We start from the raw sequence: 57,671 nt of genomic DNA on the forward strand, positions 1-57,671 counted from the left end.
TAATGCACACATCCTGTCTTGTATTCCTTTTGCTATTATACTGCAGGTATGGTTATGAAAAAATAGCACAGGGTAAAAACATAGGACACGAAGCTATAAGCACTCATAAAATACTTAATGGAGAGATTGACTATGAAGGAAATTAAACAGTATGTTCCCCTTCCAAAAAGCTTTTACCAGCAGCCGACGCTTCTGCTGGCTGAAGCACTTCTGGGCTGCTTATTGATCAAAGAAACTGAAGAAGGAATTGCCTCAGGCTATATTGTCGAGACGGAAGCTTATATGGGCCCGGAGGACAGAGCAGCACACAGCTTTGGGAACAGGAGAACAAAAAGGACCGAAATCATGTTCAATGAACCAGGTTTTGTCTACACTTATGTGATGCATACCCATTGCCTGGTTAATGTTGTGAGTGGTCCAAAGGAAAAGCCGGAAGCTGTTTTGATCAGAGGGATTGAACCTGTCGACGGACTTGAGTTAATGAAGAAAAGACGTAAGATGGAAGACCTTAAAAACCTCACTAATGGGCCCGGTAAATTAACTAAAGCTCTCGATATAACAATAGATGATTATGGCCGTCATTTTACCATCCCTCCTCTTATGATTGCTAAAGGAATCCCTCCCGGGGAAATCAAACGCGGAACACGGATCGGCATTGATAATTCAGGTGAAGCCCGGGATTATCCCTGGAGATTCTGGATTGCGGATAGTCCTTATGTTTCACGGAACAGAAAATAACAGCGATATTAAAGGAACGACCGGAAAACCTCTTCAAAAACAGATGAGGGTTTCCGGTTAATTTAATTTGTCTTAATCCATCAGCGCAGGTTACCCTGCTGATAAAAAGTATTACATTAATTTTTTATTTTCTCTTGAATTGGATAGGATAGGAATAACTGCGCGTTCGGGAAGAGGTGAATGGAATGAATGCTCTTTATGCTTTTTTGTGGATCTTCGCTCTATGGAAGTGGGGTGACTGGAGAAATTGGAAAATGTATTATCCCACTATGCTTTTTTACATATTAGGGGACTTTTTATATTTATATCTGCTCTCAGATCTTTATCCGATGTGGTCTTATGACCCGCAGGGAATTGATGAGAAAGTGAATCTTACAAACACACATGTCAGTTTTTCCATTATGGCTGTAAAGTATCCGGCAACCATTTTGATCTATTTATACAGATTCCCTGCAGGCAGGCTTATTAAGAAACTGCTTTATATCTCAGGCTGGGTCCTTCTCTATACTGTTAATGAGGTTGTTGACATCAAATTTAACTTGATAAAGTACGATAATGGCTGGAATTTAAAATGGTCGATTCTTTTCAATGCTGTTATGTTTATCATCCTCTGGGTGCATCATAAGCGTCCAGCTGCCGCATGGGGGCTTTCCATTCTTTTCATCCTCTTCCTATGGAGACAGTTCGATGTACCATCAGCTGTTTTTAGATAAGTGTCTAATTTCATAACAATTTGTCGATAAAAAAACAAGCTATTTTACTGGACTTTTTTTATTAAAGCGTTTATTTTACTATAAAAAGGCAATATTCTATGTATAAGTTTCAATAAAATGGAATGGGATGGTGTTACGATGGCAAACAAGAAAAATGTTAAATCTCCCGGCAAAGATCTAAATATTGGTGCGAATGTTTCATTAAACGGCCTGGTAACAGCTGTTTTTGATAATATGGTCCATGTCCAGATTGGCGCTAAGATAGTAACAGTTCATGTTAAAGACCTGTATTCCGGATTAAATAATCCTTTATTTAATAAACAGCAGGCTTAGTATACACCATCTCTAAACATACTTTAGAAGGGGCAGCTCAAAAGCTTGCCCCTTCTGTTTTTTAGACCGGCTGTACCTGCTTATACTTCCCTGCCGTATGTGCATAATCTCCAAGCACTTGATAAGCCTTCCAATCGGATCTGTCTAATAATGACACAGCTTCTGCAGATGCCTTAACGATCAGGGCCTTTTCTGACACTTCGCTGACGATTTCAACTCCCCCAGGCAGCTCTGTTTGCTCTGCATCACCCAATATAACCCAGAGCGGCTGGTCAGGTATAGTTTCTTCCGATGCAGCTTCCTCAAATGCTGAAGGAAAATCGGCTTTTCCCACATGAATTAAATCTTCAATAATCGCACTCGCTGTCGGGAACATACCTGCTCCAGGACCCTGCAGGCTGATATTCCCGACAATATCCGCATCAATTGAAACGGCATTCTGCACGCCTTCTACTCTGTATAGAGGATGAGATTCACCTGTCAGAACCGGCTTTACTGTACAGCGGACAGAATCTTTTTCCTTCTGAATCGATGCTGCATGTTTGAATTTCAGGCCCAGCGATTCAGCCAAACGGATTTGCTCAATCGTAATATCAGTAATGCCTTCTCTAACAGAGTATTCCTGTGCCGGCGCTTTCCCGAATACAAGCTCGCTCAAAACAACCGCTTTGTAAAAGGCGTCATATCCTTCGATATCATTTTTAGGATCGGCTTCTGCATAGCCTTTTTCCTGAGCGATTCTCAATGCTTCTTCAAATGATAAGTTCTCCTCGCGCATACTTGTCAAAATGAAATTGGATGTGCCATTTAAAATTCCTTCAATCCGTTCAATTCTGTTGGCATTCAGCAGCTGCCTGATGGTCTGAATGATGGGGATTCCGCCGCCGACTGTTGCTTCAAATCCCAGTGATACATTCTTTTCTTTTGCAAGCCTCCCAAGCTCACTTCCATGGAATGCAAACATCTCTTTATTTGCTGTAATGACATGGCATCCTCTCGATATTGCCTGGCGCAAATACGTATAGCCCGGTTCCCTGCCAACAATGGCATCAATTACGACATCAAGCTTTGGAAGCTCAATAATCTCCTGAAAGTCATCTGTTAATAGCACCTCATCATCAGGCAAAGAATGTTTATTCACATTTTTGACCAGGATGGCGGAAACCTTTACTTCTTTCCCGAGTATCGCCTGAAGCCTTCCCTGATGCTTTCTGATTGTTTCATACACTCCTTTTCCAACAGTTCCAAACCCCAATAGCCCGATCGTGATCACTGACATTACTCATTCCCCCTGGATAAAATTTTTAGTGCCTGCCGTAAAAACAAAAAACCCCTACCGTCCATTACAGACAAGAAGGGGTTTGAATTTATATTCCGTTCATTCCGCCTTCTTATCTTCGGAAAATGTATTCCTCTGAATTTGGCACCGTGCATAAATGCTGGTTGCCGAGGCTTCTTAGGGTCAGTCCCTCCGCCTCTCTTGATAAGAAGTTTCTAAGTATTCAATTTATATGAATCATAAACATTTATAAGGACTGCGTCAACCTTTTTTGAAAAATTATTTTCTTCAAACGCTTTCACTTTCATTAAAATCTTCCGTTATGATCTCAAGAAAATGCTTAAGAATTCTGGCAGTCAGCCCCCAGATAACCTTATCCTGGAAATAGTAAAATACTTCTTCCGCTCTTCTAGTCTGCCAATTGTAATTTTCACCTCCGGCAATCAAGTCAAAAGGAAAATTTTCTTCTGGCTCTACCTTAAAATTCACGTGATACGTTTCCGGTTTTACTTTTTTAAGGAATGAAAGGGGAACGGTAAAAACCTCTTCTACTTCAGCAGGGTTCGGCACAATCTTGTCCGGATTTTGGATAATGCCTGCATAAGGGTAAATTATTTGACCGAAGGAAATCATGTAATCCAACGGGGAAACATCGGTGATGCTGTCTTCGCCCACACCGAGTTCCTCAGAGGTTTCACGGATGGCCGTATGCTCTTCATCCCTATCTTCCGGATCTATCCTTCCGCCGGGGAAACATACCTCCCCAGGCTGCCTTCTCATTTTTAATGAACGCACTTCAAAAAGGACATGTACCTCATTATTGATTTCAACAAGCGGAAGCAAAATAGCGAACTTCGAAAATCGCTCACTCCCCAAAATGATGGGGGTTCTGTTCCTTAGCCTTTTAGCCAGTTTCTCAATTTCCATATCTGCCCACCTCCAGCAGCAATCCAATTCAGCAATTATATCTTTATCATACTGTATTCTTTGCATTTTATTAATATATACGGCTTATGCCATATAAAGATTCAGGACTATATGCTATTGCTTCCTGTCCTTCAAAAGTAAAAGAAAGTTTCCCCGCCTGCAATTCAGGGAAAATAAAAAAATATCATAATACACTGGGAGTGAAAAATATGAAGAAGAATATATTAATAGGCGGATACGATACACAGCAAGAGCTTAAAGACGCCATTGAAGGTGCAGGGTCAAATGGGTATCAGAAGAAAAATCTGGTGATCGTCTCAAAGGATGGAGCAAATCTTGAAAGCTTTGCAGACAATTACGGAGTGAACTTGCGAATAGTCGGATCCCAGGAGCTGGGGAATCAGCGTTTTCTTGATTCAGTTAAAGCTCTTTTCATGGGGGAAGATCCGGCCACAAGTTCAGGAATTGATCCCGATAAAAAAGATGGTACACGGTTCGATGAACATGACCTGGATCATTACGCAAGCATGGTTTTTGACGGAAAATATGTTTTAATCGCTGACTATTATGGGAAGTATCCTGACTCCTCGCATGACAATCAGAGGGTCACTGCCGAAAACTCTGAAGGATATTTAGAGAGCGCTTCAGCCCGGGAGGTTGTCCATGAATCGGATATCAAAACACTGGCAGATAAATCTGCTGATACATGCTGTGTCAAAGAGAATCATAGTCGTGTACCGGATTCACCCAAGTCAGCAGAGATGAAAACCAGCGCTGAACTAAATTGGGATGAACAGCTTACTAAGGACAGGCTTAAATAGCATCGGCCCCCCGGAAAAGGGGGCTTTTTACTGAAACGAAAAAGAGAGGTTTCCCTCTCTTAGGCATATTTCTTCTTATCCTCTTCCTGTTTGAAGAAGCTCTTCATCGCATGGAATACATCTGCTTTTTGCTTAAGAATATAATATCGGAAATCATCATTTTTAATATTTTTATAGGCGGACATCAGTGTCGAGTGGCGGTTATACTGGTTGACCTCACCGTATCCAAACATATTGGACACCTTCATCAGGTCTTCCACCAGCTTCACACAGCGGGCATTATCAGAGGTCAGGTTATCACCGTCTGAGAAGTGGAATGGGTAAATATTAAATTTACGCGGATCGTACTTGGCATCTATCAGCTCAAGCGCTTTTCGGTAGGCAGATGAACAAATCGTTCCACCACTTTCCCCTTTTGAGAAAAAATCCTCTTCTGAGACCACCTTTGCTTCTGTATGGTGGGCAATAAATTCAATTTCAACTGTTTCATATTTGGTTCTCAGGAATCGGGTCATCCAGAAGAAAAAGCTTCTGGCCATATACTTTTCCCATATCCCCATCGACCCGCTCGTATCCATCATCGCAAGCACGACAGCCTTTGAATCAGGCTTTACAATTTCATTCCAGGTCTTAAACTTCAAATCTTCCTTATAAATTGGGTGGAACGCTGCCTTTCCCTTCATTGCGTTACGCTTGAATGCTGACATCATGGTCCGTTTCTTATCAATATTACCCATTAATCCAGTCTTTCTGATATCATTAAATTCAATGTCCTCTACCAGATTTTCATCCTGCTCTTTTCTCTTTAAATTAGGCAATTCCAATTGTTTAAATAAAGCTTCTTCAATTTCCATCAGTGATACTTCTGCTTCAAAATAATCCTCGCCTGCCTGGTCGCCTGCCCCTTGCCCTTTTCCGGGTCCTTTCTGGCTGCCGGATCCGTCACGTGCCACTACATCTCCAATCTGGCTATCTCCATCGCCTTGGCCGACATGTTTGTTTTTATCATAGTTATAACGGATTTTGTATTCATCCAATGAGCGAATTGGAATCTTTACTACTTCCCGCCCATTCGACATTACAATATTTTCTTCCGTTATTAAATCAGGCAAATTGTTGCGGATTGCTTCCTGGACTTTATCCTGATGACGCTGCTGGTCATCATAGCCTTTGCGATGGAGGGACCAATCTTCTTGGGAAATCACAAACTGATGGTTATTGACATTCGTCATGTTAACCCCTCCTTTTAAATTAATTTCACACATTACAGCTTTCCAACATACAATATCGCGAGTGTCAAAAAAAGATGAAACATCCCCATTTCAGCAGTCTGCCTTCATTTCATAGACTCATTTCCCGGCAGTGATTTTGATATTAATGCACCAATACAAAGAAATGTTTATTACTCTATCATATGCGGGAAGACAAAATAATTTACAAATAATTTTGACAATAAGACATTCAAAGCACCTTTTGGACAAGCCCATTTTTTTAAAACAAAAATAAACCTCCGCGTTTAGCGAAGGTCCTTGTCTTTGTTTTTATTCTGAATGGGATCCGGATATTTATCATAATCCTCTTTTAATTCTTTATTGGTCCGCAAATTTTCCATCTGCTTGCCCAGGTTTTCCATTTCTTCAATATTTTCTGCCATTGAGCTGTTTCTCGGTGTATAATTCTTATCTAATTCTTTCTTTTTCATGAATATCACCTCTGCTGTATTTATACCCCTAATTGGGCTCATCTAAACTTTTATACTGATTCTGAAGCATAAATATGGCCAAGCATAAATAGGATTATACTAAAGGGGGGATTTTATGAGCGAATTCCTTTGCTGTAGCTGGTGTGGTGAATTATCATTGTATGAGCGGACCGTTTATCTTGATAACAAGCCAATCTGTCCGGAATGCCAGAATAAAAAGAAAGAGCTTGCATTAAAAATAGAGAAAAATTGATGAAGAGGCTTTTCGGAGCCTCTTTTTAATATGGGTTATTTTTCATTAAATCTATCGATTACACCGCAAAAATAAGCCTGGCAGTAACTCTGCCAGGCCCTTCTTTTATCGATTCAGCAAGCTTCCCACATAGCGGAGCAGTTCGTTTGCAGATGTGGAGTTATAGCCATGTTCGTCGATCAGACGTGCTACTACCTCGTTGACCTTCTTCAGCTGCTGCTCATCCGGCGTTTTTGAAGATGTTGTGATTTTCACGACATCCTTCAGGTCAGCGAAAAGCTTCTTCTGGATGGCTTCGCGCAGGCGGTCATGCGAATTATAGTCAAAGCGCTTGCCTTTTCTTGCGTAAGCTGAGATGCGGATGAGGATTTCCTCCCTGAATGCTTTCTTCGCATTCTCGGAGATGCCGATCTGCTCTTCAATTGAGCGCATCAGCTTTTCATCCGGACTGATTTCCTCACCGGTTAATGGGTCGCGCAGCTTCGCTTTATTGCAGTATGCTTCAACATTATCAAGATAGTTTTCCATAAGTGTTTTCGCAGATTCTTCATAAGAGTAAACAAAGGCCTTTTGGACTTCTTTCTTGGCGATATCATCATACTCTTTGCGGGCCAGAGAAATAAAGTTCAGGTATCTTTCTTTCAGTTCTGGAGTGATGGATGGATGCTGATCCAATCCTTCTTTAAGCGATCGCAATACATCCAGCGCATTGATGCTTGTGATATTTTTGCGGATGATTGTCGAAGAGATTCTGTTAATGACATAGCGCGGGTCAATCCCGCTCATGCCCTCATCTGCATGTTCTTTTTTCAATTCTTCCACATCTGCTCTGTTATAGCCTTCAACGCTCTCTCCATCATACAAACGCATTTTCTTAACTAAATCTATATCGCCTTTTTTCGGATCTTTCATCCGGGTTAAAATCGTAAACATCGCTGCAACCCTCAAGGTATGCGGTGCAATGTGCACGTTGGAAACATCGCTCTCACGGATCATTTTATCGTAAATCTTCTCTTCCTCTGAAACCTTTAAATTATATGGGATTGGCATAACGATTATCCTGGAATGCAGTGCTTCATTCTTTTTATTGGAAATGAATGAACGATACTCTGTTTCATTCGTGTGAGCGACAATTAGCTCATCTGCCGAAATCAGGGCGAAGCGTCCGGCTTTAAAGTTGCCTTCCTGAGTCAGGGACAATAAATGCCATAAAAACTTCTCGTCACACTTCAGCATTTCCTGGAATTCCATCATACCTCGGTTTGCTTTATTCAGCTCCCCATCGAAACGATAGGCTCGAGGATCGGATTCAGAACCATATTCAGCAATTGTTGAAAAGTCAATGCTTCCAGTCAGATCAGCAATATCCTGGGATTTTGGATCGGAAGGGCTGAAAGTTCCAATCCCCACCCTGCGGTCTTCTGAGAAAATGATTCGTTCAATTAAAACATCTTCTATGCGGCCGCCATACTCCTGTTCGAGACGCATACTATTCAATGGCGACAGGTTTCCTTCAATTCTTATTCCATACTCATCATAAAAGTCCTTGCGGAGATGATGCGGAATTAAATGAAGCGGATCTTCATGCATTGGGCAGCCCTTAATAGCATAGACCGCGCCCCTTTCAGCGTGGGAATATTGCTCCAAACCTCTCTTTAGCATTGTCACTAATGTTGATTTACCGCCGCTGACCGGCCCCATTAATAAAAGAATCCTTTTACGGACATCAAGGCGTTTGGCAGCAGGATGAAAATACTCTTCTACCAGCCTTTCCAATGCTTCTTCTAAACCAAAGAGCTGATTGCTGAAAAATTGATATCGTTTTTGCCCCTTCACTTCTTCGACACCAGCATCCTTAATCATATTATATACCCGCGAATGTGCTGACTGGGCAACCCATGGCTTCTCTTTAACAATTTCTAAATACTCTCCAAAAGTCCCTTCCCATTTAAGCTTTTCTTCCTCGTGTCTGTACATCTCAATTTTTTTTAGAATATCCATAAGGACCTCCCCCTGTCGCATTATCAGAGACGATTAATATACTCTATGCGCACCGGTAATCGAACATGCGTAAACTATTAAGAGTTTGGTTTGTACTTTTTACGGGGAATAATTATTAGGAATACTTTGCTGCAGGATTCTAACTGTAAAAAAAACTCCATACTTTTCATTCACAGTTATTCATTTTTGGGCTATAATAAGCTTATATTTACATGCTTGCCTATTGAGATACCGCTAAAGGAGGATTACATATACATGGGTACAATTATTATTATCGGTGTAATGGTTGCTTTCCTTGCTGCTATTTTCACTGCCGGCTATGATGACAAGCCAGGCGTAAGCAAAAAATAAGCTGCTGATCTATTCAGCAGCTTTTTTCTTATTTCAATATACTCCTACCTTAAATCCATCTTGTTTTTCTGAACAAAATCCTTCATATACATGCGTGTCTGCTTTTCGAGCATGCCGGCAATTTGACTGGTCCAAGTGTCCTTCCGCTTGCCGCCTGTACGCTCATCATAATACTCGGAAATGATTTTATTATACACTTCCAGCTCTTGGCGGTATGCTGTTTCATCCTGATTATACTCATTTTCATGATAAATGTGCTGAAGAGGGAGCCTCGGTTTTTTGTCGTTCTTTTTGGAAGGGTAGCCCACAGCCAGTCCAAACAAAGGAATCACACGATCTGGTGTTTTTAATAGCTCAGCCACTCCCTCCAGATTATTTCTTATTCCGCCAATATAGCAGAGTCCAAGTCCCAGCGATTCTGCAGCAATGGCAGCATTCTGCGCAGCCAATGCAGCATCAATGACAGCCACAATAAACTTTTCTGTGCTTTCGATTGATGGAATTACATTTTTATTTTCCATTTGGCCCAAGACTTCATGGCGATGCAGATCAGCACAAAACACGAAAAAATGGCCATTTTCAGCTACATAATTCTGATTGCCTGCCATTTCAGCAAGTTTCGCTTTCTTTTCCTTATCTGTCACTCCGATTATTGAATAGGCCTGGACAAAACTTGAAGTGGAAGCAGCTTGAGCAGATAGTACAATTGTTTCAATCTGCTCTTTTGACAGAGGCCTGTCTTCAAAATTCCGGACGGAACGATGGTCCATCAGCAAATTGGTAACTTCATTCATCACATCTCATCCTTTCCATATGTACTTTTTCATTTTACCCAGAGAAGAAAGCTTTCTCCAAAGAAAAAGGCCTGATAATCTCTCAGGCCCTGTGTTTTCCTATGTTAAATGTAAATATTCCTGCTGGCGCAGTGCTTCATAGACAAGAATGGCAGCTGTGTTGGATAAGTTAAGCGAACGGATATTATTGTTGATTGGTACCTTTAACAAGCGCTCTTTGTTTCTTTCAATAACATCATTGGGAAGACCGATCGTTTCCTTGCCGAAAATAAAATAATAATCCTTCTCGACTTTGCTATAGTCAAAAGTGGAATATGGCTTGGTGCCATCCTTCGTTAAGTAGAAGTATTCACCATGTTCAGTGCTTTTAAAGAAATCATCCAATGAATCATGATAAACAATTTTTACAAATTGCCAGTAATCCAAGCCTGCCCGCTTCATCATTCTATCATCTGTTGAAAAGCCGAGCGGCCGGATCAGATGCAATGTCGTATCAGTAGCCGCGCAGGTACGGGCTATATTGCCTGTGTTGGCCGGAATTTCCGGCTGATATAATACTACATGCAATCCCACTTTTTTCACCTCTAAATTAAATCTGCATGTGTTATTATATCACGTTGAAATCACCATACAAATTACTGGTCATCGGTTATAGTCAAAAATTTATATTTAATATTGGGTGTATAGGCTGTTGAATCTTCATAAGCCCAATAGCGCATTCGGCTGTTATAGGTATGGGCATTGACGAGGGGCATTCCTGATGCATCTTTACCCGTCACGATCGTTGTATGATCAAAGCGCCCGTCTCCCTGGAAATCATAGCAAATGACATCTCCTATTAAAAGCTGATCCGGACTGGAGACTTCCTCGGCTCTTAACCCTGAATTTGAACTGGGCAGATACCACCGCATTGAATTCGCTACTGTCCAGCTGTAGCTCCAATTCCCGCTTCTCATCCACCATCCTTTTCCGCGGTTGGGGTATCCCCTCATTGGGCCGCCGCCTGTATGAAGACACTGGGAAATATAATTGGTGCAATCCACATCAAATTTCTTATAAGCCGGATTATAGCTGTTCCACCATTTTTCTGCATACTGCACTGCCTTCATGCGGTCATATTCATACTCATATCTTTCTTCCTCTTCAAGTTCCCGGGCTGGAAACGCCTCTTCCTTTATAATATCTTTAAAAGGATTTTTCTCCCGGTCTTCAACAAATACTCCTTTATAAAAGTCGGCTGTCCGCTCTTCAATCTCTTCTTCCATATAAAATACACCTTTTTGTTTAATTAAATATTTGAAGTGAACTCTATATTCAACTGGAGTCACATCTTCCTTCTCCATGCCGACACTGATCACTTTTCCGGCTGCCTGAGCCTTCACAATCTCACCGGAGCGGCCGGAAAGAGATTCCTTCTTTTTTTCAATCTTAGGGCATGTATGAATTGAACTTCTTGAATGGGAAACGCACTGCTGCACTCTTTTCTTTAACAGCTCATGAAGCTGGTCCCTCACGCATCTCACTCCTCTCCTATTCAATACATATGAGAGGAAGCAAAGGACTTTGCTTAATTTTTCGTGCCATATTACAGTAAAATTACCTGGCTGGCCAGTTTCTCTGCGTATGAGTCGCATGTTTTTACGGTCACAAGGTAAACAAAGCCATAAAAAAAGGAGGGAGTTTCCTCCCCCATCATTGTTCAAAAAAACTTAAACCCTTTTCAATTTCAGCGATGACTTCTCCGTCTTTCTCCAGCTGCAATGCCTGCTTTAGTGCAGGCAGTGATTTTTCTCCGCCTATTTTCCCGAGTGCCCATGCTGCCGTTCCCCGGATCACCGGCCTCGGATCTTCTGTCATTACTTTAACCAGGTCTTCTGCCGCTGTCTCATCTTTGTAGTGAGCCAGGGCGATGATGGCATTTCGCTGGATCGGCTTTTTCCCTCTCCAGGAACCTGAAACAGGGCCATATTTTTCTTTGAATTCACGGTTGCTGATAAAAAGAAGCGGCCTTAAAAGCGGCTTTGCCACTTCCGGATCCGGCTCCATCTCATCATGCAGATGAAAATCCTTGCCTTTATTTTCAGGACAAACGGTTTGACAGGTGTCGCACCCATAAAGCCTGTTCCCCAGTTTTTCTCTATATGGCTCTGCTAGAAAGCCCTTTGTCTGTGTCAAGAATGCAATGCATTTCTGTGCATCAAGCTGACCTCCCTGAATTAAAGCTCCGGTCGGGCAGACATCAACACATTTATTGCAGCTTCCGCATCTGTCTTCCATTGGCTTATCAGGCTCAAAAGGCAGATTTGTTATCATTTCTCCAAGATAAACATACGATCCGAATTCCGGTGTGATGATGGAACAGTTTTTTCCGCTCCAGCCAATTCCGGCACGCTGTGCAACGGCCCGATCCACCAGCTCACCTGTATCCACCATGGATTTGCATATCGCCTCAGGAATTCTTGACTGAATGAATTCCTCAAGCTTTTGAAGACGTTCCCTCAGGATATGATGATAGTCCTTCCCCCATGAAGCCCGGCAGAAAATTCCCCTTCTTTCACCTCTTTTGCTGACAACCCTTACCTTCATTTTGGAAGGGTAAGCAACTGCTATGGAAATAATAGACCGGGGTTTGTCCATTAGCAGGGCGGGATTCACCCTCTTCTCAATATCAGGTTCTTCAAATCCTGAATGATATTGAAGCTCCTGCTGGCGAATCAGCCTATTTTTCATTTCATCAAAAGTGTCCGCTGTCGTAAAACCGATTTTATCAATGCCAATTGTGTTACTGTATTCAATCACTTCCTGCTTGAATTGTGCAAAGTCCATTGTATGACCTCCTTTCATGAGAAATTAAATTTATATGAAAGTCTTTAATTTATTGATCACCGCTTATTATGATAAACTATTTTAAAGTAATTTTGGAGGTGGAAAGCTTGGAAATTATGATAGCTCCAGAGTTGTGCAAATTATTGCCCAATTTTAAAATTGGATTCATTACATATAAGAATATCGAAGTCGGACAATCTCCTCAAATGGTAAAGGGCAGACTCCAATTATTTCAGGAATCTATTTATTTTGACTTAGAGGACAAGAGTGTTACAGAATTTGAAGGGATCAAAGAATGGCGACAGATTTTCAAAACAGCAGGCAAGGATCCGAACCGCTACCGCCATTCTGCAGAAGCACTGTACAGAAGAATTAAAAAACAAAATTATCTGCAGCCGGTCAACAGCTCAATAGATATTAACAATTTCTTTTCCCTGGAATACCAAATACCCATCGGTATATATGATGCTGATAAGCTTTCAGGCCATCTGACTATCAGGTTAGGCAAAGAAGGCGAAGAATATAATGGCTTAAACGGAAGACCCAATTCGCTTGCCAATTTAATAATCAGTGAAGATGCAGCAGGGCCATTTGGCAGTCCTTTTGTGGACTCTGAAAGGACAGCTGTCACGGAACAGACTAAAAATGCCATTCAAATTGTTTATTTGCGACCTTCTCTGGAAACCGATAAGGCTGAAAAAATGACAGAGTCATTAATGAACATGTACACTCAAGTGCATGGTGGAGAAGCGGCTTTTAAGGTAATTGGATGTTAATCTAGTTTATTAAAAATCGAGTGGAATCTGCGGATGCCGCCCGATTTTTTTCTTAATAGCCAAAAAATATGAAAAAACGCAATACCTCGTTCTTTTTGAACGAAACACTGCGTTGGCTATGTATGGAGCGGGTGAAGGGAATCGAACCCTCATCATCAGCTTGGAAGGCTGAGGTTTTACCACTAAACTACACCCGCATTTGTATATAATTGTTAGCTACTACTTCTTTCCCGTTCTTGCATGCCTCTTCCTCTAAAAGCTTATTCATGGAAGCCTATGCGCCGAGGCAACTCGAAGCTGATTCATGGATGTGCTGCTCGTGGCTGAGGTTTTACCACTAAACTACACCAGCATTTGTGAAAATATATTCAAATATTAATGCAAATATGATTAAACATTATGTCGAATCAACTATTTAATAGTACTAAATCCAGCGTAAATGGTCAACCCTTTATTGAAAAAATTGTCGAAAAAACAGAGAGAGGGTTTTTCCCCTCCCTGTTTATACCCACCACATTTCCGAAGGCTGCTCTTCGATTAAGATGGATTTAAGGTTCCTTACTGCTCTTGTAAATCCTTCTTCAATCGACATAAGCGGATCTTCGTGCTCAATGCTGACAACATAGTCATACCCAAACGTGCGCAAAGCGCTCATCATATCAGACCATTCCTGCAGGCTGTGTCCGCACCCGACTGATCTGAACGTCCACGCCCTGGTCTGTACATTGCCATACGGCTGCATATCCATTAACCCGTACATATTCACATTTTCCTGGTCAATATAGGTATCTTTTGCATGAAAATGATGAATAGCATTTTCTTTTCCCAGTATTTTGATTGCTGCCACAGGGTCAATGCCCTGCCACCATAAATGGCTTGGATCCAGATTGGCTCCAATGGCGTCACACGTTTCTTCCCTTAATTTTAAAAGTGTATACGGGGTGTGTACAAGGAATCCGCCATGCAGTTCGAGACCGATTTTCACATTATGGTCTTTGGCAAATTGTCCCGCTTTCTTCCAGTAAGGAATGAGCTTCTCCTCCCATTGCCATTTCAGCACTTCTCCATACTCATTCGGCCACGGTGCGACCGGCCAATTCGGGTGCTTTGCCCCTTCCCCGTCACCGGCAGTGCCGGAAAAACAGTTAACAACCGGAACATTCATTAAGCTTGCTAACTTAATCGTGTCGTATAATACACGGTCTGATTCCTCTGCAAATGCATTATCAGGTGAGATCGGATTGCCATGACAGCTGAATGCACTGATTTCAAGCCCCCTCGACAAAACCTTGTTCAGGTAATCATCCCGGAGTTCATTGCTTTCCAAAAGCTCCTGCAGGCTGCAGTGAGCGTTACCGGGATAGGCTCCCGTTCCGATTTCAACAGCCTTAAGTCCTGCAGCTTTCACATAATCGAGCATATCTTCAAAATTTTTCTCAGCAAATAATACGGTAAATACCCCGAGCTTCACAAAATCCCCTCCTGGCTTTAATATATTTCTCGCTTGCTGCTACTGTAAATCGCATCAATAATCCTGGTTGTCTGGAGTGCTTCTTCTGCTTTAACCATAAATTCTTCGCTGCCCAAACAGCTGTTAATAAAGTTCCGTGCCTGCGTTAAAGCATAGTCATCTTCTCCCGGGAGCCATTCTGAACGTGTATTCAGGAGCATTCCATGTTTGGATTGATTCAAACTGAATGGGAATAAATCAATCCCTCCCTGCTGCCCTGAAAGACTGAGGCTTTCATCATCCTTTTCAATATTGGCAGACCAGGAAGTCTCAAAAAGAAGGGAAGCGCCATTCGCAAATTTTATGTAAGCTGTCACATGATCATCTACATCAAAGGATTGATGGTCAAAGCTGCCCCATAGATTCACCTGATCAGGCATTTTGCTTAATTTATTGTAAGCTGTACCGGATACCTCCGTTTCCGCCGGGTTTCCCAGAAGCCAAAGCGAGAGGTCAAGCAAATGGCAGCCGTAATCAATCAAGCTTCCGCCGCCTTGGAGTTCCTTATTGGTAAAAACACCCCAGCCCGGCACTTTTCTTCTTCTCATCGCTCTTGCCCTGGCTGCAAACGGAGTGCCAATTTCATTTTCTGAAATCAGTTTTTTTGCAGCTTGTGCCTCTTTCATGAACCGGTAGTGATAAGCAATGGCCAATACCTTCCCTGACCGGTCTCTTGCCTCGATCATTTTCCTGCATTCTTCTGCTGTCATGGCCATCGGCTTCTCACACAAAACATGCAGCCCGGCCTCCAGCGCAGCAGCGGTAATTTCAGCATGAAACTTATTCGGTGTACAAATAACCACTGCATCTGTTTCAGTGAATACTTCTTTATAATCTGTAAAAACGCTGCTAATTCCAAACTTCTTTGCAGCCAGCTGTGCAGTTTCTTCATTCACATCGCAGATAGCTGTTATGGAAGCACTATCCGATAATTTTAATAAAACGGGAATATGCCGGGATTGGGCAATTCCGCCAGCACCGATAATTCCGATCCGAAGCTTCTTCATGGATGCACCTCAATTAATTCTGACAATCTGCTTTGTTTCGCTTGACTCCAGGGCAGCAAGAATCACTTGGAGCGACTTCATCCCCTCGGAACCGGAGATCACAGGCTCCTGTTCATTTAGAATACTTTCAATGAAGTGGTCAATGACACCTGAACTCTTTTGCCCGCCTTCTTCATTTGTCTGGATTCCGCCGAGCTCATACTTCACTGTTTCACCGTCTGCATACTGAACAATAAGAGAGTTCACCGGATCATCCTCCAGCCTCAAAATAGCTTTCTCTCCATAAATAATAGTTGAATTGTCTTCTTTAGATACGTAAGACCAGCTTGCAGCCAATGTACCGATCACACCGCTTTCCGTTTTCAAAACACATACTGCTGTATCATCGACATCAGCACCGGCTTTGGCACTCGTTTCGACAAATGCCCCAACCTCAGCAAACTCTTCTCCCAGCAGGTAACGCAGCAGGTCGGTCTTATGGACACCAAGGTCACCCATCGCGCCAATAAAAGCCTGATTCTTTTTGAAGAACCAGCTTTCTTTGCCATCTGCACTCCACCCCTCTGGCCCGCCGTGGCCAAAAGCAGTTCGGAAACTGTAGATTTTTCCCGCATCACCCCTTGCAATCAAATCCTTTGCTTTTTTATGGGACGGAACAAAGCGCTGATTGTGAGCAATCATTAATTTCTTTCCATTTTTACGGGCTGCCTCTATCATGTCCTGCGCCTCTTCCTTAGATGTGGCCATTGGCTTTTCACATAAAACATGCTTGCCCGCGTTCAATGCTGCAACTGAAATAGGGGCATGCAGGTAATTCGGTGTGCAGACACTCACTGCATCTATATCCTTGTCAGCTAGCAATTCCCTATAATCGGTGTACGCCTTCGACTCGTAAAGATCAGCAAACACATTTGCACGATCTTTATTAATATCACATACCGCTGCAATGACAGCTCCTCTGCTTGCATGATATTCAGGCATATGCCGATGCTTGGCAATACTTCCGCATCCAATGATTCCGATTTTGAGTTTTTTCATCCTAATTCTCCACTCCTTCATGTTTCACACTGATTCTCTCCAGCGGCTTCGCATTTCCATAGACCGGTACGGGAAGATCAGCCGGCTTAGCCCACTTAACAGCATTTTTAATAACCTGCTGGACGTCCTTATGATAATAGGTTGGATACGTTTCATGTCCCGGGCGGAAATAAAAGATTTTTCCTTTTCCCCGCCTGTATGTACAGCCGCTCCGGAAAATTTCCCCGCCTTCAAACCAGCTAACCATTACAAGCTCATCCGGTGCAGGGATATCAAAATGTTCTCCATACATCTCTTCTTTTTCAAGTTCAATATATTCTCCAAGTCCTTCTGCAATCGGGTGGCTCGGGTCTACAATCCAAATTCGTTCCTTTTCATCAGCTTCTCTCCACTTTAAATCACAGGAAGTTCCCATCAGCACTTTAAAAATTTTAGAAAAATGGCCTGAATGAAGGACAATCAGCCCCATTCCATCGAGAACTCTTTGTTTTACTTTTTCGACGATTGCATCCTCAACTTCTCCATGCGCCAGATGCCCCCACCAGACTAAAACGTCTGTTTCCTGCAAAACAGCATCACTGAGTCCATGTTCGGATTCATCCAATGTTGCTGTCTTCACTTTAAAATCTTCTCCATTTAAAAAATCTGCAATGGCACCGTGAATACCATCGGGATAAACAGTCCTTACCTTTTCATCCTTTTGTTCATGGCGATTTTCATTCCAGACAAGCACGTTAATCATGAATCTTCCTCCTTCTTAATTCAAACTTCTATATTCATTTGGAGAAATTCCCTCTGTCTTTTTAAAGACTTTGCTAAAATACTTTTCATCCTGATAGCCAACCTGGAAAGCAATTTCATAGATTTTCAGTTTATGGTTCTGCAAAAGCTCCTTGGCCTTAGTCATTCGGACATTCGTTATAAAATCTGTAATAGTAGCCTGATATTCCTGTTTAAACTTCCTGGAGATGTACTCCCTGCTTAAATAAAATCTGTCTGCAATTTCCTGCAGGTTAATATCTTTGTTATAGCTTTCCAGCAGAAACTGTTCTATTTGCTGGATCACATTCATCTCCCTGTTTTGCTCCTGCTGGCATTCTACTGGAGAATTTTGCTGCTTCCATTCAGTAATGGCTTTCTCCAGGGTTTCATTCAATATGTCCGGATCGATAGGCTTCAAGATATAATCAAAGCTTTTGTAACAGATGGCATTTCTCATATAGTCGAAATCATCATATCCGCTGACAACAATCGTCTTACTGGATAGATCTGAAGAATGTATCCATTTTAAAAGGCTTATGCCATCTCTCTTTGGCATGCTCATATCTGTGAATATGATTTCAGGGCGATGCTCTTTAATCAGCTTTATGGCCTCATTACCATCTGCCGCCTCCATGATCGTGTCAATCCCAAAGCGGCTCCAATCTCCCAGAAGCATTAAGCCTTCCCGCACATGCTGTTCATCATCCACAATAATTGCTTTCATCTTTTCCACCTTCCATCTTTTTTGGAAGTTTAATAGAAACCAGCAGTCCGCCCTGCTCAAGGTTCTTAATCTGCAGATAAGCCCGGCTGCCATAATAAAGTCTTAACCGGACATAAACATTCTTCAGTCCGATATTCATTAACTCTCCCTTTTGCCCTATCCTGTCATTCATCAAATGCATTCGAATTTCCTCCAGCCTGCTCTCCGAAACACCAGTGCCATTATCCTCAATAAGGATATCCAGATAAAATTCATCCTGTCTGCAGGTTATTTTAACCTCTCCAGTTTTTTCGCGTGCATCAAAGCCGTGTTTAAAGTAATTCTCCACTAAAGGCTGCAAAATCATTTTTGGTACAGGAAACCCCATGGCTTCTTCATCAAGCTGAAAATTGAACTGAAGCTGATCACCGAACCGTTCCTTTTGCAGCAGGAGATAGGCCTTGGTATGTTCAATTTCTTTTTGAAGAGGAACCATACCCTCCTCCATATTCATGCTGTACCTCATGATTTTTGAAAGACGGGTAACAGATGAATAAATTTGCGGACCCTGATTTTTCAAGGCCGCTGTTCCTATTGACTGCAATGCATTGTATAAAAAATGAGGATTAACCTGGGACTGCAGAACCTTAAGCTGATTGGTCCTGTTTTCAAGCTGAAGCTTATACTCCCTATTAATCAGATCATTAATTTTATCGATCATTTGCCTGAATCGATCACCTAGATAACCAATCTCATCATTGCCGAAAGATTTAAAACGGACATCAAGATTCCCCTTTTCAACTTGATCGATATTTTTCAGGAGAATTCTGATGGGAGAGGTAATTCTGACAGAAATAAATAGTGTGGCGAGAATAACCAGGCACAGCCCCATTACGCCAAACATGATATTGATCTTCGCCACACTGAATGCACTTTCATATAAAGTGGTATATGGGACTCGCTTAACAAGATACCAGCCGCCTGAATTTTGCGATAATTGATCATATATCATTACACCGCTGAATGCATCTTCCTCCCATTCAACCGTGCCATTTTCTTTATTTGTCCCTATCACCCAATCAATCCAATCAGACGTTTTATCTCCGTTACCAGCTTCATCCGTTGAACGATAGATCATGTCACCTTCAGGAGATATAATATAGAATTCTTCATTATCCCCTGAATAAAGATTACGGCTGATATTGGTTATTTGATCCGGGGAAAACTCCAATGAGATATAGGCCAATAGATCATCTGATGGAATATTGATTAAAGACCTGTGCAGCGTAATGACATTTTTAGGCTTTTTGTCATCAGGATCCTTTATCTTATGAATGGGCTCAAGAAACATATTGTTTGGACTTTCTTTCGCTTTTTCGTAATATTCCTGATTGGCATTTGTCAGCCTCTTTGAAAAAACAACAGCAGAGCGGCGGGAGGCTGTTATGAGCCGATCTTCCTTGGCAACAGCAATATTAACTCGTTTGATATTTTCCTCAGCATACAGGATGGTAGAAATTACATTTCTTACAGCTTCAACAGCCTGATAATTATTTTCCTTCCTGGGATCTTTTAGAAAGTTTATTAAACCTGGATTATTGTAGAGAGATAGTGTCAACCCGTCCAGTTCATTTATGTATCCCTCCAGGTTCACTTTTCCTTGATATAAAAGGTTGCTATTTTCTTTAATGGCCTGGTCTTTCAATGATTCCGCTGTATGGTAGTAAGTGATGATAATGGACGCCCCAAATGGAACAATCGTGGCTACCATTAATAGAACGATCAGTTTATTCCTAATGCTTTTTTTGAACATCTGCTTCCCCCGCTGCTATCTCTTTTACAATAGTATAAAGCAACTTCCCTTTTTGGGGATGCTTTTTTTCTATGGGATCTCACAGGGAAAACAGAAAGCATATCTTCCGCAGACATGCTTCCCGTTTTACCAAATTTATTTCAAATTATCCCAGGATGCCTGGAAGCGTTCAACAACCGTATCATAGTCAATCTTTCCTGCAGCATATTCCTGGATTGTTGCAGCAAACTCTTTGTTTGCACCATCCGGCCATCTGAACCACGTCCAAGGAATCGTTTTCTCTGCCTTAGAATACTCAAGAATATGCTTTCCAAGTGGCCCTAAACCGGTTGGCTCAATATTGTCAAAGGCTGGAATGAAAGCAAACTCTTCTGTGATATAACGCTTGCCTGTTTCGGATGAAACCATCCAGTCAAGGAATAACTTGGCTTCTTCAAGATGCTCAGAGTTTTTGTTAAGAACCCAGTTGTTTGGCACGCCTACCGGTAATCGGTCTGCATCAGCTTCTTCATCAGTCAGCGGAATTGGAAGGAATCCCATATTAATGTCAGGGTCAATTTCAAGAATCATGTTCTCCGTCCAGTTGCCCTGCTGAAGCATAGCTGTTTTGCCGGAAGCAAATAGTGTAACTTGCGTATTGTAATCAGTTGTTAACGGATTGTCATTTCCAAAGTTAATTTCAGTATCAAGAACTTCTTTAAACTCTTTAAATTTATCATTGCCGGTTAACTTTTCAGATCCGCTATATAAGCCTTCAATAAATGCAACAGGATCCTCCTGCTGTGCAAATGGAATGTTTAATAAATGCTGCCCAATGACCCACCACTCACCGTAACCGGCAGAGAAAGGGGTAATTCCTTTATCTTTAAGCTTTTTAGCAGCATCCTTCAATTCTGAAATCGTATTAGGCGGTTCAGTAATTCCCGCTTCTTCAAATAAATCCTTGTTATAAATAAAACCGTATCCTTCCAGATTTACCGGCATTCCATAAAGCTTGCCATCTGTATCGGTCGTTGGAACCTTACCAATTGGAAGCACATGCTCTGCCCACGGCTCATTTGAAAGGTCAGCAAGATGCTCTTTCCAAAGCTCCAATTCCTTAAATCCGCCATTGTTAAAAATGTCAGGCTGTTCGCCGGATGCAAACTTCGCTTTTAATGCGGCACCATAATCAGCTCCGCCTCCAACAGACTCAAGCTTTATTTTAATATTTGGATGCTCTTTTTCAAATTCGCCAATCATTTCCTGAAGCTGATCGGCAATCTCCACTTTAAATTGGAACATGTTCAGTGTTACCACTTCATCACCATTCTTTGAATCATCCTTAGGCTTTTCATCCCCTGAAGAGCTGGAAGAAGAACAGCCCGCCATAATGCCTGCCATCAGAACCAATGAAAGCAGTAATAGAGCAAAGCGTTTCATTTTGTTTCCCCCCTGAATAATTTTATATAAACTTTCACAGCCTCTTTGGATGCAAAAGTCTCTACCACTACTTAATGGAGCCTTGTGCAATGCCTTTTATAATATGTCTCTGCAGGAAAAGGAAGAAAATTACGACCGGAGTAATGCCCATCACAAGGGCAGCCAGTCCCATATCCCACTGCTTAGTATATTGTGCAAAGAATGAGCTTGTGGCCAAAGGAATCGTCCTAAGCTCTGCATCCTGAAGCACCAGAAGCGGAAGCAGATAGTCATTCCAGATCCATAATGTATTTAAAATAACAACTGTTACAGTAATTGGCTTCAGAAGCGGAAAAACAATCCTCCAAAAGACGCCAAACTGGCTGCACCCATCAATTCTCGCTGATTCTTCGATCTCGATTGGAACTGTTTTAATAAAGCCGTGATAAAGGAAAAGCGATAATGGTACTCCAAAGCCAAAGTACATAATGATGAGACCCGGTATGCTGTTTGTCAGATTCAGCGTGCCTCCAAGTTTCATCAGAGGGATCATGACTGTCTGAAATGGAATAACCATTGCAGATACAAATAATACAAACAGGATTTTGCTGAATTTCCCCGGAGTCCTGACCATCTTCCAGGCAGCCATAGAACTGATGACAACCAGTCCAATATTGCTGATTACCGTTATTATAAGCGAATTCCAGAAGGCCCGCGGGAAATTAATGATATCCCATACCTTCAGATAATTGGAGAATAAAAATTCCTGCGGCCAGGCTGCAGCATCAATCAGAATATCCGCAAAGCCTTTTACAGAATTAATAAGCACGAAGTAAAAAGGAATGAGGAATATGATTCCTAATACGATTCCGATGATCTCCAGCAGAAACGTAACCTTTGTATATCTGGGATTCATTATGCCTCAACCTCCCTTTTCTTCGTCATCATCACCTGAACCGTTGTAAAAATAGCTACCACAAGAAAGAATAAAATGGATTTCGCTGTACCAAGACCATACCGGTTATTCTGGAATGCTTCTTGATAAATATTAATCGCAACAGATTGTGTCGAATTAAATGGCCCTCCGCCTGTGAGTGAAATATTCAGGTCAAAAATCTTAAACGCCATGGATATCGTTAAAAAGAAACAAATCGTGAATGCCGGTAAAATAAGCGGAATGATTATTTTTGTCAGCAGTGTCCAGCTTGAAGCTCCATCGATTCTTGCCGCCTCCAGCAGTGTCTGATCAACACCCTGCAGTGCTGCAATATAAATCACCATCATATATCCGCTGATCTGCCAGGCAAACACAATCACAATGCCCCAGAATGCTGTTGTCTCATCTCCAAGCCATGGAAGCTTAAAAACCGAAAGATCCGTTAGATTTCCAATTGCAGCAAACCCTTTTACAAAAATAAACTGCCAGATGAATCCAAGCAATAATCCCCCGATAACATTCGGAATGAAAAACACAGTCCTCAATAAATTCCTGGACTTCAAGGCTGCGTTCAATAATAAAGCAAGCCCAAACCCTAGTAAATTACTAATAATAACCGAAGCTAACATAAATTTAGTAGTAAACATAAAGGAATCAAAAAACTTAGGATCATTCTTGAAAATCTTTATATAATTTTCCAGCCCAACCCACTCAACCATAGAACTGACGCCATTCCAGGAAGTAAACGAATAATATATCCCCATCAGGAAAGGAATGATCTGTATCACCAGGAAAAAAATTAATGCTGGCCCTACAAAAGCAAGGTATGTTAAGATCTTTTTCAAATTTGCTTTTTTCCTGGAAACTGTTTTAACCTCTGACTTCATTGCCGGTTCCCCGATCTCAATCTTTGTCTCCAACTCTCTTCACCGCCCCCCTCATTTCCTGCAAACGCTTTCCTACATTATATTTGAAACCGCTTGCATAAATAGGTGACTGGATTGACTAAATGGTGCAATATTTTGACTTTTTGAAAGGGTCAATCGTCTTATCCTTGTTTCATAGCAGCCTTCCGAACAGTTCAGAACCCTTTTTCGAAACCACCTTCTGAACCGTCCGGAACCCTGTTGGGATGATAAATGTCCGTCAAATTTCCCAGGGATATAATTTTTAGACACAAAAAAAGGTTTCCCAAATGGGAAACCCTTTTCTTCAGATACCGGTGGTCGGGGTCGAACCGACACTCCAGAAGGAACACGATTTTGAGTCCCACTACGAATCATTTAGCTTATAGAATCAATAACCCCAACGTTTGTTGGAATTTCTTTAATTCTTGGGTAACACGACTACTTCAAATTATGCCTTTACACTTCAATTTGGTCAAGCTTTTCCATTTTTTTATTGAATCTAGCCTGCCCAATTTTCTTATACTTTTGGATTAAGATAGCTTCATGTATTCGTGCATCTTCCAATAGATCATATTCTCCAACAAACCGATATTCAATTTTTTCTTCTGTCATAAGTTGAACGTGTACCTTGTTTCTTCTATTAGTATATCTTCGACACCTGTACCAGACTCCACTTCCAACATAAATAACTTCTCCGTTGTACCAATGCTCATATACTACATACTTCTTTACCTTCCTTAGTTCACTTGGAATCAATTTATTTTTCTTAATTAGTTGAATTACTTTTTGAAAAGAAATGCCGTATAACCGAGCTATATCTTGATTGGTCATTTTATAAGACAAATGCTTAACTAATTCTTCTTTAGTTGGATACAAGAAAATCACCTCAAAAACCTTATATCAACGAAATGATAAATGTAAAATGGAATTATTAAATTGTTATTAGGGGGAATTTGAATGAGATATTTCACAGAAAAGGATATAGATAAACAAAGAAGAGCATTTTATAACTTCTTTAAAGATAATGAATCTGGTGGCATCCAAGTATTTAATGGCCTGCATGAAGAATTAACTTTAGAAGAGGTTCAAGAACTAATTGATGGGCTTACAATTGCCTATAAGAAGATCAGTGAAGAGGAATACAAAGAACGAACGTTAGACCAAGTTATTTATGATGTTAATCATGATTTTGAAATTTTTGAGGAAGGACCTCACATTAACAGGCCATTTAGAAAAGATTTAAAAAGGAATTATACAATTAAATGTGCTAATTGTTTAAGTGAAATTTCAACCAAAGAGCATGAAGGATATTGGGTAGCTCAAAATCATCATGTAAAGATACATGGAGAAAAGTTTTGTTCTGAATGGTGCGTTAACAAGTTTATAGATGAGCAAAAACAAATTGCAATTAAGAAAAAACGAACAAGATATTGTGTATAAAATACTTTAAAACAGTACTCATTTTAGGCACCTTATTTTAAACCCTATCCTTTCGTATATGTAGCATACTGAATTTACTAACAAATAGAAATATTCTTTACATAATCCCTTCCTTCCTATATGATATATTCAGTGCATATTAATTTATATTCAGCCATTGAATATAAAAAGATGCATAGGTATTAAATAAGCGGGTATAAGTGTAAATAGTTAAAAGATGAATAGTTAAAAGACGAATAGTTAAAAGACGAATAGTTAAAAGACGAATAGTTAAATGATGAATAGTTAAATGATGAATAGTTAAATGATGAATAGTTAAATGATGAATAGTTAAATGATGAATAGTTAAATGATGAATAGTTAAATGATGAATAGTTAAATGATGAATAGTTAAAAGACGAATAGTTAAATGATGAATAGTTAAATGATGAATAGTTAAATGATGAATAGTTAAATGATGAATAGTTAAAAGACGAATAGTTAAATGATGAATAGTTAAAAATGAATATAATTTGAAGCTAACATAAAATAGTATAAGCGCTTATACTCCCTATTAATTTTTAAAAGGGGGTTTAGTAAATGAAAAACGAAGTTCTTTCTCTAGTTCTTCAAGGCATGACTTTCGTGGTAATTCTATTTACTGCGATCATCGCATTAGTTAAATAAATAAATAAACAAAGACAAAGGGATTCCGGAAACCCTTTGTCTTTTTATTTATCATATATTTGTTATATATAAAATCAATATTTTATTAAACAATAAAAGGAGCGTTTAGGTCCTTTTAGCTTACCTTGTTCTATTTTTTTGACGAGCTTTTTTCGATATTTTCTTTATAGTTTTCTTTTTATTCGGTTGTTTTTTGTTCTTAGGTCGGTTAGATGATGGATAGTAATCTTGTAAAGTTCTAGGTATAATACCTTGATTGACACACATATGCTTACGGGTTTGATAAACTATCTCTGCAAGTCCAATACACGATCTCATTAACTGAAAACATTCAAGTACAAACTCTGTTAAATATAAACTTTCGGAGGTACCCTTTTTCAGTTCGCCAGAAGGATAGTAAATTATCTCTTGTGTAATAACATCATAAGTATAACTTCTATGACCTATTGCATTTCGTAATCTATTATCAACTTTGGAAACAAATATTTTGTCAAAGCTTTCTTCACCATTAATAAATTCTAATTTTCTTCCTTTTTTATGCATTTTCATATAATCTTCAATGCTTTGAATTTCTTTGATTACATTTTCCTTCATCTTTTTAAAATCTGCTCGATGTTTCAAATTATTATATGCAACGACTAAATTTAAAATATCTCCTATATCCTCAAAAGTATCTATATAAAAATCCTTAATGTCTTCAAAATCAACAGTTGTTAATCCTAATTTCTTAATCACATCTTCTTTGTGATTTTTTTCTGAATAAAAGTCTAATCCGTAAATTGGTATAAACATGTGGAATTTCTCAACAAACTTATTGATAATTCCGAAAATCTTTTTTTCATAATCATTCAAATGGCTTTCGAAATGTTTTGCCAATAAGATTAATTGGCTACTATGATTAATATTTCGAAACTCATTAAATATATGGGTAGTAATTTCTTTAAAATAATTACGAGCAAAATTATTAGTAAACAAGAAATTCAAGACATGAATTGCTCTTAATAATTCATACTCGTTATCTGCTGGGAATTTTGCTTTATCTAATAATTTATGAATTTCTTTAGGTAAATATGTATGATTTCCATTTAACCATAGCTCATTAATTCGTTTTACAGTAGGCCAGTCATTTTCAATTTTATGTAGAAAATGCATTGTACTTTTTTTAAATTCTCCAATATTTTCTCCCATAGAAAATAAACCATTTTTAAAAAAAGGAGTGAGAAATGTATCTTCATCTTCAGAATATGGGCGCATTTTTTCAGTTAGTAGTTCTCCAGAAACTTCAATTAAATATGCCGGATTTCCAATATCCTCTAAAGGAGTTGCATTTTTTAATTTAATAGAATATCCTGCGTTTTGTTGGTCTAAATAGACATTGCCGAATAATGAAATATTACAACTGCCACATTTAATTCTTACTGGATAATTTTCTAACCAACCTAGCTGCACTCTTATACGAGTAACGCTATTACAAACATTACATTTATAATCATTTGTAATTACCATTATATTCATCCTTTGATATACTCTCTATTTTACGTTCTATTTTAATAATACACTAACGAGGTCCTTTAAGGTTTTAAAATAAAATTCTCATTTTATATAAAAAACTACACCTAATTGATAGATGCAGTTGGATAAAATTAATATTTTATTTTCTATATCTTAAATAAATTCTTGCACATATTTAATGTCCCAATATTGGTCTATGAACTTAGTTTTGATTTCATCTGTTAATTCTTCTTCATTGATAGCATATATAAATAGATGGGTAGGTCTACTCATAGCAACATAAAGTAAATTTCTATTTATAAAGTCAATATCTTCTTCTATATCGGGACTTAAATATCTATTCATAAGAATTTTTGTAAGTGGTTTCTTTTCAAAATCGAGTAATAAAACAGATCGATGAGTTTCACCCTTTACTGAGTGAATAGTAGATATTTGGTTTTCTATATAATTTTGATCCTCAGTATTAAGGGTTTTATTAACAATCTCTTCAATATCTTTGAAAAGCTTATTATTTCTTTTAATTTCTGTAATTGCCCTCTCTTTTAACAAACAGTTTATTTCATCTCTAATTTTTATAGTTAATGTATCATTTAAACCGTTTTTTAATACATCTACCAATAATGAGTTTATCTCAGGGATATTTCTGTGGCTTAATATCCATTTCCTAACCTCAATAGTCTGATCAATTTCAACTTCCATTATTTTTTTATGTATAAATTTAACAATTAGCTTTTTTAATTCTGAAACAATGGAATCTTTCTTCTTCTTCTTATCTTCTTTATACTCGATATTAAAGTACTTCTTCGTAGTGTCTTTTCTTAATACAAGTATGCTATCTCTTTTCTTATTGCTATTAAAGGTAAGTGACTCTTTTGATAGTTTTTCAATAATTCTATTATATGCTAAACCTACACTTTCGGGATTATTGTAAGCTAACAATATCGGATTGAAAGAAGAAATTTCTTCTTTTGTCTCTATTTGTGCTTCAGGAATAATGATGTTTAATTGGTTACCAAGTGCACTTCCAAACCTGTTAGAAATATTTAGTCTAAATATGTCGTCCTTTTTTATCTCGGGCATGACTTCCCCAAACCCTATGGTTTGAAAAGGATCACCTATTTTTTGAATTATATTTTTATCTGTTTTGAAAAGGTTGTCGAGTAATCTTTCCCCATGTTTATTAGTGTCCTGGAACTCATCAATAAAAACATATTTAAATCTATTTCTAAGTATTTCAACCATTCGTTTATTAAACAAAAAGTACTCTGAAAATAAAAAGGTATCACTATGAGTAATATAGCCTTGGGATTTTCTCTTAATCTTAAAACGTAACATATCATCTTTGTATTTATCGAACTTATCCCAGTTATTTGTATTTTCTATATCAATTCTTCTTTCTTCTGTATTTATTATGAGATTACTGCTATCTATCCTCCTTGCAATTGATTTTTTGACTCCTTCATCCATCCACCTGTATTTCCTTGAAAGTAGTGAGATGTATGTATCAATATTATTATGATCAGGTTGATTTTTATCTGGAAAATGTAAATTGTTATTTTTAAACGCTATCTTAAATAAAGGTAAAACACAGAATTTATTGAAAAACTCATGGATTGTTCCAATAAAGTGTGGATGTTTTATTTTTCCCACTCCGGCCTTTTGTAATGCGTTATTTATTTCATTAACAGCTACATTAGTGTGCGTAATGATGCAAATACCTTCATTTTTATTGTTTCTATTTAAATCTATTAACATAAGGGCAATTTTAGCTGCTAGAGAAGTTGTCTTTCCTGTTCCTGGTCCTGCTATTATTGTTTTAGTTTCAAAAAGCTCTATAAATTCTTTTTGTAATTTATTTAGTTTTAACCCATTAAGCAGTGCATCTTCTATTCTTTTATAATCTAAATTGGTAAATTCCATCCGCGTACACCACCTGTTACATGAAGAATAGCACTGACTAAATAACTTAATTGATTGTCCTGACTCACTTTTTTAATAGCATCTTCCCTGTTGCGGGAAAGATATTCTGCGAAGTTTTGGGCAATTATTGATTTTGATACCTTCTTTTCCAAGATAAATTTATAAATATTTACTGCTAATTCTTCTTCATCCATGATATTTTCCCATAGTTTTAATTGCTTGGTTTTAAAGCTTTTTTCAGTGTAATGTGAATCAACTACAATTTTTTGAAATTCTTTAGAAAAACAACTTTTTGCAATTGCATATTCTAGTGTCCATGGATTTGATACAAAGAGACGGGTCTGCTCTCTATGGTCGAAAAATTTCTCTTTCAAAGATTCTTCTCTTGCTTCTAACACTTTATAATATTGTGCCCCTGATAGCGGTTCAATTATTTCTACTAATTCTTTATTAATTTGATTAACCTCATAAACCTTTTTTAGTTTTTCTTGAAAATCAGTAAAATTTATATAGCATCCATTTAAATCTTTATTACATTCTTCGATTCCATAAAGCTCAATGATTGCATTATTGGTAGTATCATCTACTAAAAAGTAGCATGGCAACTGATAAAAGGCTTGAGGCTTCAAGTCTAAATCTGTAATGATAGAAACAGGGAAATTAAGCGGATGATGTTCATCCCTTCTTAGAAAGATAGATGAGTAACGTTTGAATGCCAAAGACCCTACATTGATAATTGACACTCCGTATCTGTGTAACGGTCTTCCTATTAATTCTGCAATTGAAGGTAACAAAAGATTTTCTGCATCACCTTCAACAAAAATTATTCCCTGAGCGAAAAACATGTTTGCTTTAGTAGCATCTAGAAATCTTTCTAAAAAACTATAATCATCAGCTTCCAATAAGGTAAGACCTTTTCTCATAGGATATGCATTCGAATTGTAAATGAAAATAATATTTTCTAATAAGATAGAAGAAGCTAAAGTGGTACTATGAGATGAAAAAATATATTGCATCTCTTTTTCATCACTTCTTTTCTCAAAATATTTAATTAACCTCAATTGTGCTTGAGGATGAATATGTGCTTCTACCTCCTCAACCAAAGCTAATTTCGGTCCTATTTCACCTTCACTTAATAAAAGTAATTCTGCAGCCATGAACAGTAAATTAGAACTTCCTAGACCTGTTCCAACTTCACCAATAGACAATTCTAATTTCCTTAATATTTCAATGAATGACATGCTTTTATTTCTAATTTCAGGGTTTTTATTACTATTTTTCACAAAAAACTCTTCGAGTGTAGTACCGATTTTCTCTAATACTGGGGTTTTTAAAACTGTTTTTAGAGTATCAAATGCATTTTCAAAATCCCCTATAATTGCCTTTTGCTCGTCATTATCTTCTGATGAAAACTCTTTTAAACTTCTAATTATTTGTGCTATTCGTGACTTTTTGCCAGAATTAAGCTCTACCTCAGCATCTCGAAGAGGTTTTAAATAAGTTACTGAAAGTAACTGTCTTATTTCATCGTCAATTGAACTTTCCACGTTTAAATCCCCGGCTTTTGTGCTCTTCTTTAACTTTTTATGCCCATTTAAATCAATGAAATATTCAACTTCCATCACTATCCTTAAATGTGATTCATCCTTAGTAAATGAAAGCCATTCAAAAAAGTAGGACTCTTCGTCTTTTGATAATTCCCTAAAAATGCATTCTATTTTTAAGGTATTTGCTCCATTAAAGAAATCTTCTTCTGTTATCCAGTTTAAATCATTACTATTTGTACCTAAAATCAATTTTATAGCATCAATTATTGCTGTTTTCCCGGAATCATTTTCACCAACTAATACATTTAATCCTTTATTAAACTCAACTTCAAGGCCGGGTTGACTGTTTTCTTTTTCTCCATACTTTCGCCAATTCCATAATTTCAAACTATGTAAATACATAAATATCTCCCTTAGATCAAATCTTTATTTATATTTATTTTACTACAATGTTCACTCAATTTATGAAAATTTTTACATTTTATGATATTATTTGGCGAAATATTGTATCTATTAATTAATAATCTATTAAGTGCAGGTAATTACATTCAACTCCATTTGGGCCAATTGGGACGAACACCAAAAACAAACCTCCCCTCGTTATTATGGTTGTTTTGACGTTTTTTGTTTGGAAGGTAGGCGGTACTGTGGCTGAGCTAGGCGCTATGTCTGGAGGAATAGATTCATTAAGATGAATCACTTAGTAGTAACTTCTAACAAATCCATAACTTACTTCAGAGCAACTCAAGTTACAGAGAGTTAGATTCACACGATCTAACAACTTCATTCTATCGAGCTTCTTCCCTTTGTTCTTCATTAGTTCAGTAAAGTGTTTAGCAACAATAGAAGCTGCAGCGAATCTAAATTGCTCTTCTCCTATATCTTCACGAACCTGTTTTAAGTAGAACAACTTCTCACTCATTTAACTATCTCCTTTCTATTTAATAATGAAAATAAAAAGAACTAAGAGCCTTCACTACTCTTAGTCCTCCTAAACTTAATTAAAACGGTGCTACTTCTTCGACAATCAATGCTCCACTACCTTGAAGAGAAATGCTGTATGTTACTAAATCGTCATAAGGCATCTCTAATGAAAAATCAGTAATAGTTGTATTGCCCTTATATTTCGTACCAGAAAGTAACTCAATATATACATTAACATTCTCACTATTAATGAATTTAGTTTCTAATATACTGTAAGCAGCATCATCTTGAACAAATGCTCCATCACAATCAATACTCCATTCTTTAAAACCAGCTAATGATTCTTTCCAAAAACCTTCTGTATCTTTTGAAGTTGCATCAATAGATTCAGCTGAGCGAGAAAGGGTTGCATTACGCTGTCCAGCTAAAATCTTTCCTGTTGAAGCATCTTCAATATATACCTTACATTTCATCCCGGTTATCTTCGACATCTAAACTACCTCTTTCACTTAAAAATGTAAAAAAAGAGAGCAAAATAATCTACTCTCCGAACATGTGAATGTTTTCACATAAATAGTTTTAGTTAAGCAATTACTGTTAACTTAGTTAAGGCATCTGGATTGTAGACTGCGCCATCAAGATATACATCAAATAAGAAGCCAACTGAACCACGTAGTGCATGGTCCGTATCTTGAACCATCCTCATTTTTGGACCTTGTTTAACCATTACTGCGTAACCATCTTCTAAACTTCCAAGCAAAACAGGTGTTTGACCAATTGTATCACCAGCAGCCAAAGAATCAGTAATGACTACTTCTAATCCAAATAAAGTATAATGTGGTTTGCCATTAACAAATCCGTTCTGCACATAAAAATGACCTGAAGCATCACGTAGCTTTGCTACTCGGTTGTAGAATGGTCTTGACATAATGAATTGAAACTTTTGAAGATACTCAGGATGGATATTAAGCGTCATGTCTAATAACACATCTAATAGCTGATCATTTGTAGCAGCCAGTGATAAATCAAATTTACCAATAGTAGCATCTGGAACAATTCCTCGGAATTCTTCCGCAGAAGTACCACGAAGGATTGATTTTTCGATTGCTTTAAATGTCCGTTTTGCAAGTAAGTTTGGAACATATTCAGCCATATTAGTTGCAGCGTCATTAATTAGCTGATTTGTAAGGGCCATATAAGCACCGGCTCGTTTTTGATTTAAAGCCACCTCGCCTAAAGACATTGCCTCTTCAGATAAGTTCTGCGATTCTCCAACGAACATACCAACTCCAACAGCAGTTTCTCTTGGAATCTTTACTGAACCACTTGCAGATGGAATCTTACGGGCACGAGCGAAAACAGGTGATGTTTCTTCTAACTTTTCAACGATCAAGTCAGCTACTGCTTGAGGAATAACCGCTTCATTACCAGATGTAAGCTGTAAGTTCCGAAAGCTCTCGTTGAACTCTCGAATTTCTGTTACTTTTTGAAACTCTACTTCATTCTTATAACTTCCGTATCTAAATTCTGTTTTTTCCATTGTGTGTTTCTCCTCTTCAATTTTGTATTCTGCTAAACTCGGAATCTCAACTTTTTCGATCAAGTTGATACCACGAGCTGCAATAGTTGATTGGCTGTATGCTGGATTTTTCACAACGGAAACTTCAAGTAATTCCATTTCCTCAATAGTTTTCTCATGAAGACCATTTCCAAGAGCTTTCCATGAATCACGAATTGTACGAAATCCGAAACTCATGTTTTGAAAGATTCCAGATTTGATAAGTTCATACGCATCTGTTCCATAACTTGTAGGAACGATTGTTGCTTCCATGTACAGACCTTGACTGTCTTCTCGAAGTTTTAAACTTCTATTTCGAGTAGAAGATAAGATTTTTTTTGAATCATGCTCTGCAAGAAAGTCGATTTCTTTTGCATTCTTAATAGCCTGGGTAAAAGCACCTTTAGCAATTTTTTCAACGAATTTTTTTGTTGATCCAAGAACTTCACTTAGTTGTCCTGTTTTGTTCACATAACCAGAGACTGTTAATGAATCATCTTTATTAGCACTTAATTTAGTGCCTTGAAATCGCAACTCCATTTTCATAATCTCGTGCACCTCCGTATAAAATGAGTTTGCTTACCAAAGCAAACCTGAAAAATGGCAAAAAGAAAGAGACGTACCCCGAAGGATACGCCTCTCCAAAAAGAAAAAATCGATTGGAAAATAGAACTCATTCTGCAAGTTCCATAATATTAGTAGCTACCATAAAGGTAGCTCCGAATGACAAATTTTATAAAGAAGAGAAGCCAAGCAAATGGAAATAAACTTGGCCATGTTCAAAGTTCGACGAAGTACGTGGAGGTTCTTTATCCGAACAATGAATTAAAAGCTTAGCTAAACCTTTAATAACCCAACTACAGAAAGGGGGTGAAAGAGCTACTTAGTAATCGGAGTAACTAAATAACCCTCTCATATATAATATATACAACTTGTATTTTTGTAACAAAATATTGCTTAAATAAACAACTTTTTTACCTCTCATATATAATATATACAAGTAGTGCTTCCTAGACACTTTTTACAGTTAAATTAAATTAAAAACCTTCGCAATAAAACAACGTTTTGTTGCGAAATAAATAAATTTTTATAATTAAATATTATTAATTAAGTATTAATAGAGTTTACTTTTTACACTATCGAAGTGTATTTTTTACACTATCAAAGTGTATTTTTTACACTTGGAATGTGCAAAAAAGAAGACCGCTATAAAGCGATCACTTCAATGAACTCATCAGGTGCAAGTTGTTCTTCTTCTTTTGTAAGAGCATTAATAGCAACCGGAAAATAAACAATATATTTATTTACTGCATTTTTATTTGAGCTAGTTTTTTGACGAATAACTTTAATTAATTTTTTTTGCTCCAGTAGTTCTATCGCTGTTACAACGGTTTTATTACTTCCTATGCCCAAATCTTGTTGTATTGTTGATATAGATGGAAAAGCAAAATTCATGTTTGTGTTATATCTATGGTTTAAGTAACAATAAACCATATATACTGTTGCTTTACCTTTTAAGAGATAAAAAACATTATTCGAAATTTGAGTAAAATCTTTTTTCAGCCTATCAATTCTTTCAAATTTTATTACGATTTTTCCGTTCATAATCAACCTCCGAGTACTTTATTTCTCTCTCACACTCTTTATATCAAGAGAAACAAATACGTAAATCAAATGGAGAAAAAATAATGATTTCATTTTGAGAGATACAATGTTTGTAGCAAGATGGAAAATTTAGTATATTCATTACAGTAAGTAAATATTGGCTCACAAACAATATTTATTGCTTTACTGTCTTGCATGAAGCAGCGGCTTTCCAATAGCAAAGTAATCGCCAGCTACAGGAAAAAAGTAACCAACTACCTTACATTATCTGGTCGGGTGCGGTAAGGGGTGGTTACTTTTTTCGTTAAAAATTATATAAATAAAATAATGATTTTATATAAAAAAAGACCGAGCATTATGCTCGATCATCACTCCAGTATTCATCAAACTCAGTTCCGCCTAAAGATTTAATTTTCCTTAGAACATCTAAGTAAATATAAATTGGTTGACCGCCAATAATAATGGGTTCCTTATCTTCCGGTCTTTTAAATACTCTTCTATCATGTCTTAGCATTGCTTTATAAAATGCTTCCTTTTTATCTTCAGCCGTACGAACTTCATCATTAATTAATGACCGCAATTGGTACAATGTATTTAGATTCACCTCGTAATTATAGTTTCGTTCTACTATATTTTTGTGTGCCCTTCTCATGTCGGATAATGTAATCCCTCTCGCATTAAATCTTTCTTTTTTTACATCCATCATGTTAATTTACCTCCAAAAGTGTTTTTTATCTCTCGGAGTAACTTATATCGAGGAAAAAGAAAGTGTAAAGCATGATAGAAAATAATTAAAAAAAATCGAGCATTAAGCTCGATCATCCCATCCATTCTAGGAAGGCTTCTGTTATTGTAGTAAAGGTAAAACAATTCGTTAAGTAACTTAATTCGTTCGCCGCTATCCATTTCTTCAATTGCTTGTAAAACCTGTTCTGCTGTAAGCTTCATTCCCATACCACCTCTCCCATATTATAAAATAGAAATTTTAATATATCATTTATTCAAGTGAAAAATTTCCATTTATTTTGGAGCCCTAGCTCTTTATTTAAAGACCTAAAAAGAGGAGATAATAATTTATATTATCTCCCTTTCTCCGTTCCATCTGGGTCAATTCTGGGCCTCTGGGATATATCCTGATTAATGACTAATAGGGTAACTCGTCATAGTCATCGTTTTCTCTTCTTCGAACAAACTCCATCATTAATTCTTGATACTCAGCAAATTCCTCTGAACGTTTGTAATCCGAATGGTCACACATTCTTTGAAGTGACTTATAAGCATATCCCTTAATCTTATCTTCCAGAATATTAGCGTATCGTCCACTCTCAATTGTTTCAGTTACAAATTGATCTACAAGTGTTCCCCACTGTTTTTTGCTCCATCTTCCTAAAGCAAATTTCGTATAAAATTCATTAACAGCATCGGTCATTAAAGACTTAAATTGGTTAGGTTCTAATGACTTGGTAATTTTTCCTTGATAATTATCAATATTATTTTTGTTATCTTTATATTGTTCTTTTTTATTTTTATTTTTAATAGCGGAACCCTTTTGTACATGCTTGCCTGTATCTTTGGTCAAGGGTAGGATTGACCTTTTGTCATTCCTAGAGGATGTCTCAGAAGGCTTTCCGACAGTCCCTTGCTTGTCTTTCAGGTCTTCCCTTTTGTAAGAGCTGGGCTTTACAAGCTCCTGAGCAATTTTATCTGTAATGTGGAAGTACTTTTTTGATGGTACTCCCATTATCTTCGTTTCAATAAAGCCAGCATCCTCCAGTTCTTTTACTGCTTTCATTTGCTGCTTATAAGTAAGTGCAGTTTCTTCCTTCAGTGTTTCACTTGTCAGAAAGAAGTATTCTTTATCATTCCTGGCTGTTAACATACCCTTACTTCCAAAACTCTCATAACTAGAACAAAGCTGTCCAAAAATTATTGCTCCGTTAACCGATACTGTGTGTGCCAACTGTTTGTTGTACATTACAAAGCCTTTACCGCTCAATAATGGCATGAGCTTCATTTTACTCTCTCCTTTTGCACTAGGAAAGAAAACATGCTAAAATTTTAGTTAGCAGAGGTTTATCTTCTGTGCAGTGTATTGAGGGGTATTGGACCGCGAATCCACCCCTCTTTTATTTATTATATATAGCGAACACACGTTCGTAAAATTATAGTTTTAAACCTTTGAGAGCTCCATATGCCTTATGCTTTTTTTCTAAATCTGTTCCCCAAAGGTTTACATACCTCTTTGTAACTGTGATATCTGTATGTCCTAGAAGATACATGAGGGAGAATGCATCTATACCTGACATAATCATTCGTTTGGCCATTGTATGCCTAAAAGTATGTGGGCTTACTCTTTTGCTTATTTGAGCCTGGCTACCATACTTTGTGAATCTTGTTTGGATGCTATGAGGATTTAGTTCGCCTTCATCTCGATTTATGAATAAACTTTCTGTTTCAACTTGACCTCTGATTTTAATGTATCTCTTAACCTGTTCCTGTGTAATTTCTGATAAATAGACAGTTCTTTCAAATGAGTTTTTTGTCTTACGTATAATAACCGTGTTACCCCTTATATCTTCCACTTCAATTCCTACAAGCTCAGATAGTCTTATACCAGTATCTAAAAACACCAGTAAGATTACTTCGTCTCTAAACGAAACAAAGGACTTCTGCTTCCTCATTACCGCAATTAACTTTTCAATTTCACGATCATCCAAAGTTTCAATTGTCTTTTGTCTGTCTCTAAGTAATTTGATGTTCTTCATTGGATTTACTTCAATAACCTTGTTCTTAAAAAGGAAGTTATAAAAAGCTCTTAATGCTCGTAAACGAATATTGATTGTTGTTACTTTCATTAACTCTTTACTTTTAATGAAAGAATCTCTATATCCTTCTGATGACATTCAACGAGCTGCTTACCAATAATCTTAATTGCAGCATGAAATTCATTTTTGTAGTAAGTCACTGTTGCAGGTCTAAGGTTCCTTAAATAACAGTCATTAAAGAACCTTTCAAATGCTTCTTCATCGTTAATCTTCTTTTTTATTATCCGAAGTTCTTCTGCTGATAATTCCTGTCTTCTAGCCATTACTACCTCCTACGCACACGATTCGACGCACACGATTATTGATTATATTTGTCGTGTTAGAAGGCAAAGAAAAAAGACCCTGACATAACGTCAGAGTCTTGATTCATAAAGCTTTTTGATACCGGTGGCCGGGGTCGAACCGGCACTCCTTGCGGAACACGATTTTGAGTCGTGCGCGTCTGCCAATTCCGCCACACCGGCATATTAAAATGGAGTAAATCTTGTGGTGCCGAGGACCGGAATCGAACCGGTACGGTAGTCACCTACCGCAGGATTTTAAGTCCTGTGCGTCTGCCAGTTCCGCCACCCCGGCGTGTATCAGCGAATCAAGATTTAAATTATGGAGGCGGCAACCGGATTCGAACCGGTGGTAAAGGTTTTGCAGACCTCTGCCTTACCACTTGGCTATGCCGCCATAAAAACAATGAAATTCTGGAGCGGAAGACGGGATTCGAACCCGCGACCCCCACCTTGGCAAGGTGATGTTCTACCACTGAACTACTTCCGCAAAATGGCTGGGCTAGCAGGATTCGAACCTGCGAGTGACGGAGTCAAAGTCCGGTGCCTTACCGCTTGGCTATAGCCCAATGAACGTTTCATAATACATTTATATGAGAGTTACACTTGTACTGTTACATTAAAATATGGGGCGACTGATGGGAATCGAACCCACGAGTGTCGGAGCCACAATCCGATGCGTTAACCACTTCGCCACAGCCGCCATAATAATATTGGCAGGGGTAGTAGGAATCGAACCCACATCAAAGGTTTTGGAGACCTTCGTTTTACCATTAAACTATACCCCTATATAAATGGTGGAGGGGGGCAGATTCGAACTGCCGAACCCGAAGGAGCGGATTTACAGTCCGCCGCGTTTAGCCACTTCGCTACCCCTCCATATTAACATAAAAAAATGGTGCCGGCGAGAGGACTTGAACCCCCAACCTACTGATTACAAGTCAGTTGCTCTACCAATTGAGCTACACCGGCTAATCACATAACAAGGTGGCTCAGGACGGAATCGAACCGCCGACACAAGGATTTTCAGTCCTTTGCTCTACCGACTGAGCTACTGAGCCATATTAAGATATTTTGCCTAAATAAAATTTGGCTTCGTCCTTCGTCCCGATTTATCAATCGGTACGCTGAAGTCTTTCAAGGCAGCTTATTCGGTCGTGCTCTACCGACTGAGCTACTGAGCCATATATAAAAAATGGCGGTCCGGACGGGACTCGAACCCGCGACCTCCTGCGTGACAGGCAGGCATTCTAACCAACTGAACTACCGGACCGGATTGCGGGGGCAGGATTTGAACCTGCGACCTTCGGGTTATGAGCCCGACGAGCTACCGGACTGCTCCACCCCGCGATAATAGTATTAATGTGATTTTTCTATGCTCACATTTTGTATTTCATCTCGCAGCTTATTCAATGATGTACCGCCCCCGATTTCAGAAAGATTATTCAAGCAGCAGCTCAATCGGTGCGCTGAAGTAATTCCTTCGAAGGTTATTCGGGCGTGCTCCACCCCGCGATAATAAAATAATATGGTGGAGGATGACGGGATCGAACCGCCGACCCTCTGCTTGTAAGGCAGATGCTCTCCCAGCTGAGCTAATCCTCCAAAATGGTGACCCCTACGGGATTCGAACCCGTGTTACCGCCGTGAAAGGGCGGTGTCTTAACCGCTTGACCAAGGGGCCAATATGAAATTAAAATGGCGGAGAGCAAGGGATTTGAACCCTTGATACGCGGTTAGCGTATACACGATTTCCAATCGTGCTCCTTCGGCCACTCGGACAGCTCTCCATTTGGCTCCGCAGGTAGGATTCGAACCTACGACCGTTCGGTTAACAGCCGAATGCTCTACCACTGAGCTACTGCGGAATAATGATATTTGTAAAACAGCCCGGCAGCGTCCTACTCTCACAAGGGGACAGCCCCTAACTACCATCGGCGCTGAGAAGCTTAACTTCCGTGTTCGGTATGGGAACGGGTGTGACCTTCACGCTATCGCCACCAGACTATTTTTTCAGAGACAAGTATTATTATACCGTCTTTCTATCATTTTTCAAGAGGAAATTTACTTTTTTTCGTTCCCTCAAAACTAGATAATGCATGAAGAAGTATTTGCCGAGTATTCACCAATGACTTGTCTAGCTTCGGCTCCTAACTTCTCGGCCGTTTCGATCCGTCCCTCCAAATCCCAAAACCAGGATTTGAATGGCCGGCTCTCCAACGTCTCTCGAAGTTGAACAGTCGCCTCCGCTTTTCGTTTTGGTTAAGTCCTCGATCGATTAGTATCAGTCAGCTCCACATGTCGCCACGCTTCCACCTCTGACCTATCAACCTGATCATCTTTCAGGGATCTTACTAGCTTGACGCTATGGGAAATCTCATCTCGAGGGGGGCTTCATGCTTAGATGCTTTCAGCACTTATCCCTTCCGCACATAGCTACCCAGCGATGCCTTTGGCAAGACAACTGGTACACCAGCGGTGCGTCCATCCCGGTCCTCTCGTACTAAGGACAGCTCCTCTCAAATTTCCTGCGCCCACGACGGATAGGGACCGAACTGTCTCACGACGTTCTGAACCCAGCTCGCGTACCGCTTTAATGGGCGAACAGCCCAACCCTTGGGACCGACTACAGCCCCAGGATGCGATGAGCCGACATCGAGGTGCCAAACCTCCCCGTCGATGTGGACTCTTGGGGGAGATAAGCCTGTTATCCCCGGGGTAGCTTTTATCCGTTGAGCGATGGCCCTTCCATGCGGAACCACCGGATCACTAAGCCCGACTTTCGTCCCTGCTCGACTTGTAGGTCTCGCAGTCAAGCTCCCTTGTGCCTTTACACTCTGCGAATGATTTCCAACCATTCTGAGGGAACCTTTGGGCGCCTCCGTTACTTTTTAGGAGGCGACCGCCCCAGTCAAACTGCCCACCTGACACTGTCTCCCGCCCCGATCAGGGGCGCGGGTTAGAATTTCAATACAGCCAGGGTAGTATCCCACCGACGCCTCCACCGAAGCTGGCGCTCCGGCTTCTCAGGCTCCTACCTATCCTGTACAAGCTGTACCAAAATTCAATATCAGGCTACAGTAAAGCTCCACGGGGTCTTTCCGTCCTGTCGCGGGTAACCTGCATCTTCACAGGTACTATAATTTCACCGAGTCTCTCGTTGAGACAGTGCCCAGATCGTTACGCCTTTCGTGCGGGTCGGAACTTACCCGACAAGGAATTTCGCTACCTTAGGACCGTTATAGTTACGGCCGCCGTTTACTGGGGCTTCGATTCAAAGCTTCGCTTGCGCTAACCTCTCCTCTTAACCTTCCAGCACCGGGCAGGCGTCAGCCCCTATACTTCGCCTTGCGGCTTCGCAGAGACCTGTGTTTTTGCTAAACAGTCGCCTGGGCCTATTCACTGCGGCTCATCAGGGCTATTCACCCTAATGAGCACCCCTTCTCCCGAAGTTACGGGGTCATTTTGCCGAGTTCCTTAACGAGAGTTCTCTCGCTCACCTTAGGATTCTCTCCTCGCCTACCTGTGTCGGTTTGCGGTACGGGCACCTTTTCCCTCGCTAGAGGCTTTTCTTGGCAGTGTGGAATCAGGAACTTCGGTACTAAATTTCCCTCGCCGTCACAGCTCAGCCTGTGTGGTAACGGGATTTGCCTCGTTACCGGCCTAACTGCTTGGACGCGCTAATCCAGCAGCGCGCTTACCCTATCCTCCTGCGTCCCCCCATTGCTCAAACGGTAAAGAGGTGGTACAGGAATATCAACCTGTTGTCCATCGCCTACGCTTTTCAGCCTCGGCTTAGGTCCCGACTAACCCTGAGCGGACGAGCCTTCCTCAGGAAACCTTAGGCATTCGGTGGATGGGATTCTCACCCATCTTTCGCTACTCATACCGGCATTCTCACTTCTAAGCGCTCCACCAGTCCTTGCGGTCTGGCTTCAACGCCCTTAGAACGCTCTCCTACCACTGACATCGGAAGATGTCAATCCACAGCTTCGGTGATACGTTTAGCCCCGGTACATTTTCGGCGCGGAGTCACTCGACCAGTGAGCTATTACGCACTCTTTAAATGGTGGCTGCTTCTAAGCCAACATCCTGGTTGTCTAAGCAACTCCACATCCTTTTCCACTTAACGTATACTTTGGGACCTTAGCTGGTGGTCTGGGCTGTTTCCCTCTTGACTACGGATCTTATCACTCGCAGTCTGACTCCCATGGATAAGTCTTTGGCATTCGGAGTTTGTCTGAATTCGGTAACCCGATGGGGGCCCCTAGTCCAAACAGTGCTCTACCTCCAAGACTCTTACTACATGAGGCTAGCCCTAAAGCTATTTCGGAGAGAACCAGCTATCTCCAGGTTCGATTGGAATTTCTCCGCTACCCACACCTCATCCCCGCACTTTTCAACGTGCGTGGGTTCGGGCCTCCATCCAGTGTTACCTGGACTTCACCCTGGACATGGGTAGATCACCTGGTTTCGGGTCTACGACCACATACTCATTCGCCCTATTCAGACTCGCTTTCGCTGCGGCTCCGTCTTATCAACTTAACCTCGCATGTAATCGTAACTCGCCGGTTCATTCTACAAAAGGCACGCTATCACCCATTAACGGGCTCTAACTACTTGTAGGCACACGGTTTCAGGATCTCTTTCACTCCCCTTCCGGGGTGCTTTTCACCTTTCCCTCACGGTACTGGTTCACTATCGGTCACTAGGGAGTATTTAGCCTTGGGAGATGGTCCTCCCTGCTTCCGACGGGATTTCTCGTGTCCCGCCGTACTCAGGATCCACTCTGGAGGGAACGAAGTTTCAACTACAGGGCTTTTACCTTCTCTGGCCGGCCTTTCCAGACCTGTTCATTTACCTCGTTCCTTTGTAACTCCGTGTAGAGTGTCCTACAACCCCAGGAGGCAAGCCTCCTGGTTTGGGCTAATCCCGTTTCGCTCGCCGCTACTCAGGGAATCGCGTTTGCTTTCTCTTCCTCCGGGTACTTAGATGTTTCAGTTCCCCGGGTCTGCCTTCCATATCCTATGTATTCAGATAAGGATCCCATCCCATTACGGATAGGGGGTTTCCCCATTCGGAAATCTCCGGATCAAAGCTTACTTACAGCTCCCCGAAGCATATCGGTGTTAGTACCGTCCTTCATCGGCTCCTAGTGCCAAGGCATTCACCGTGCGCCCTTTCTAACTTAACCTACTTCGGCCGCTGATCGACTGCAGATCTCTGCGTCAGCTCTCTCGCTCCGCTCCTCACGTACTAAAGTACGCTCCGGTGCTCACTCAGTCGCTTCCTTGATCTCCTTGCCGCTCATCGTCCTCATGGTTTGTGCTCTTACTTATTTTTAAATAAGAGAAAAAAACTAAGATGGCGATTACTCGGTTATTGCTTCTTCATTAACATTATCTAGTTTTCAAAGAACGAATCTTTCATTGAGAGATTGAACTCTCAAAACTGAACGAACAAAGAACGTCACGTTTCTTGTAAATATTCCTTAGAAAGGAGGTGATCCAGCCGCACCTTCCGATACGGCTACCTTGTTACGACTTCACCCCAATCATCTGTCCCACCTTAGGCGGCTGGCTCCAAAAGGTTACCCCACCGACTTCGGGTGTTACAAACTCTCGTGGTGTGACGGGCGGTGTGTACAAGGCCCGGGAACGTATTCACCGCGGCATGCTGATCCGCGATTACTAGCGATTCCGGCTTCATGCAGGCGAGTTGCAGCCTGCAATCCGAACTGAGAATGGTTTTATGGGATTCGCTTAACCTCGCGGTTTCGCAGCCCTTTGTACCATCCATTGTAGCACGTGTGTAGCCCAGGTCATAAGGGGCATGATGATTTGACGTCATCCCCACCTTCCTCCGGTTTGTCACCGGCAGTCACCTTAGAGTGCCCAACTGAATGCTGGCAACTAAGATCAAGGGTTGCGCTCGTTGCGGGACTTAACCCAACATCTCACGACACGAGCTGACGACAACCATGCACCACCTGTCATCCTGTCCCCCGAAGGGGAACGCCCTATCTCTAGGGTTGTCAGGAGATGTCAAGACCTGGTAAGGTTCTTCGCGTTGCTTCGAATTAAACCACATGCTCCACCGCTTGTGCGGGCCCCCGTCAATTCCTTTGAGTTTCAGCCTTGCGGCCGTACTCCCCAGGCGGAGTGCTTAATGCGTTTGCTGCAGCACTAAAGGGCGGAAACCCTCTAACACTTAGCACTCATCGTTTACGGCGTGGACTACCAGGGTATCTAATCCTGTTTGCTCCCCACGCTTTCGCGCCTCAGCGTCAGTTACAGACCAAAGAGTCGCCTTCGCCACTGGTGTTCCTCCACATCTCTACGCATTTCACCGCTACACGTGGAATTCCACTCTTCTCTTCTGCACTCAAGTTCCCCAGTTTCCAATGACCCTCCCCGGTTGAGCCGGGGGCTTTCACATCAGACTTAAGGAACCGCCTGCGCGCGCTTTACGCCCAATAATTCCGGACAACGCTTGCCACCTACGTATTACCGCGGCTGCTGGCACGTAGTTAGCCGTGGCTTTCTGGTCAGGTACCGTCAAGGTACCGGCAGTTACTCCGGTACTTGTTCTTCCCTGACAACAGAGTTTTACGATCCGAAAACCTTCATCACTCACGCGGCGTTGCTCCGTCAGACTTTCGTCCATTGCGGAAGATTCCCTACTGCTGCCTCCCGTAGGAGTCTGGGCCGTGTCTCAGTCCCAGTGTGGCCGATCACCCTCTCAGGTCGGCTACGCATCGTGGCCTTGGTGAGCCGTTACCTCACCAACTAGCTAATGCGCCGCGGGCCCATCTGTAAGTGATAGCGAGATGCCATCTTTCAGCTTTTCCTCATGTGAGGAAAAGAGTTATCCGGTATTAGCCCCGGTTTCCCGGAGTTATCCCAGTCTTACAGGCAGGTTGCCCACGTGTTACTCACCCGTCCGCCGCTGACTTCAGGGAGCAAGCTCCCATCTGTCCGCTCGACTTGCATGTATTAGGCACGCCGCCAGCGTTCGTCCTGAGCCAGGATCAAACTCTCCATATAAGAGTTGATTAAGCTCGAGTTGTCTTTTCATAAAAGACTAATGATTTAAACGTTGACGTTTTTGTTCGTTCAGTTTTCAAAGATCAATTTCTCTTGTTATATTTTACCTAATCGCTTAGAAGCGACTTTATCAATATAACATGTGTTGATTTTATCTGTCAACACTTTTTTTAAAGTTATCCGTCGTCTGTGAAAATGTTTTTCGTTCATATCGCAGCGACGGATATAAATATAACAAGGATTTAAATAAAGGTCAATAGATTTTAAAGTTTTTTTACGATAATTTTTTTTTGAGTTTGTAATACCTGTGATAAATTCCTTGACCTTTTGTTTCTATGTTTACTACTTCTATGAAATGCTTATCAATCAAATACTCAAGAAGCATGCTTAAGTCAACCGCATAAAGATGAAGTTCATCATGGTTCATAATATCGTGGATGGACCATTCTTCTTTCTCAGCAAGCACATCAGCAAGATGACTGATTCCTTGTTTCGTTCTCGAATGGATTAAAAATTCACTTGCAAGGAACAGCAGCTCCAGCCTTTTTTCAAGCGGCTCCTGGCTATTCACCAATTCTTCATACAGTTTCATTATTTCAGGCTCAATTTGCTTTACCTGATTCCAGACAGTTACTTCCGGATGGAATCCATTTTCGATAACAGCAAGCCTGGCCAGATGATGAAGGGAATGAACAATATGGTTATAGGCATCAAAATAATGGCGGTTCTCAAAGAAGGCTTTGCCATCCATATATCGTCTGATCAGCTTGGCAAACTCAAGCCCCATTTTTAATTTTCGCCCATAGAATGGAAACTCTCTTAATTCCACCTTCAGGTTATGAATATATTCATTTCGGTCAAATAGAACTTTTCCATTATAGAGCCAGTCAAAGATTTTCCGGTTCGACCCCAGCAGGATCCATTCGCGAAGCTGCTTATCTGTCACGATATGAAGGGCCGCTTTTTTATCTTTATATGTGTAATGTTTAACAAATACAGGTTCATCTGCTTCCTCAACAAGGATCAGCAGTACAGCATCAAATGTATCAGTAGCAGGAATAGCCTTTTGCATTTTTTCGGTCATAATCACGCCTAGAGTGTTTGTCTGGCTTGCCCGTTCCTGGTATATAGGACGGAGAATATCTTCCATCATAATTCCTCCATTTTATTGATAGCGTATATCTTCGACAATTATAAATGAAATCCTTCCTAAAGGTGAGACATTTTTCGACACCATTCTATATTAATATTTATTTCAGCAAAAGGAGTGTGGTATAGTTAGTTTTTAGGAGGGAGCAGTATGGCTAAGTACTCAAATAAAATCAATAAGATTCGTACATTTGCCCTTAGTTTAATTTTTATCGGATTTATCGTTATGTATCTCGGAATATTCTTTAGGAATTCCGCTCTGCTCATGACAATATTTATGCTTCTTGGAATGCTCTGCATTCTTGCCAGCACCGGTGTTTATTTTTGGATCGGCATGCTTTCAACAAAAACCGTGCAGGTGGTTTGCCCGAATTGCGGAAAACACACAAAGATGCTTGGCCGCGTTGATATGTGCATGTACTGCAATGAACCTTTGACGCTTGATCCAAATCTTGAGGGCGCTGAATTTGATGAAAAATACAACAAAAAAAATACGAAGCAGAGCTGATTTTTCTCTAGCTTCCATATTCAAGTTCAAAATGACCGGCTCCAGACAGCCGGTTTTTTATTGGATTAAAAATAAAAAGCTGACAGCAAAGCGCCGGCAGCTTTAAAATTATTAGTGAGCTTCTTTACTTGCACAATCCGGACATGTTCCGTAAATCTCCATTCGATGATGGCTGATTTTAAAACCTGTAACATGCGAAGCAAGGTGCTCTACTTCATCCAGGCCAGGATAGTGAAAGTCTACAATCTTGCCGCAACTTTCACAAATGACATGATAATGATGAGTGGTTACAAAATCGAAGCGGCTAGATGCGTCACCATATGTCAGTTCCTTTACCAGGCCAACCTCACGGAATACTCGTAAATTATTGTAAACTGTTGCCACACTCATATTTGGGAATTTCCCCTCTAATGCTTTGTAAATATCGTCAGCAGTCGGGTGTGACATGGAGTTTATTAAATATTCAAGTATCGCATGACGCTGCGGAGTGATACGAACTCCAGTGTCTTTTAAAGTATCCAGCGCCTCTTTTAATTCCATATGCGCCACCGCCATGCACCTCTTTTCCAACAAATATTCTTACTTTATAATCTTTATAAATAGTGTACTAATTTTTTACCACATTTGTCAATATTACAAACACCTTAATAGAGGGAATCAGCTCTTTTCATCGTGCAGTGATTGCTCTCCAGTGCCCAAATGATGATTCACAAATCGCGCAGCAACGAACAGCAGATCAGACAGCCGGTTCAGATAGATTAATACGAGCGGATTTACTTCACCACCTAGCGACACCGCACATCGTTCCGCTCTTCTCACAACGGTTCTCGCTACATGGAATGCCGCTCCTGCAGGATGACCGCCGGGCAAAATAAAGTTATTCAGTACAGTAAGATCAGCTTCCCACTCATCAATTCGCTTTTCCATGAAGGTGATATCTTCTTCCTTTATCGTCCATTTAACTTCTTTTCCTGCGGGGGTTGCCAGCTCTGCTCCTGCATGGAACAAGTCAGTCTGTACTTTATGAAATACCTGTTCCGCTTTTTCTTTACCGCTGAAATACTCGCTTCTTAAATGGCTTAAGGCCAATCCAATCATGGAATTCGCTTCATCACATGAACCGTAGGCCTCTACGCGAATGTCATTCTTACTGACTCTCTGCCCATATATTAGTGACGTTGTCCCCTCATCTCCCGTTTTGGTATAAATTCTCATTTCAATACCCTCTTTCAAGATCGATCGCATTCATATAATCTTTGTTATTTTTTATATATGTATGAAGGTTATGCTTAAAAATTTCAAAAGATCTCGGTAAATAGTTTTTTGTTCGGCTTGACAGGTGAGGTGTGACCGTTACATTATCCATTCTCCAGAAAGGATGCCCTTCAGGCAGAGGCTCTTTTTCAAAAACGTCTAGATACGCATGTGAAAGCTGGTTTTTTTCAAGTGCAGATAGAAGCACTTTCTCCTCAACAAGATCTCCTCTTCCTATATTCATAAAAACAGCAGAATTCTTCATAGCAGAGAAATGCTTATCTTTTAACAGATGTTTAGTTTCAGGCGTGCTCGGAAGGACAGAAACGATAAAATCAGCTTCAGGAAGGACATGGGTAAGCCTGCTGACTGGAAAAACACGATCCGTCCATGCGTTTTCCCGGCCGCTCCTATTCACTCCAGCCACTTTCATTCCAAAGCATTTGGCGAGTCTTGCAATCTCTCCCCCTATTGCACCTACACCGATAATTAATAAAGTTTTTCCATGCAGCTCATCCATTGGCAGATTACGATTCCAAACTTCTGCCTTTTCATTTTCAGCCAGCAATGCTCTTTGTTTAACATGCCCTAACATAGTTCCAAGCGCAAATTCAGCCATGGGGATTTTATGGATTCCTCTTGCATTTGTAATTAAGATGCCTTTCTCCCTGCAGGTTTCCAAAGGCATTTCATCCATTCCCGCTGACATCACCATAATCCACCTTAGGTTTGTGGTTTGATTAATATGTTCTTCTGTCAGATCTTCTCCATAGGTAATAAATACTTCAGCATTATAAAAGGATTCCCCTGCAGCTTCTATTCCGTCAAAAAACAGGAAATCTCCCTCAGGAAAATCCCGAATTACTTCCTGGCGCAGCTCTTCGGGCGGCAAAATGGAAGACACAATTTTCATAAACTCCACTCCAACATAGTTTTTATTCATCATACCACCCATCGATGAATGGTAAAAACAATAAAAAAAACGAACCCGTTCAGGTCCGTTTCGAAAAAGTATCTGAGGAGGTATGCCCTAATAAAATGATATGCAAAACTTGTTCTTCGGAATGGACAAAAGCCTTGTTCCGATAAAAAATAGGCAACCCATTTAGCGCTGGGTCAAATTCTCCTTAATATACTCCAGCGCCTGCTCGACATGACCCTTGACCTTTACCTTGCGCCATTCTTTCACGAGCTTGCCTTCCTGGTCAATTATAAAGGTTGAACGCTCAATTCCCATATATTCTTTCCCGAAGTTCTTTTTCAATTTCCACACACCGTACGCCTCTGCCGCTTTATGGTCTTCATCTGCAAGCAGCAGGAAAGGCAGTCCATGCTTTTCAATAAACTTCTCATGTCTGCTGAGCGGATCAGGGCTTACTCCTAAAACGACTGCGTTCACATCTGCAAAATTCTGATGCTGGTCCCTGAAATCGCAAGCCTGAGTCGTGCAGCCAGGTGTCATGTCTTTCGGGTAGAAATACAGAACAATATTCTTCCCGCGGTAATCTGATAATTTTACCTTTTCACCATTGCTTGCCTCAAGCTCAAAATCCGGAGCCGGTTTACCGATCTCAATTGCCATCGTCATTCCTCCTGTTGAATAGGTTTCTTACTCTAAGCCTATCCAACTTTGCTGCCAAAAACAACTGATATCATTATAAAGCACGGTCACCTGCATCAAATACTACCCTGGCTACAAACGCTGCCGGGATCACATAGCCGATTAACGCTTCCAGCACGGCAATAAGCCTGCCTATTCCAACAGGACTGATATCTCCATACCCAACAGAAAAAAGGGTTACCGCACTAAAATAAAAACCCGTCTCCAGCCTCTCGAGGAAACCGGTCTCCATATATTCTGTGCCGTCCATCAAAACCACCAGCCCATGTAAATCAAGCCAAATATATATCATCCCAAACCCAATCAGAATCGTTGCATATAAACTTATGAGATAAAGGAAATTCTCCACAGAAACCCATCTTCCCTTTATCTTGGCGGAGGAAAAAAGAGTCTGCAGACTCATGATCATGCACAGCACAATTAAAATCAGCGATAAATAAAATGCCATACTGCACCTCATTTCGAAATGCTTTCAATTCATTTATACGCTTATGGCCAGAACTGTATGACAGCCTGTCTCTAAAACATCTTGCTGCATCGGGAAGGTCCGTCCAATAAAAAAAAGCCAGGATTTATCCCGGCTCTAATTGCCCGCACCCCGATAATGCTTAACGCCTGAATTCCAGGTCAGGATCGAGATACCGAAAAAAACGATTCCAATTAAAGGTGTTAAAAAGGAATACAAAAACCATTCTTCTTTCCCCAGAAAGTAGGAAGCCGGATATACACCGACAAAGGCAAACGGAAGAACCCAGGTGAGGACAAAGCGTATAACACTGTTGTAAATATCAACCGGATACCTTCCATAATTACCGATGTTATACATCATCGGCATGATTGATGTTCTGGCATCTGCCCAAAAGCTGATGCAGGCAATCAGTACAAAGATGCCTCCATACACAAGCATTCCGCCTATCACAAATAAGAAAAACAAGAACGGGTCAGTCCAGGAAATCCCTAAACCAAGGCTGTTTCCGGCGTAGATCATAACAGCAATTCCTGTTACAGCCCCAAACAAGGATTCAAGCTCCATCCGTTCCAATACGATTTGAAACAAACTATGGATCGGCCTGGTTAATATCCTGTCGAGTTCACCTTTTACTATATATCTCTCATTAAAATCCCAAATATTAAAGAACGATGAAAACAGCGCATATGGCACAAGGAAAAACCCGTAAATAAAGATGATTTCATCCCTTGTCCAGCCGCCAAGCAGATTGGTATGCCCAAAGACGACTAAGATAAAAATTAAATTAACTGCCTGAAAAAGAAGATCTGAAAAGATCTCTACAAATAAATCTGCACGGTACTGCATTCTTGTTTTCATATATTGGGCGACATATTGAAAGAAAATGGCTATATAAAACATGCGTCACCCTCCTTGAATAATGAGCTGTTTTTTCGCAATGATCCACAGGACCTGAATGGGTATGATCAGAATTAGAACCCAGATTCCCTGCATTAGAATCGCCTGGATGGCTTCATTGTCTGAAAAGCTATTAGTAAAAATCATGCTGGGCACATAGCTGATACCCTGAAAGGGCAGAAATTTTAGTACATCCTGTGCCCATACCGGAAAAAAGCTGATAGGAATCAGGAGGCCGGAAAAGAGATCAATCACCACTCTTTTTGCCCGGATAAGCCCGGTGTTATTAAATAAGAAGAAAGTGGTAATACCTGTCAGCAAATTAATTTGCGTATTAATAAAAAAACTTAATACAATCGATACCGCAAAGAAAATCCAGGTCGTCCAATCCGCAGAAAATTGGAGGGGGAAAATGAACGAGACGATGACCATACCCGGAACCGAGAAAAAGAAGAGACGGAATATCCCTTCCCCCAGTCCCTGCATGGTTTTCATACCCAAATAATTATATGGGCGGATCAGCTCCACCGCTACTTTTCCTTCTTTAATTTCAGCAGCCATTTCCCGGTCTATATTATTAAAGTAAAATGCTCTGGCCATCCAGGCTACAGCTACATATGTCGACATCTGAATCACCGACATACCCTCAATCGCATCTTTTTCACCATAAATGGCACTCCACAAAAAATAGTAAGCACCAATATTAATGCTGTAAATCAGAATGCCTGTATAATAATTTGTTCTGTAGGCAAGCATCATCAAAAAACGGATCCGAATCATTTCGATATACTTATCCACAGGAACACCCCCGGGTAAAAGTAAATTCTTTCATTAAGATATCCCCCGGTCATAAATATTTCTTATGATTTCCTCTGTTGAAGTTTCTTTAATATTGATGTCTTTCACTTTCAAATCCGCAACCACCTTGGCAATCAGCAGGGAAATCAGTTCATCATTATCCTCGGCAAAGGCTGTAAAAATCGCTTCTTTCTCATCCTTTTCCCATTTCACTTCCGATGAAGCCGTAATTCGGTTTAAGTCGTTCAGGGTCACATCTTCAAGGAACTGGAATTCTATTTCCTTTCCTTCTCCCCATTTTTCCTTCAGGCTTTTTAAGGCTCCATCATAAATGATTTTGCCCTCGTCCAGCATCACTACGCGTTCGCACAGCGCCTCGATATCCGACAGATCATGAGTAGTCAGCAGAATGGTTGTATTATATTTTTCATTAATTTCTTTTAAAAACTCTCTGATCTTTAATTTAACAAGCACATCAAGCCCAATAGTCGGCTCATCCAGGAACAAGAGCGGCGGATTGTGGATGAGTGCCGCTGCTAGTTCACACCTCATTCTTTGCCCGAGTGAAAGCTTCCGGACAGGCTTATCGAGCAGAGGTTCAATATCCAGGGTATTGATCACATGTGCCATATGACTGTTGTATTGCTCATCAGTAACTTTGTACACCTTCTTGAGCAGCCTGAAGGATTCCTGAACAGCAATATCCCACCAAAGCTGAGATCTCTGGCCGAAGACAACTCCAATCGTGCTGACGAATTTTTCACGGTCTTTATGAGGGTTCATTCCATTCACGATCACTTCACCGCTTGTTGGGGTCAGGATCCCTGTCAGCATTTTTATGGTAGTTGACTTCCCGGCTCCATTTTCACCTATATACCCAACCATCTCCCCTTGCTTTACATTAAAACTGATATTGTTCACTGCTGGCACAATCTTATAATTTCTTGTAAGCAAATCACGGAAAGCACCCTTTAATCCGGAGCGGCTGGAATAAGCTTTAAACTCCTTTTTTAAATTCTGGACTGTTATTGCATCTTTCATCTTTACTCCTCCTGCCCATTAATGCCCTAATGAAATAGTTTAGACAAACAGCGCCTTCTTCACAACTAGATTGCTTCAATTCTTATTTTTAAAATACAGAATAATCCGCCTTCCCTTAGATTGGACGAAGCCCCTTCCAAACATGTTAAAATAATGACGGACATATAAATGGATTTTTATCAGGAGGATTAACATGCAATTTACTAATTCTGAACGGCTGCATAAACAAGCTTTAGAACATATTGTAGGCGGGGTAAACAGTCCTTCCCGCTCCTATAAAGCAGTAGGCGGCGGCTCGCCGGTTGCAATGGAACGGGCACAGGGCGCTTATTTCTGGGATGTGGACGGCAATCAATATATTGATTATCTGGCGGCATACGGTCCCATCATTACCGGGCATGCCCATCCGCATATTACAGAAGCCATAAAAACAGCTGCTGAGCGCGGAGTATTATATGGAACTCCGACACCTCATGAAGTGAAATTCGCCGGGATGCTTAAGGAAGCAATGCCTAATTTGGACAAAGTCCGTTTTGTGAACTCAGGAACTGAAGCGGTTATGACAACAATCCGTGTGGCAAGGGCCTATACGGGCAGGGACAAAATTATTAAGTTTGCCGGCTGCTATCACGGCCATTCCGATCTTGTACTGGTTGCTGCAGGTTCAGGTCCTTCAACACTCGGAACCCCTGACTCTGCCGGAGTTCCAAAAAGCATTGCCCAGGAAGTGATCACGGTTCCTTTCAATGAAATCGAACCATATAAGGAAGCGCTGGAAAAATGGGGCGACCAGATAGCTGCTGTGCTGGTGGAACCGATTGTCGGCAACTTTGGAATTGTTGAACCAAAACCAGGATTCCTGGAACAGGTTAACGAATTAACACATGTAGCTGGTGCGCTTGTCATTTATGATGAAGTCATCACAGCTTTCCGTTTTATGTATGGCGGCGCTCAGGACCTGCTTGGTGTAAAACCGGACTTGACAGCCATGGGGAAAATCATTGGAGGAGGCCTTCCAATCGGTGCATATGGCGGAAAGAAAGAAATTATGGAAACAGTAGCTCCTTTAGGTCCAGCTTACCAAGCTGGTACAATGGCTGGAAATCCAGCGTCGATTCTATCAGGAATTGCCTGTCTCGAAGTTTTAAAGCAGCCTGGTGTCTATGAATATCTGGACAGACTGGGAGAAATGCTTGAAAAAGGGATTAGCGAGGCAGCTGAAGAACATAACATCCCAATTACAATTAATCGATTAAAAGGTGCCCTGACAATCTACTTTACGGAAGAAAAAGTGGTGAATTATGAGCAGGCGGAAAATACAGATGGAGAAATGTTTGCAAAGTTCTTCAAGCTGATGCTCAATCAGGGAATAAACCTGGCTCCTTCAAAATATGAAGCTTGGTTTATGACAATCGCGCATACAGAGGATGATATTCAAGCCACCATTCATGCGGTGCAAAACGCATTTCAACAATTAAAAGACGAATAAATATTCACTATTTTATACACCGACGGGAGCAGAAATGCTTCCGTTTTCTTTATTTCCAGGAATGAAAACGTTTACAATTATGGAGTTTTTTTATACAAAAGCTTATTTCCCTCTCTAAACCATATCCAACTTTTTGTATAAATAATTGATTTCTGAAAATTCATATGATATGATAGGAGAAATCTTTTGTGTAAGAACGGATTACGCTGACTTAAAGAACATTATGTCATGCAGCATATCCCGAATTATCCAACTATTCATTCAATAAATGCTCCATGCATTTACCTTTCAAACTAAAGATAACTTTGCAATACCCTCATTTAAAACCCGTAAACAAAAAAACTTATAGATTACTATTTTTCAGGAGGTGAACGGCTTTAAGGCGCAGCCTTATTTTCAGCCGAATTTTATGACATTACAGCAATGGAGTCCTTCACTTTTTAAAGAGTATCACCGCCAGGAGCATGATGCATGCGGCATCGTTTCTGCCATGGAGAAAAAGAAAGTCCCAACCCGCGAAAATATTTTCAGCTGCATCAATGCACTTGTTACGATGAATCACCGTGCCGGTTTTATTAATGGAGAAGGCGACGGTGTAGGGATCCATATTGATATCCCCAGAGAGCTATGGAAAGAAAAGTTAAAGGAAGCGGGAGCTGATTCTAACGCAGCGGAAAAGGAAGGATTTGTGGTTGGACATGTATTTATGTCCAGAAAGCAGGATACTGAATCACTGAAAGCTATCTTGCTGCAAAAACTCGCTGACGCAAATCTGACGGTTATTTATGCATCTGACGAAGTAACCAACTCATCAGCTTTAGGGCCGATTGCCATACAGGAAAACCCAGTATTCTGGCAGTTTGCCTGTTTAGCAGAATCGAATGGTACAGAGCTTTCCAAAAAGCTGTTTGAATTAATCGTTAATTTTGAAGAAGACGAACATGTCCATGTCGCCTCCCTCAGCCAGCATCATGCTGTGTACAAAGTTATGGGAGCCGGAGATATTCTTCCGAAATATTATCAAGATCTTGCAAGCCCCCTTGTTGCCTCAACAATGACGCTTGGGCATAATCGATATTCAACTAACACATTATCAAGCTTTTTCCGCGTGCAGCCTTTTAGCGTGCTGGGACATAATGGGGAAATCAACACCATTGCCAAGCTTAGGGATGAAGCCAAAATGGTCGGCGTTCCGCTAGTAAAAGACGGCAGTGACTCACAGGATCTGAGCAGAACGCTTGAAACATTTATTTGCCGCGACGGATATACTCTCTTTGAAGCAATGGACGTCATGTTCCCTCCTATCGTGAATGAAATCAAGTCATACCCTGAGCATCTTCAGGATATGTACGCCTATATCCGGGAAGCATGGGGACATTTTGCCCAGGGACCGGCAGGAATTATTTCCAGATTTGCCGATGAGGCAGTATTCAGTGTCGATGCATTGGGGCTTCGCCCGCTGTGGATGCTGGAAACCGAAAGCTCCTACCTGTTCTCATCAGAACCAGGAATCATCCCATCCACCGAATATGTTAATGAGCCTAAGCCGCTATCACCAGGTGAAAAGGTGGGGCTGAAATGGGACGGAGACACTCTGGCTGTTTACGAACATAGCCACTATCAGGCTGAAGTTTTTGAAAGATTTTCAAAGAGAGTGAACGCTGAAAATTTCCGGATTCGCCTGCAGTCTCCTAAACTGGAGAAAACCATTTCTGTAAACTACCCGGATAAGATTCACAACGGGCAGTATAAAGCGTTCGGCTGGGAGAGAGACCATGTCCAGCTTGTCGAGCAGATGGCAGAAAAAGGAGCGGAGCCAATTCGTTCTCTTGGACACGATTCACCTTTAGCAGCGCTAAATCCTCAGCGGAAGAACATCGCAGATTTTATTAAAGAAAGTGTTGCTGTGGTTACAAACCCTGCCATTGACCGTGACCGGGAAACGGAGCATTTCTCAACCCGTACAATTATCGGCCAGCGTCCTTCTTTATTTGAAAAACAGGAGCCAGGGGCCGTAATTGAATTGCAGACTCCTATTTTAATAGAAGGCAAAGCAGGCTTTGAATGTTTCGATGAACTCAATCAGCCGAGCTACGACCAGGTAACCTGCTTCTATCAGGAACAAAAGCTGATATCTTATTTGTCTGCCACATTTACGAAAGATGAAACGGTAAAGGAAGCTTTAGACCGTTTAGCAGCAGAAGCAGTTGATGCGGTAAAAAATGGCAAAACTCTGCTTGTATTGGATGATGCCAATGCTCATCAGGAGGACGCTTACTGGATTGATCCGCACCTTGCCGTCTCTGCGATCGATCAGGCTCTTGTCAAAGAAGCATTGCGCCGTGAATGTTCCCTGCTGCTCCGGTCAGCTTCAATCAGATCGCTTCATGATATCATTACCGCATTCGGTTTAGGCGCTGATATTATAAGCCCTTACTATATGTTTATGACGGTTCTTGGCGAATCTGATACACCGCTGAAAAATTTATACTCAGCTCTGACTAAAGGACTTGAAAAAGTCATTTCCACTATCGGGATTCATGAACTAAGAGGCTATGGACGGTTGTTCTCTGCCATTGGTCTTCATGAGGAATTAGCCGGATATTTGAATATCGTCAACTTCTTCGGATCTAAGGAACTTTCATTTAGCTTTAGCGTTTTAAAGGAAGACGCTTTTGCCAGAGCGGAGGATTACCAGAATGAAAAGGAGCGGATCGGAAAAACGTTCAGCCTTTTCCCGCGTATCTGGAAAGCGATCGGCGAAGTGGCGTCGACTGGTGACTATAGTGTTTACAAGGAAAAAATCACTGAACAGGAAGACCAGAACCCGACAACAATCCGCCATTTAACCGGATTTAAGGAAACGGCTTCTCATCTAAAGCCCGAAGATATCAGCTTGCATGTGGGCGAGCATGACCTGCCATTTGTCATCTCCTCCATGTCCTTTGGCTCTCAGAATGAAACGGCCTTCAGAGCCTATGCAGAAGGTGCTGACAGGCTGAACATGGTCAGCCTGAATGGAGAAGGCGGAGAAATCAAGGATATGCTTGGAAAATATCCGCGGACCCGCGGACAGCAGGTAGCATCTGGACGCTTTGGTGTTAATGCCGAGCTCCTGAATTCATCCAACCTGCTGGAAATAAAAATTGGGCAGGGTGCAAAGCCTGGTGAAGGCGGCCACCTTCCTGGATCCAAGGTAACTGCAAAAATTGCAGAGGCGCGTAATGCTACAATTGGATCGGATTTAATTTCACCTTCCAACAACCATGATATCTACTCGATTGAAGATTTGGCACAGATGATTCACGAGCTTAAGACAGCCAATGACAAAGCCAAGGTTGCTGTTAAGGTGCCGGTTGTACCCAATATCGGAACCATTGCAGTCGGGATTGCAAAAGCTGGTGCTGATATAATCACACTGAGCGGCTTTGACGGAGGTACAGGGGCAGCGAGAATTCACGCCCTGCAGCATGTAGGCCTTCCAGTTGAAATTGGTGTAAAGGCAGCTCACAACGCCCTGCTGGAAGC

Annotated in this window: 49 protein-coding genes, 17 tRNA genes, 3 rRNA genes and 1 riboswitch (1 of these 70 running past the window's edge); of the genes, 9 read left to right on the forward strand and 60 right to left on the reverse strand. The window is 40.6% G+C overall.

The window, feature by feature from the left end:
* The first annotated feature begins 132 nt into the window (after positions 1–132).
* The 3 genes from NYE23_RS14930 to NYE23_RS14940 all read left to right on the forward strand — a co-directional run bounded on the left by NYE23_RS14930 (position 133) and on the right by NYE23_RS14940 (position 1,784).
* Entirely contained in the window at positions 133–738 is a 606-nt protein-coding gene (locus tag NYE23_RS14930) for a DNA-3-methyladenine glycosylase (protein WP_341078980.1), read from the forward strand.
* A 185-nt stretch (positions 739–923) separates the two neighbouring features.
* The gene (locus NYE23_RS14935; protein ID WP_341078983.1) at positions 924–1,451 is read left to right on the forward strand and encodes a CBO0543 family protein; all 528 of its coding nucleotides are present in this window, start codon (positions 924–926) and stop codon (positions 1,449–1,451) included.
* A 138-nt stretch (positions 1,452–1,589) separates the two neighbouring features.
* Positions 1,590–1,784, forward strand: coding sequence for a hypothetical protein (locus NYE23_RS14940; RefSeq protein WP_035326689.1), 195 nt, complete (start codon positions 1,590–1,592; stop codon positions 1,782–1,784).
* A 61-nt stretch (positions 1,785–1,845) separates the two neighbouring features.
* Here the strand turns inward: NYE23_RS14940 and NYE23_RS14945 are convergent, their stop codons facing one another.
* Both NYE23_RS14945 and NYE23_RS14950 read right to left on the reverse strand, forming a co-directional pair.
* Positions 1,846–3,063 (reverse strand): homoserine dehydrogenase, encoded by a 1,218-nt coding sequence (locus NYE23_RS14945; protein ID WP_341078984.1) that lies wholly within the window; start codon positions 3,061–3,063, stop codon positions 1,846–1,848.
* Positions 3,064–3,172: 109 nt separating this feature from the next.
* A riboswitch (SAM riboswitch) is annotated at positions 3,173–3,274 on the reverse strand.
* A gap of 77 nt (positions 3,275–3,351) precedes the next feature.
* Positions 3,352–3,990 (reverse strand): NUDIX hydrolase, encoded by a 639-nt coding sequence (locus NYE23_RS14950; protein WP_341078986.1) that lies wholly within the window; start codon positions 3,988–3,990, stop codon positions 3,352–3,354.
* A 209-nt stretch (positions 3,991–4,199) separates the two neighbouring features.
* On the opposite strand from NYE23_RS14950, the gene NYE23_RS14955 reads away from it, so the two are divergent.
* Positions 4,200–4,811 (forward strand): general stress protein, encoded by a 612-nt coding sequence (locus tag NYE23_RS14955; protein ID WP_341078988.1) that lies wholly within the window; start codon positions 4,200–4,202, stop codon positions 4,809–4,811.
* Positions 4,812–4,870: 59 nt separating this feature from the next.
* Here the strand turns inward: NYE23_RS14955 and yhbH are convergent, their stop codons facing one another.
* The 7 genes from yhbH to queG form a co-directional block, all read right to left on the reverse strand.
* On the reverse strand, positions 4,871–6,043 hold the full coding sequence (gene yhbH / locus NYE23_RS14960; protein WP_341078990.1) for a sporulation protein YhbH: 1,173 nt from the start codon (positions 6,041–6,043) through the stop codon (positions 4,871–4,873).
* Between the two features lie 284 nt (positions 6,044–6,327).
* Complete coding sequence (locus NYE23_RS14965) at positions 6,328–6,513, reverse strand: hypothetical protein (protein WP_341078991.1); 186 nt, start codon at positions 6,511–6,513, stop codon at positions 6,328–6,330.
* A 358-nt stretch (positions 6,514–6,871) separates the two neighbouring features.
* The gene (locus tag NYE23_RS14970; protein WP_048011724.1) at positions 6,872–8,767 is read right to left on the reverse strand and encodes a PrkA family serine protein kinase; all 1,896 of its coding nucleotides are present in this window, start codon (positions 8,765–8,767) and stop codon (positions 6,872–6,874) included.
* A gap of 395 nt (positions 8,768–9,162) precedes the next feature.
* Positions 9,163–9,912: an oxygen-insensitive NADPH nitroreductase gene (gene nfsA / locus NYE23_RS14975; RefSeq protein ID WP_341078993.1), complete on the reverse strand. Its 750-nt coding sequence runs from the start codon at positions 9,910–9,912 to the stop codon at positions 9,163–9,165.
* A 99-nt stretch (positions 9,913–10,011) separates the two neighbouring features.
* On the reverse strand, positions 10,012–10,485 hold the full coding sequence (trmL, locus tag NYE23_RS14980; protein ID WP_341078994.1) for a tRNA (uridine(34)/cytosine(34)/5-carboxymethylaminomethyluridine(34)-2'-O)-methyltransferase TrmL: 474 nt from the start codon (positions 10,483–10,485) through the stop codon (positions 10,012–10,014).
* Between the two features lie 62 nt (positions 10,486–10,547).
* Complete coding sequence (locus NYE23_RS14985; RefSeq protein ID WP_341078995.1) at positions 10,548–11,426, reverse strand: amidase domain-containing protein; 879 nt, start codon at positions 11,424–11,426, stop codon at positions 10,548–10,550.
* A gap of 178 nt (positions 11,427–11,604) precedes the next feature.
* Positions 11,605–12,738: a tRNA epoxyqueuosine(34) reductase QueG gene (queG, locus tag NYE23_RS14990; RefSeq protein ID WP_341078997.1), complete on the reverse strand. Its 1,134-nt coding sequence runs from the start codon at positions 12,736–12,738 to the stop codon at positions 11,605–11,607.
* A gap of 107 nt (positions 12,739–12,845) precedes the next feature.
* Here queG and NYE23_RS14995 point away from each other — a divergent pair, with 107 nt between their 5' ends.
* A complete protein-coding gene (locus tag NYE23_RS14995; protein ID WP_341078999.1) occupies positions 12,846–13,514 on the forward strand; it encodes a B3/B4 domain-containing protein in 669 nt (222 codons plus the stop codon).
* Between the two features lie 123 nt (positions 13,515–13,637).
* On the opposite strand, the gene NYE23_RS15000 is transcribed toward NYE23_RS14995, so the two are convergent.
* The 11 genes from NYE23_RS15000 to NYE23_RS15050 all read right to left on the reverse strand — a co-directional run bounded on the left by NYE23_RS15000 (position 13,638) and on the right by NYE23_RS15050 (position 24,469).
* Positions 13,638–13,711, reverse strand: a tRNA-Gly gene (locus NYE23_RS15000).
* Positions 13,712–14,016: 305 nt separating this feature from the next.
* Positions 14,017–14,985 carry a sugar phosphate isomerase/epimerase family protein gene (locus NYE23_RS15005; protein ID WP_341079001.1) on the reverse strand — a complete coding sequence of 323 codons (969 nt, stop codon included), beginning with the start codon at positions 14,983–14,985 and terminating at the stop codon, positions 14,017–14,019.
* A gap of 17 nt (positions 14,986–15,002) precedes the next feature.
* A complete protein-coding gene (locus NYE23_RS15010) occupies positions 15,003–16,031 on the reverse strand; it encodes a Gfo/Idh/MocA family protein (RefSeq protein WP_341079003.1) in 1,029 nt (342 codons plus the stop codon).
* A gap of 9 nt (positions 16,032–16,040) precedes the next feature.
* Positions 16,041–17,069, reverse strand: coding sequence for a Gfo/Idh/MocA family protein (locus NYE23_RS15015; protein ID WP_341079006.1), 1,029 nt, complete (start codon positions 17,067–17,069; stop codon positions 16,041–16,043).
* Position 17,070: 1 nt separating this feature from the next.
* Positions 17,071–17,811: a ThuA domain-containing protein gene (locus NYE23_RS15020; protein WP_341079009.1), complete on the reverse strand. Its 741-nt coding sequence runs from the start codon at positions 17,809–17,811 to the stop codon at positions 17,071–17,073.
* A 15-nt stretch (positions 17,812–17,826) separates the two neighbouring features.
* Positions 17,827–18,555, reverse strand: coding sequence for a response regulator transcription factor (locus NYE23_RS15025; protein ID WP_341079010.1), 729 nt, complete (start codon positions 18,553–18,555; stop codon positions 17,827–17,829).
* On the reverse strand, positions 18,533–20,347 hold the full coding sequence (locus NYE23_RS15030) for a sensor histidine kinase (protein ID WP_341079011.1): 1,815 nt from the start codon (positions 20,345–20,347) through the stop codon (positions 18,533–18,535). Before NYE23_RS15030 ends, NYE23_RS15025 begins: the two co-directional genes overlap by 23 nt.
* Before the next feature lie 135 nt (positions 20,348–20,482).
* Complete coding sequence (locus NYE23_RS15035; protein WP_341079013.1) at positions 20,483–21,769, reverse strand: ABC transporter substrate-binding protein; 1,287 nt, start codon at positions 21,767–21,769, stop codon at positions 20,483–20,485.
* 67 nt (positions 21,770–21,836) lie between these two features.
* Entirely contained in the window at positions 21,837–22,664 is an 828-nt protein-coding gene (locus NYE23_RS15040) for a carbohydrate ABC transporter permease (RefSeq protein ID WP_341079014.1), read from the reverse strand.
* On the reverse strand, positions 22,664–23,605 hold the full coding sequence (locus tag NYE23_RS15045; protein ID WP_341079016.1) for a carbohydrate ABC transporter permease: 942 nt from the start codon (positions 23,603–23,605) through the stop codon (positions 22,664–22,666). Before NYE23_RS15045 ends, NYE23_RS15040 begins: the two co-directional genes overlap by 1 nt.
* Before the next feature lie 444 nt (positions 23,606–24,049).
* Complete coding sequence (locus NYE23_RS15050) at positions 24,050–24,469, reverse strand: hypothetical protein (protein ID WP_341079017.1); 420 nt, start codon at positions 24,467–24,469, stop codon at positions 24,050–24,052.
* An 81-nt stretch (positions 24,470–24,550) separates the two neighbouring features.
* On the opposite strand from NYE23_RS15050, the gene NYE23_RS15055 reads away from it, so the two are divergent.
* On the forward strand, positions 24,551–25,033 hold the full coding sequence (locus tag NYE23_RS15055; RefSeq protein ID WP_341079019.1) for a hypothetical protein: 483 nt from the start codon (positions 24,551–24,553) through the stop codon (positions 25,031–25,033).
* A gap of 786 nt (positions 25,034–25,819) precedes the next feature.
* On the opposite strand, the gene NYE23_RS15060 is transcribed toward NYE23_RS15055, so the two are convergent.
* The 32 genes from NYE23_RS15060 to NYE23_RS15215 form a co-directional block, all read right to left on the reverse strand.
* Positions 25,820–27,205, reverse strand: a complete 1,386-nt coding sequence (locus tag NYE23_RS15060; protein WP_341079021.1) for a metal-binding protein — start codon at positions 27,203–27,205, stop codon at positions 25,820–25,822.
* A 159-nt stretch (positions 27,206–27,364) separates the two neighbouring features.
* Positions 27,365–29,131 (reverse strand): UvrD-helicase domain-containing protein, encoded by a 1,767-nt coding sequence (locus NYE23_RS15065; RefSeq protein WP_341079022.1) that lies wholly within the window; start codon positions 29,129–29,131, stop codon positions 27,365–27,367.
* Complete coding sequence (locus tag NYE23_RS15070; RefSeq protein ID WP_341079023.1) at positions 29,113–31,080, reverse strand: ATP-dependent nuclease; 1,968 nt, start codon at positions 31,078–31,080, stop codon at positions 29,113–29,115. Before NYE23_RS15070 ends, NYE23_RS15065 begins: the two co-directional genes overlap by 19 nt.
* Before the next feature lie 298 nt (positions 31,081–31,378).
* Positions 31,379–31,600 (reverse strand): hypothetical protein, encoded by a 222-nt coding sequence (locus NYE23_RS15075; protein WP_341079024.1) that lies wholly within the window; start codon positions 31,598–31,600, stop codon positions 31,379–31,381.
* 79 nt (positions 31,601–31,679) lie between these two features.
* Positions 31,680–32,093: a phage major tail protein, TP901-1 family gene (locus NYE23_RS15080; protein ID WP_341079025.1), complete on the reverse strand. Its 414-nt coding sequence runs from the start codon at positions 32,091–32,093 to the stop codon at positions 31,680–31,682.
* A 92-nt stretch (positions 32,094–32,185) separates the two neighbouring features.
* Positions 32,186–33,706 carry a phage major capsid protein gene (locus NYE23_RS15085; RefSeq protein ID WP_341079026.1) on the reverse strand — a complete coding sequence of 507 codons (1,521 nt, stop codon included), beginning with the start codon at positions 33,704–33,706 and terminating at the stop codon, positions 32,186–32,188.
* 660 nt (positions 33,707–34,366) lie between these two features.
* Complete coding sequence (locus tag NYE23_RS15090) at positions 34,367–34,765, reverse strand: helix-turn-helix domain-containing protein (protein ID WP_341079027.1); 399 nt, start codon at positions 34,763–34,765, stop codon at positions 34,367–34,369.
* Between the two features lie 355 nt (positions 34,766–35,120).
* Entirely contained in the window at positions 35,121–35,471 is a 351-nt protein-coding gene (locus NYE23_RS15095) for a hypothetical protein (RefSeq protein WP_341079028.1), read from the reverse strand.
* Complete coding sequence (locus NYE23_RS15100) at positions 35,468–35,713, reverse strand: hypothetical protein (protein ID WP_341079029.1); 246 nt, start codon at positions 35,711–35,713, stop codon at positions 35,468–35,470. The genes NYE23_RS15095 and NYE23_RS15100 overlap by 4 nt, the downstream gene beginning before the upstream one ends.
* Before the next feature lie 196 nt (positions 35,714–35,909).
* Positions 35,910–36,779 carry a hypothetical protein gene (locus NYE23_RS15105; protein WP_341079030.1) on the reverse strand — a complete coding sequence of 290 codons (870 nt, stop codon included), beginning with the start codon at positions 36,777–36,779 and terminating at the stop codon, positions 35,910–35,912.
* Between the two features lie 148 nt (positions 36,780–36,927).
* Entirely contained in the window at positions 36,928–37,668 is a 741-nt protein-coding gene (locus NYE23_RS15110) for a tyrosine-type recombinase/integrase (protein WP_341079032.1), read from the reverse strand.
* Entirely contained in the window at positions 37,620–37,853 is a 234-nt protein-coding gene (locus NYE23_RS15115; RefSeq protein WP_341079033.1) for a hypothetical protein, read from the reverse strand. Before NYE23_RS15115 ends, NYE23_RS15110 begins: the two co-directional genes overlap by 49 nt.
* A 119-nt stretch (positions 37,854–37,972) precedes the next feature.
* A tRNA-Leu gene (locus NYE23_RS15120) sits at positions 37,973–38,054 on the reverse strand.
* 23 nt (positions 38,055–38,077) lie between these two features.
* Positions 38,078–38,166: transfer RNA gene (locus NYE23_RS15125), tRNA-Leu, on the reverse strand.
* A 28-nt stretch (positions 38,167–38,194) separates the two neighbouring features.
* Positions 38,195–38,268, reverse strand: a tRNA-Cys gene (locus NYE23_RS15130).
* 18 nt (positions 38,269–38,286) lie between these two features.
* Positions 38,287–38,361: transfer RNA gene (locus tag NYE23_RS15135), tRNA-Gly, on the reverse strand.
* A gap of 4 nt (positions 38,362–38,365) precedes the next feature.
* Positions 38,366–38,440 (reverse strand) — tRNA-Gln (locus tag NYE23_RS15140).
* Positions 38,441–38,498: 58 nt separating this feature from the next.
* Positions 38,499–38,574 (reverse strand) — tRNA-His (locus tag NYE23_RS15145).
* An 11-nt stretch (positions 38,575–38,585) separates the two neighbouring features.
* Positions 38,586–38,659, reverse strand: a tRNA-Trp gene (locus NYE23_RS15150).
* A gap of 7 nt (positions 38,660–38,666) precedes the next feature.
* Positions 38,667–38,750 (reverse strand) — tRNA-Tyr (locus NYE23_RS15155).
* Positions 38,751–38,767: 17 nt separating this feature from the next.
* Positions 38,768–38,843 (reverse strand) — tRNA-Thr (locus NYE23_RS15160).
* 16 nt (positions 38,844–38,859) lie between these two features.
* Positions 38,860–38,932: transfer RNA gene (locus NYE23_RS15165), tRNA-Phe, on the reverse strand.
* A gap of 135 nt (positions 38,933–39,067) precedes the next feature.
* A tRNA-Asp gene (locus tag NYE23_RS15170) sits at positions 39,068–39,144 on the reverse strand.
* Between the two features lie 3 nt (positions 39,145–39,147).
* A tRNA-Met gene (locus NYE23_RS15175) sits at positions 39,148–39,221 on the reverse strand.
* 179 nt (positions 39,222–39,400) lie between these two features.
* A tRNA-Val gene (locus NYE23_RS15180) sits at positions 39,401–39,476 on the reverse strand.
* Between the two features lie 4 nt (positions 39,477–39,480).
* Positions 39,481–39,555 (reverse strand) — tRNA-Glu (locus tag NYE23_RS15185).
* 15 nt (positions 39,556–39,570) lie between these two features.
* A tRNA-Ser gene (locus NYE23_RS15190) sits at positions 39,571–39,661 on the reverse strand.
* Between the two features lie 3 nt (positions 39,662–39,664).
* Positions 39,665–39,739 (reverse strand) — tRNA-Asn (locus tag NYE23_RS15195).
* A gap of 20 nt (positions 39,740–39,759) precedes the next feature.
* Positions 39,760–39,876 (reverse strand): 5S ribosomal RNA (gene rrf / locus NYE23_RS15200).
* A gap of 253 nt (positions 39,877–40,129) precedes the next feature.
* Positions 40,130–43,065: ribosomal RNA gene (locus tag NYE23_RS15205) — 23S ribosomal RNA — on the reverse strand.
* A 301-nt stretch (positions 43,066–43,366) separates the two neighbouring features.
* Positions 43,367–44,917 (reverse strand): 16S ribosomal RNA (locus tag NYE23_RS15210).
* The 16S, 23S and 5S rRNA genes sit together here with 16 tRNA genes alongside, the layout of an rRNA operon.
* 274 nt (positions 44,918–45,191) lie before the next feature.
* Complete coding sequence (locus NYE23_RS15215; protein ID WP_076260375.1) at positions 45,192–46,067, reverse strand: nucleotidyltransferase-like protein; 876 nt, start codon at positions 46,065–46,067, stop codon at positions 45,192–45,194.
* 150 nt (positions 46,068–46,217) lie between these two features.
* Between NYE23_RS15215 and NYE23_RS15220 the strand changes: the two genes are divergently transcribed.
* A complete protein-coding gene (locus tag NYE23_RS15220) occupies positions 46,218–46,574 on the forward strand; it encodes a YgzB family protein (RefSeq protein WP_048010460.1) in 357 nt (118 codons plus the stop codon).
* A 111-nt stretch (positions 46,575–46,685) separates the two neighbouring features.
* Here NYE23_RS15220 and perR read toward each other — a convergent pair whose 3' ends face one another.
* The 8 genes from perR to NYE23_RS15260 all read right to left on the reverse strand — a co-directional run bounded on the left by perR (position 46,686) and on the right by NYE23_RS15260 (position 52,654).
* Positions 46,686–47,123 carry a peroxide-responsive transcriptional repressor PerR gene (gene perR, locus NYE23_RS15225; protein WP_162272000.1) on the reverse strand — a complete coding sequence of 146 codons (438 nt, stop codon included), beginning with the start codon at positions 47,121–47,123 and terminating at the stop codon, positions 46,686–46,688.
* A gap of 108 nt (positions 47,124–47,231) precedes the next feature.
* Entirely contained in the window at positions 47,232–47,789 is a 558-nt protein-coding gene (locus NYE23_RS15230) for a cob(I)yrinic acid a,c-diamide adenosyltransferase (RefSeq protein WP_341079034.1), read from the reverse strand.
* A gap of 1 nt (position 47,790) precedes the next feature.
* Positions 47,791–48,771, reverse strand: coding sequence for a D-2-hydroxyacid dehydrogenase (locus NYE23_RS15235; RefSeq protein WP_341079035.1), 981 nt, complete (start codon positions 48,769–48,771; stop codon positions 47,791–47,793).
* A 162-nt stretch (positions 48,772–48,933) separates the two neighbouring features.
* Complete coding sequence (gene bcp / locus NYE23_RS15240) at positions 48,934–49,410, reverse strand: thioredoxin-dependent thiol peroxidase (RefSeq protein ID WP_341079036.1); 477 nt, start codon at positions 49,408–49,410, stop codon at positions 48,934–48,936.
* A gap of 73 nt (positions 49,411–49,483) precedes the next feature.
* On the reverse strand, positions 49,484–49,897 hold the full coding sequence (locus tag NYE23_RS15245; RefSeq protein WP_341079037.1) for an ion channel: 414 nt from the start codon (positions 49,895–49,897) through the stop codon (positions 49,484–49,486).
* 135 nt (positions 49,898–50,032) lie between these two features.
* The gene (locus NYE23_RS15250; protein WP_341079038.1) at positions 50,033–50,818 is read right to left on the reverse strand and encodes an ABC transporter permease; all 786 of its coding nucleotides are present in this window, start codon (positions 50,816–50,818) and stop codon (positions 50,033–50,035) included.
* A gap of 3 nt (positions 50,819–50,821) precedes the next feature.
* Complete coding sequence (locus NYE23_RS15255; protein ID WP_341079039.1) at positions 50,822–51,613, reverse strand: ABC transporter permease; 792 nt, start codon at positions 51,611–51,613, stop codon at positions 50,822–50,824.
* A gap of 33 nt (positions 51,614–51,646) precedes the next feature.
* Positions 51,647–52,654 carry an ABC transporter ATP-binding protein gene (locus tag NYE23_RS15260; protein ID WP_341079041.1) on the reverse strand — a complete coding sequence of 336 codons (1,008 nt, stop codon included), beginning with the start codon at positions 52,652–52,654 and terminating at the stop codon, positions 51,647–51,649.
* Positions 52,655–52,847: 193 nt separating this feature from the next.
* Between NYE23_RS15260 and NYE23_RS15265 the strand changes: the two genes are divergently transcribed.
* Positions 52,848–54,143 (forward strand): glutamate-1-semialdehyde 2,1-aminomutase, encoded by a 1,296-nt coding sequence (locus tag NYE23_RS15265; RefSeq protein WP_341079042.1) that lies wholly within the window; start codon positions 52,848–52,850, stop codon positions 54,141–54,143.
* Positions 54,144–54,552: 409 nt separating this feature from the next.
* On the forward strand, positions 54,553–57,671 hold the 5' portion of the coding sequence (locus NYE23_RS15270; RefSeq protein WP_341079044.1) for a glutamate synthase-related protein. It continues 1,354 nt past the right edge of the window; 3,119 of the gene's 4,473 nt are visible here — the first part of the coding sequence; the start codon lies at positions 54,553–54,555; the stop codon falls past the right edge of the window.

Origin of the sequence: Cytobacillus sp. FSL H8-0458 (genome assembly GCF_038002165.1) — a bacterium.
Lineage (GTDB): Bacteria > Bacillota > Bacilli > Bacillales > Cytobacillaceae > Cytobacillus.

Coding starts and splice junctions, on each gene's coding strand:
- NYE23_RS14930 (WP_341078980.1), top strand. CDS start 133: ATGAAGGAAATTAAACAGTATGTTCCCCTTCCAAAAAGCTTTTACCAG.
- NYE23_RS14935 (WP_341078983.1), top strand. CDS start 924: ATGAATGCTCTTTATGCTTTTTTGTGGATCTTCGCTCTATGGAAGTGG.
- NYE23_RS14940 (WP_035326689.1), top strand. CDS start 1,590: ATGGCAAACAAGAAAAATGTTAAATCTCCCGGCAAAGATCTAAATATT.
- NYE23_RS14945 (WP_341078984.1), bottom strand. CDS start 3,063: ATGTCAGTGATCACGATCGGGCTATTGGGGTTTGGAACTGTTGGAAAA.
- NYE23_RS14950 (WP_341078986.1), bottom strand. CDS start 3,990: ATGGAAATTGAGAAACTGGCTAAAAGGCTAAGGAACAGAACCCCCATC.
- NYE23_RS14955 (WP_341078988.1), top strand. CDS start 4,200: ATGAAGAAGAATATATTAATAGGCGGATACGATACACAGCAAGAGCTT.
- yhbH (WP_341078990.1), bottom strand. CDS start 6,043: ATGACGAATGTCAATAACCATCAGTTTGTGATTTCCCAAGAAGATTGG.
- NYE23_RS14965 (WP_341078991.1), bottom strand. CDS start 6,513: ATGAAAAAGAAAGAATTAGATAAGAATTATACACCGAGAAACAGCTCA.
- NYE23_RS14970 (WP_048011724.1), bottom strand. CDS start 8,767: ATGGATATTCTAAAAAAAATTGAGATGTACAGACACGAGGAAGAAAAG.
- nfsA (WP_341078993.1), bottom strand. CDS start 9,912: ATGAATGAAGTTACCAATTTGCTGATGGACCATCGTTCCGTCCGGAAT.
- queG (WP_341078997.1), bottom strand. CDS start 12,738: ATGGACTTTGCACAATTCAAGCAGGAAGTGATTGAATACAGTAACACA.
- NYE23_RS15010 (WP_341079003.1), bottom strand. CDS start 16,031: ATGAAGAAGCTTCGGATCGGAATTATCGGTGCTGGCGGAATTGCCCAA.
- NYE23_RS15015 (WP_341079006.1), bottom strand. CDS start 17,069: ATGAAAAAACTCAAAATCGGAATCATTGGATGCGGAAGTATTGCCAAG.
- NYE23_RS15020 (WP_341079009.1), bottom strand. CDS start 17,811: ATGATTAACGTGCTTGTCTGGAATGAAAATCGCCATGAACAAAAGGAT.
- NYE23_RS15025 (WP_341079010.1), bottom strand. CDS start 18,555: ATGAAAGCAATTATTGTGGATGATGAACAGCATGTGCGGGAAGGCTTA.
- NYE23_RS15030 (WP_341079011.1), bottom strand. CDS start 20,347: ATGTTCAAAAAAAGCATTAGGAATAAACTGATCGTTCTATTAATGGTA.
- NYE23_RS15035 (WP_341079013.1), bottom strand. CDS start 21,769: ATGAAACGCTTTGCTCTATTACTGCTTTCATTGGTTCTGATGGCAGGC.
- NYE23_RS15040 (WP_341079014.1), bottom strand. CDS start 22,664: ATGAATCCCAGATATACAAAGGTTACGTTTCTGCTGGAGATCATCGGA.
- NYE23_RS15055 (WP_341079019.1), top strand. CDS start 24,551: ATGAGATATTTCACAGAAAAGGATATAGATAAACAAAGAAGAGCATTT.
- NYE23_RS15060 (WP_341079021.1), bottom strand. CDS start 27,205: ATGGTAATTACAAATGATTATAAATGTAATGTTTGTAATAGCGTTACT.
- NYE23_RS15065 (WP_341079022.1), bottom strand. CDS start 29,131: ATGGAATTTACCAATTTAGATTATAAAAGAATAGAAGATGCACTGCTT.
- NYE23_RS15070 (WP_341079023.1), bottom strand. CDS start 31,080: ATGTATTTACATAGTTTGAAATTATGGAATTGGCGAAAGTATGGAGAA.
- NYE23_RS15075 (WP_341079024.1), bottom strand. CDS start 31,600: ATGAGTGAGAAGTTGTTCTACTTAAAACAGGTTCGTGAAGATATAGGA.
- NYE23_RS15080 (WP_341079025.1), bottom strand. CDS start 32,093: ATGTCGAAGATAACCGGGATGAAATGTAAGGTATATATTGAAGATGCT.
- NYE23_RS15085 (WP_341079026.1), bottom strand. CDS start 33,706: ATGAAAATGGAGTTGCGATTTCAAGGCACTAAATTAAGTGCTAATAAA.
- NYE23_RS15090 (WP_341079027.1), bottom strand. CDS start 34,765: ATGAACGGAAAAATCGTAATAAAATTTGAAAGAATTGATAGGCTGAAA.
- NYE23_RS15095 (WP_341079028.1), bottom strand. CDS start 35,471: ATGATGGATGTAAAAAAAGAAAGATTTAATGCGAGAGGGATTACATTA.
- NYE23_RS15100 (WP_341079029.1), bottom strand. CDS start 35,713: ATGAAGCTTACAGCAGAACAGGTTTTACAAGCAATTGAAGAAATGGAT.
- NYE23_RS15105 (WP_341079030.1), bottom strand. CDS start 36,779: ATGAAGCTCATGCCATTATTGAGCGGTAAAGGCTTTGTAATGTACAAC.
- NYE23_RS15110 (WP_341079032.1), bottom strand. CDS start 37,668: ATGTCATCAGAAGGATATAGAGATTCTTTCATTAAAAGTAAAGAGTTA.
- NYE23_RS15115 (WP_341079033.1), bottom strand. CDS start 37,853: ATGGCTAGAAGACAGGAATTATCAGCAGAAGAACTTCGGATAATAAAA.
- NYE23_RS15215 (WP_076260375.1), bottom strand. CDS start 46,067: ATGGAAGATATTCTCCGTCCTATATACCAGGAACGGGCAAGCCAGACA.
- NYE23_RS15220 (WP_048010460.1), top strand. CDS start 46,218: ATGGCTAAGTACTCAAATAAAATCAATAAGATTCGTACATTTGCCCTT.
- NYE23_RS15230 (WP_341079034.1), bottom strand. CDS start 47,789: ATGAGAATTTATACCAAAACGGGAGATGAGGGGACAACGTCACTAATA.
- NYE23_RS15235 (WP_341079035.1), bottom strand. CDS start 48,771: ATGAATAAAAACTATGTTGGAGTGGAGTTTATGAAAATTGTGTCTTCC.
- bcp (WP_341079036.1), bottom strand. CDS start 49,410: ATGGCAATTGAGATCGGTAAACCGGCTCCGGATTTTGAGCTTGAGGCA.
- NYE23_RS15245 (WP_341079037.1), bottom strand. CDS start 49,897: ATGGCATTTTATTTATCGCTGATTTTAATTGTGCTGTGCATGATCATG.
- NYE23_RS15250 (WP_341079038.1), bottom strand. CDS start 50,818: ATGTTTTATATAGCCATTTTCTTTCAATATGTCGCCCAATATATGAAA.
- NYE23_RS15260 (WP_341079041.1), bottom strand. CDS start 52,654: ATGAAAGATGCAATAACAGTCCAGAATTTAAAAAAGGAGTTTAAAGCT.
- NYE23_RS15265 (WP_341079042.1), top strand. CDS start 52,848: ATGCAATTTACTAATTCTGAACGGCTGCATAAACAAGCTTTAGAACAT.